Here is a 56468-nt window from a genome sequence, read left to right as displayed (position 1 = left end):
TCACCCCGATCGAGCCCAGAACCGAGCTGTCATCCGCATAAATCTCATCCGCCGCAGCCGCCAGCCAGTACCCGCCCGAGGCGGCAACATCCTCGACAAAGGCATAAACGGGGATGTTCAACTCTTCTGCCAGCCGCCGGATACGCGCCCCGATCAGTGAGCTTTGCACCGGTGAGCCGCCGGGCGAGTTGACCTCAAGCGCGACGGCCACAGGCTTGCCTTTGCGAAAGGCTTTTTCCAGCACCGGCGCCAGCGCAGTGGCATTCATAGACCCACGCCCGGCCATTCCGATGGCACCAGACAGACGGACCACGGCCACAAAGGGCTGCTTTTTCAGGAACGGCAGGCTTAGTTTCATGGAAGCCGATGTAGAGCGCGCCCAAGCCGTTAACAAGGGACCGGCGGGACCATAAACGCGACGTGAACCAATTTCCCACACCTCATGGGCAAAAATGCAACGCCCTAGCTGCGGATGCGCCAGCCGGTTTTGAAGATCCAGCCGATCACCGCAAGGCACAGCCCGGTGAAGGCGAGGATAGCCAGAAGGCTCCAGAAGATCGGCACATCTGCGATGCCGTAGAAGGACCAGCGGAAGCCGGAAATCAAGTATACGACAGGGTTGAACAGGGTGATCGTCTGCCATACGGGCGGCAGCATCGAGATGGAATAAAACGTCCCCCCCAGAAAGATCAGGGGCGTGACGATCAGTTGCGGGATCAGCGACATCTGTTCGAAATTGCTGGCCCAGATGCCGACGATAAAGCCCAGCAGCGAAAAGCTGAGGCAGGTCAGCACCAGGAAGGCCACCATCGCCAACGGGTGCTCGATCCGTATATCCACAAAGAACGTAGCGGTTATCAGAATCACCACCCCCACGAATAGCGCCTTGGTCGCCGCCGCGCCGACATAACCGATCACGATCTCTATGAAATTGACCGGTGCCGAAAGCAGCTCATAGATCGTGCCCAGAAACTTGGGGAAATAAATGCCGAACGACGCGTTCGAGATCGCCAGCATCACCACCGACAACATGATCAGCCCCGGCACGATGAACGCCCCGTATGAGACCCCCTCGACCTCTTGAATCCGGCTGCCAATGGCGGTGCCGAAGACCACGAAATAGAGCGACGTGGACAGGACCGGCGACAGAAAGCTCTGAGCCAGAGTGCGGAAGAACCGGGCCATTTCGAACCGGTAGATGGCGGCAATGGCGGACCAGTTCATGCGGGCTCTCCCGAGACAAGATTGACGAAGATCTCTTCAAGGCTCGACTGCCGTGTCTGCACATCGCGTAGCACCAACCCGGCCTGCGCCACATCGTTCAGCAACGTGGTGATCCCGGTGCGTTCAGCGTTGGTATCATAGGTATAGATCAGCACATCTCCATCGCCATTCAGTGCAAGATGATGTTCCGAGAGGCTGTCGGGAATGGCTGGGATCGGGTCGGTCAGCATCACTTCGATCTGCTTTTTGCCCATCTGCGCCATCAGGGTGTCCTTGTCCTGCACCAGCAGCAGTTCACCCTTGTCGATGACGCCAACGCGGTCGGCAATCGCCTCGGCTTCTTCGATGTAGTGGGTGGTCAGGATGATGGTCACGCCTGCCTGTTTCAGCTCGGCCACGATCTCCCACATATCCTTGCGCAGCTCGACATCGACCCCGGCGGTGGGTTCATCCAGAAACAGCACGCGCGGCTCATGCGCCAGCGCTTTGGCGATCAGCACCCGGCGTTTCATCCCGCCCGACAGCTCCTTGATCGCATTGCGCCGCTTGTCCCACAGCGACAGCTTGCGCAGGATTTCCTCGATCCGGGCATTATCGCGCCCGTGACCAAACAGACCGCGCGAGAAGCGGACGGTGTTCCAGACCTTCTCGAACGGCTCCAGCGCGATTTCCTGCGGCACAAGCCCGATCATCTTGCGGGCGGCGCGGAACTCGGTCTGGATATCATGTCCACCCACAGTGACCGACCCCGAGGTCGGCGTGGTGATCCCGCATACAGTCGAGATCAGCGTCGTCTTGCCCGCGCCATTGGGGCCCAACAGCGCCAGAATCTCACCTTCCTCAATGTCCAGAGTCACGCCTTTGAGCGCCTCAAAGCCATCGGCATAAGATTTGCGCAAATCCCGGATCGATAGAATGGTTGTCATGTGGCCCCTCGTTCTGACCTCGCAACCTATCGCGCCCAAGGGGCCGGGAACAGCCCCTTTACGCACAGCGCCCTGCGCGCCTGCGCACGCGCTAGTCGCGGCCTGTCAAACGCCCCAGCCAGCCCGCTTTGGCGTCACTTTCGGGGGCGTCCTCCTCCAGTTCGGGATCATCGAAATGCGCCTGCAGATTGGCAAAGAACTGATCCGCCATCTTTCTGGCAAACCCGTCGATCAGACGGCTGCCCAGCTGCGCCAGTTTACCGCCGACCTTGGCCTCGACCTCATAGCTCAGAACCGTGCCGCCCGTGTCCGAGGGTTCCAGCGTCACATGCGCGCTGCCCTTGGCAAAACCCGCCGCACCGCCCTTGCCTTCTCCGGCGATGGTCAGGCGCTGGGGTTCAACCATGTCGGACATGACGACCGTGCCCTTGAAGGTGGCCTTCACCGGGCCAACCTTTTGCACCACCTTGGCCTCATAGCCGTCTGCCGGATTGCCCGTGATCTCTTGCGCGCCGCCGATGCAGGCTTTCAGCACCTCGGGGTCCAGCAGGGCGCTGTAGACAGCGGCGGGCGAGGCCTGAATTTCACGCGTATCGTTCAGCTGCATCAAAAGACCTCTTTCACAATTCTGCACCCGACCTAGCCCCGAAACGGCGGCGCAAGCAACCCATTTGCCATCGCGCTTCATTCTCTGCTTGCAATCAATAACCCGGGACGAAACCCTGACCCGCAGGAGGACCCCATGCTGGCAGGTTTGCGCATCATCGAATTCGAAGGCCTCGGCCCGGCCCCATTTGCCGCCATGATGCTTGCGGATATGGGGGCCGACGTTATCACCATCCACCGCAAAGGCGGCGCGATCACCCCCGGCATGCCTGAACGCTCGCTGCTGGATCGCGGCAAACGCTCGATCGCGCTGGACCTGAAAGATCGCGAAGACCTGAGCATCGCCAAACGCCTGATCACCACCGCCGACGCGCTGATCGAAGGCTTTCGCCCCGGCGTGATGGAGAACTTGGGCCTTGGCCCCGAACCCTGCCACCAGATCAACCCCAAAATGGTCTATGGCCGCATGACCGGCTGGGGGCAGCACAGCCCTCTGTCGGAAACCGCTGGCCATGATCTGAACTATATCGCCATGTCGGGCGCCCTATGGTACGCTTCACAACCTGATCAGCCACCCCAGACACCGGCCACGCTGGTCGGCGATATCGGCGGCGGCGCGATGTATCTGGTGGCCGGTCTTCTGGCCGGGCTGCTCAACGCGCAACGCACCGGCAAAGGCACAGTGGTCGACGCCGCCATCTATGACGGCTCGGCCCATATGATGAACCTGCTGATGAGCCTGCGCCAAACCGGCAACCTGTCAGACACCCGTGGCCAAAGCCTGCTGGACGGCCCCCATTGGAGCCGCACCTACACCTGCGCCGATGGCGGCCACATTTCGGTACAATGCCTGGAGCCCAAGTTCTACGCCTGCTTTCTGGATCTGCTGGGCCTCTCAGAAGACCCCGACTTCGCCCAACAATACGACCCCTCTTACTGGCCCCGGCTGACAGACCGGCTCAAGTCCCTGTTCGCCAGCCAACCCCGCGACCACTGGACAGCCCTTTTTCAAGGCACCGACGCCTGCGTCGCCCCGGTCCTGTCCCCGAACGAAGCGCAAGCGCATCCGATGAATACCGCCCGCCAAACATGGATCGACTCCGACGGAACAAAACAAGCCGCCGCCGCCCCACGCTTCTCGACCCACGACTGGCACCCCAAACCCAGCCCCAAACGCGGCGAGCACGCACAGGACATCCTGAACGAACTCCCGCCCGCTTCATCTGGCTAAAAATATCCCGGGGGTGAATTGGCCGCAGGCCAAGAGGGGGCTGGCCCCCTCGCCTGGCTCACCGCCCGCGCACCGTATCGATCATCAACTGAACATTCTCAGGATCCGCATCCGGCGTAATCCCATGCCCCAGATTGAAGATATGCGGCCCCTTCGAGAACGCCTCGACAATCGCGCGCGTCTCATCCACCAGCGCTTGTCCACCGGTCACCATATGGGACGAGGCCAGATTGCCCTGCACGCAGCCATCGACCTGCACATGCTTTGCCGCCCAATCCGGCGACACGGAATTGTCCAGCGCCACGCAATCGACACCCGTGGCCTTGGCAAAGCCGACATATCCCTCACCCGCCTCGCGCGGGAAGCCGATCACCGGAATACCCGGATGCCGGGCCTTGATGGCCTGCGTGATCACCCGGCAGGGCTCAACAGCGTATTTCTGGAACGCCTCGCCCTTCAAAGATCCCGCCCAGCTGTCGAAAATCTTGACCACCTCGGCCCCGGCCTCGATCTGGGCCGACAGATATTCGATTGTTGCCAGAGTAATCCGATCCAGCAGAGCCTCGAACAGAACGGTGTTTTCTTCACGCAACGCGTGCGCAGGCCCCTGATCCGGCGTACCACGCCCGGCGATCATATAGGTGGCCACTGTCCACGGCGCGCCTGCGAAACCGATCAGAGTGGTCTCGGACGGCAATTCCCGCGACAGGATGCGCACGGTCTCATAGATCGGCGAGAGCGTCTCGTGGATATCCTCAACCGGTTTCAGCGCATCGAAATCCGATTGCTGCGTGATCGTCGACAGGCGTGGGCCTTCGCCGGTGACAAACCACAGATCAGCGCCCAGCGCTTGCGGCACCAACAGGATATCGGCAAACAGGATCGCCGCATCAAAGCCATAGCGGCGGATCGGCTGCAAGGTGACCTCGGCTGCAAGCTCGGGGTTGTAACACAGCGACAGGAAATCCCCAGCCTGCGCACGGGTCGCGCGATATTCGGGCAGATAGCGCCCGGCCTGACGCATCATCCAGATCGGTGGAACGTCCTGAACCTCGCCCGCCAGCGCCCGCAGCAATGTCTTTGTCTCGGCCATGTCTGTCCCCAATCTTCTGGTCTGGCGCAACGCGTCGGCCCTCAGTGGCAATTTGTCAAGCTCTGCCCCCATTGTCAGGGCAATGTGACGCGACTAAAGCTGTGCGCATGACTCTTGCATTGCCCACCCCCGCCTCGCCTCTCAAAATCGGTACCCGTGGATCGCCGCTGGCGCTGGCACAAGCGCATGAAACGCGCGCGCGTCTGGGCAAGGCGTTCGACCTGCCCGAAGACGCGTTCGAGATCGTGGTGATCAAGACCACCGGCGACAACCGCGCCATGATCGATGCGGACCGACCGCTGAAAGAGATCGGCAACAAAGGTCTTTTCACCAAGGAAATCGAAGAGGCGATGCTGAAGGGCGAGATCGATATCGCCGTGCATTCGACCAAGGACATGCCGGTGGAACAGCCCCAAGGGCTGGTGCTGGACACGTTCCTGCCGCGCGAAGATGTGCGCGATGCGTTTATCTCTCGCAGCCTGAATTCCATTCACGATCTGCCGCAGGGCGCGGTGGTCGGCACCTCGTCGCTGCGGCGGCGGGCGCAGCTGCTGAACCGCAGGCCCGATCTGAACGTGGTCGAGTTTCGCGGCAACGTGCAAACCCGGTTGAAGAAACTGGCCGATGGCGTGGCCGATTGCACCTTTCTGGCCATGGCCGGGCTGCGCAGGCTGGATATGAAAGACGTCCCCGCCACCGCCATCGCGCCCGAGGATATGCTGCCCGCCATCGCCCAAGGCACCATCGGGATCGAACGGCGCAGCGATGACAGCCGCGCCGCCGAGATGCTTGCGGCCATTCATCATGTGGAAACCAGCCAGCGCCTTGCTGCCGAACGCAGCCTTCTGGCCGGGCTCGACGGGTCCTGCGAAACCCCGATTGCCGGACTGGCCGAGATTCGCGACGGACAGCTGCACCTGCGCGGCGAAGTTCTGCGTCCTGATGGATCCGAGGCGATCAACGAAGAAGCTTCAGGCCCCGCCGAGGACGGGCACGCATTGGGCCGCACCATGGCCGAATCGCTGCTGAAACAGGCCGGTCCCGGTTTCTTCGACTGGCGCTGATTTACTAATTTCGCGTTAATGTGAACTGGATCACTGTCGCCCGAAAGGCGATGGTGCAGTATGAAGTTATTCCGATGAGGGTAGAAGGTCGGTCTCGAATATATCGAAAGTTTTAGCCCGTTTTGTTTTAGATAGTATTCGAGGGGGCGAGATTGTTCCTTTTGTCCGATTGAAGCGGGGCGCGGCTAATTTCAGGCCGTGCCCCGTTTTCCTGTTCGCGAACTGATCCCTGAAACCACGCCACCGCGCTATTCTGCGGCTTTGCGCGCGCCATTGTGGTGGGTGAACATGGCCGACCCGGGCTGCGCCTCGGCCCGAAAATCTGCGATACGGCCCGGCAGCGACCGGTAGAAAGCCTCAAGTCCCGGCTCGACCGCTGCGGATAACGCGCGGCATTCATCGCAGAGCGCAGCAATAGCGGCTTGTGGTTCGCGCCCGCGAATCGCAATCAACAGGCGGGAATGGGCCGCATTGAGGGCCTGAAACTCTGCCCCCTGAGCAAGATCGCGGTTTCCGACCAGAAGGTAGACCGGCTCGGGTTCACTTTTGCCTTTCAGATCGACAAGCCCGGCCTCCAGCAGCGCCAGGTCGGATTTGGCCACCCGCTGGACCGAGCGGGACACGAGAATATCGTAATCCACATGCCGGCAGTTCTGTTCGATGCGGGCCGCAACATTCACCACATCGCCGATCACCGTATAGTTAAAGCGCCGCCGCGATCCGATATTGCCGACACAGGCTGCGCCCGTCGCACAACCAGTTGCCAGGGCGATCGGCGGGCGCCCCCGCATGATGGGCGACGCGTTAAACGTCGTCAGTGCGGCACGCATCTTCAGCGCGGCCCAGGCGGCACGGCACGGGTGATCCTCAACCGGCAGGGGTGCGTTCCAGAATGCCATGACCGCATCGCCGATGAACTTGTCGATGGTGCCCCGTTCGACCAGAATCTGATCGCCGATCTCCGAGAACAGCTCGTTCAGCAGCGTCACAAGATCGGTGGCCGAAACCGATTCCGACAAGGGCGTGAACCCGCGAATATCCGAAAACATCACGGTGATTTCCTGCGTCTCTCCCCCCAGCAGCAGCTGATGGCCGTTGGCCTCCATCTCATCAAGGATTTCGGGGGCGACGTAATGCGAGAATGTCTGGCGGATCACCCGCTTTTCGCGCTCGGTCGAGGCAAACAGGTATCCGGCCAGCAGCCCAAAATTGGCCATTCCACCCGCCAGCGGGAAGGTGGCATCAAACAGCACCGACTGGTTCTGAAACGCCAGCCAGCTGATCGCCATCACCGCCGCCGCCGCCACCCCGCCCGCGACAAAGGACGCCACCGCGCCAAAGCTGGACATGACCACCGTCACCACCACGCCAAGGATCACAAAGGCCAGCAGCTCAAGCGCCGAGGTCACATCGGACCGGTTGAGCATATCTCCCAGCAAGATCTGCTCGATGATCTGAGCGTGGATTGACACTCCGGGCACGGATTCGCCCAATGCCGTTTCGCGCATGTCGAACAGGCCCGCCGCCGAGGTCCCGACCAGAATGATCCGGCCCTCAATCTCGGCCCGCAGCGCGGGGTTGTCCCCCTGTTGCATCACGTCATAGGCCGACAGGTACAGACCCGGGTTGTCGCGCCGATAGCGCACCCAGATCTCACCCTGCTCGGTGGTGGGCAGCAGAAACTCTCCGATCCCCACGCTCAGCATGATGCCGACCTCGTCCTGTGACCCCTCGGCAAAGATGACGGGTTCTCCGATCGCCACCCGCAGCGCCTCGATCCCCAAGGCGGGCAAAACACCATCCGGCCCGGACCACAGCACCGGCACCCGCCGCACGACGCCCAGCCCGCCGATCGGCGACACGTTGACCCCGCCGATCCCGGCTGCGTCCTGCCCCAGCGGCGGGGCCAGCGATGTCCAGTGGTCGACACGCACCAGTCCCGCCGCGGGGTTTTCACCGATTTCAACCAGCCCGGCCTTTGGCACAACCGGGGCACCGCTGTCGGACTGCCGTGCCGCGACACCCAGAACGACCGGCCAGTTGGCCATCTCGGCCCCAAATCTAACATCGTTGTCCAGATCGCGGGCTGCCTGATCCAGCCGGACGAGTCCGGCCAACGCGGGGTCCTGCAGCAACCGCGCGGGGGAATACCTGTCGGGTTCGGCGAACAGCACGTCGAACGCAATCGCAGCAGCGCCGTAGTCACCCAGACGCGCGACCATCTGTGCCAGTTGCGTCCGGGGCCACGGCCATTGACCCCATTCCGCCAGCGATTTTTCATCAATGTCGACGACCCGCACCGGTAGGTCCGGATCGTAGCTGCGTGGCGCCACCCGCTGAAGGACATCGAAGTAAATCAGCCGCGACATCTGCACCGGATAGGGGTCCATGACCCGGACGAAGCAGCCGAGCAGTATCAGCCCCAACCCCACCAGTCGAAATGCCAGACGTCTGCCAAGTTTCTCTTTGATTTTACCCACCACACTCGCCTCCCTGGCGCCGGGGGAAAGGGAAAATACGCTACCAGCCCGCCGTTGCGGTCACGCCGCCCGCCGTCGCGGTGGCCTGAGCACCCGAACCGCCACCAGTTGGACTGGCCGAAACACTCACTCCGCCATCGGAACCAATCTCGGATCTGGTCGAGCCCTGCGCATTTGCCGAAGCGCTTGCCCTTGCCGGTTCCGAACGTTCGGGTGCACGCCGCTCGCGGGCTGGCGGGTCGGAACGCACCTCGGCCCTTTGCGGCGATTCCGGACGTGGTTCGGCCGATCGCCTCGGTGCCACAGCGACGTCACCGGCACAGCCCTCAGCACTCACCTGAAATTGCGGCAGAAGGTCTTTCTGCGACTGGATGAACGGGAACCCGCCCTTCAGAGCCTTGTCATATTGTTGCTGATCCGCAGCGCGCCCCACCTGCCCGCCGGGGGCGGTGGCAAACATGCTGCACTGACGACTGGCCGATCGGCAGGACCCGCGCCGCCCGCACATCTGGACGGTGCCTTCGATCACCAGCATGGCGCTCTGATTCTGTGAGGTGATCCACATATCGAATGTCGTGCCCCGCACCGCCATCGTCGCCGTCGGGGTCTTGATCGAATAAGCGCGTTTTCTGCTTTTGCCCGAGATAAAACGGAAACTGCCCCCCAGCGCCCGAACCGTAAAGTTCTTCGCCTTGCGATTCCCGCGCAGCATGGAAACATCCAGAACCATCCGCGCATTGGGGCCAACCGCGATCTTGGTTTCATCAACAAACACCAGCTGAACCACGCCCGACCCGTTGGTCGCAATGGCGTCACCCGACTCGACCTCCATCCCCTCACGCAGCCGAATGGTCTTACCGGCCCGAGTGACATCAGCGCCTTGCTTGACGCTTAGAACTTTCCCGATTGATGCAGACGTCGACGCCGGAATCGTCGACAGGACGATGAAAACAAAAAACAATCTTAACCAGGCCAAAACCAGTTCCCTTTCCCCCAAAAAGGTTTCTGTTGGGGTCCAAACCGCCCCGAGCCCGATATCTGTCCCTCAGAAAGTTAATTCTGTTTAGTCGTGGAATTTAATAAATCTAAGCAAATATGCGCCATAACGAGTCTGTTTTGCAAGTTTTCGGTTTTGCCCGGCTTGGTTCGAATGTGGTTTCTGAGCGGACACGCCCCATCACGGATGGCCATCAGAGCATCCGAGCGCCGTTTGGCGGCTCAGAAAATTGCGACCAGCCGGGAAAATCGCCTTGTATCCGGACGACATGCAAGGATATACCCGCCAACGGAGACGTGGCCGAGTGGTCGAAGGCGCTCCCCTGCTAAGGGAGTAGGCGGGAAACCGTCTCGAGGGTTCGAATCCCTTCGTCTCCGCCATCAACTTTTCGCAAGGCGAAATGCAAACGGCATCCCGACTATTAAGCGGTAGCCGCTTCAAAGAAACGACGAAAGTCCGCTAAGTTCCGGATATCCCGCCGAATCCGCCATCGCCTTTTGACAATCGCGCCACCCGTGGCGACGCGATCATTCGAGTTTCTTCAGAAATCCAGGTTTTCCACGCTCAGCGCGTTTTGTTGGATGAACTCGCGGCGCGGCTCTACCACGTCGCCCATCAGTTTGGTGAACAGATCGTCGGCCTCAACCATGTCGTCGACGCGGACCTGCAGCAGCGTGCGCGCATCCGGGTCCAGCGTGGTTTCCCACAACTGGTCGGGGTTCATCTCACCCAGACCTTTGTAACGCTGCAGCGAGAGGCCCTTTTCGCCTTCTTCCAGAATCGCGCGCAGCAGGTCCAGTGGGCCGTGGATGGACTGCATTCGATCGCGGCGCACCAGCGTAGCGGGAGTGTTGTAGACCTCTTGCAGGCTTTGCGTGAACGACCCGGTCTTGCGCGCCTCGCCAGAGCGCAGCATGGGGCCGTCGAGCGTGCGGACCTCTTCGACGCCGCGCAGGATGCGGGCTAGACGGATGCCATGATCCTGCGTGATGCGGCCCTGCCAGCCGCGTTCGTATTCCAACGCGATCAGGTCGAGGCGGGCGGCGACCTTGTCGGCGACGCCCTGAAGGTCGGCGTCAACCGCGCCCGGGACGAAAGCTCCGGCGACCGCGGCCTGTTCCAGAATGTGGCGCGGGTAATGCGTCGGGAAGGCGTCCAACACCCGTTTCAACTGCCGCGCTTCGTCGACCACGCGGGTCAGGTCTTGGCCAATGATCTCTTCGCCGGAACCCAGTTTCAGCACCGCGCCCTCGACGCCCTGATGGATCAGGTAGTCATCCAGCGCAGCTTGGTCTTTCAAGTAAACCTCTGATTTACCACGAGAAACCTTATAGAGCGGTGGCTGCGCGATATAGAGATACCCGCCCTCGATCAGCTCGGGCATCTGGCGGTAGAAGAAGGTCAGCAGCAGCGTCCGGATATGCGCGCCGTCCACGTCGGCGTCGGTCATGATGACGATCTTGTGGTAGCGCAGCTTTTCGATGTTGAACTCGTCGCGGCCAATGCCGGTGCCCAGCGCCATCACCAAATTGCCGATTTCCTGCGACGACAGCATCCGGTCAAACCGGGCACGTTCGACGTTCAGGATTTTCCCGCGCAGGGGCAGCACCGCCTGCGTCAGCCGATCCCGACCGGTCTGGGCTGATCCACCCGCGGAATCCCCCTCGACCAGAAAGACTTCAGTCTTCGACGGGTCCTTCTCGGAACAGTCTTTCAGCTTCCCAGCCAGATAGTTCACATCCATCGCCGTCTTGCGGCGGGTCAGTTCGCGGGCCTTGCGCGCAGCCTCACGCGCCAAGGCGGCTTCGATGATCTTGCCGACAATAGTCTTGGCCTCGTTGGGGTTCTCCTCGAACCACTCGGCCAGTTTCTCATTCATCAGACCTTCGACGGCCGGGCGCACCTCGGAGCTGACCAGTTTGTCCTTAGTCTGCGACGAGAACTTGGGATCGGGCACTTTGACCGACAACACACAGGTCAGACCTTCGCGCGCGTCATCGCCGGTAAAGCTGACCTTCTCCTTTTTCGCGATCCCGCTGGACTGCGCGTAGTTGTTGATCGTCCGCGTCAGCGCGCCCCTGAAACCGGCCACATGCGTCCCGCCGTCCCGCTGCGGGATGTTGTTGGTAAAGGGCAGCACCGTCTCGTGATAGCTGTCGTTCCACCACATGGCGATTTCCACGCCGATGTCGTCGCGCTCACCCTTGATATAGATCGGTTCGGGCATCGCAGCGGTCTTGGACCGGTCGAGGTATTTAACGAACTCCTTGACGCCGCCCTCGTAGAACAGTTCGGTCTCAAGCCGTTCGGCGGGCCGTTCATCGATCAGAATGATCCGCACACCCGAGTTCAGAAACGCCAGTTCGCGCAGGCGCTTTTCCAGCGTCTCGAACGAATACTCGAGGTTCGAAAACGTATTGGTCGAGGCCAGAAACCGCACCTCGGTGCCGGTCTGATCGCCGCACTCACCGATCACTTTCAAATGCTCAGCCGTCTCACCGCCCTCAAAACGGGCAATGTGTTCCTTGCCGTTGCGCCAGACGCGCAGTTCCAGCCAATCGGACAGCGCGTTCACCACCGAAACGCCCACGCCGTGCAGGCCGCCCGACACCTTGTACGAGTTGCTATCGAACTTCCCGCCCGCATGAAGCTGGGTCATGATGACCTCGGCGGCCGACACGCCCTCTTCCGGGTGAATATCGACCGGGATTCCGCGCCCGTTGTCGCTGACCGAAACGCTGGAATCAGCATGGATTTTTACGGTCACATGGTCGGCGTGACCGGCCAGCGCCTCGTCAATTCCGTTGTCGACAACCTCATACACCATATGGTGCAGACCCGAGCCGTCATCGGTGTCGCCGATATACATGCCAGGGCGCTTGCGGACGGCCTCCAACCCTTTGAGAACTTTGATGGAATCGGCGCCATATTCCTGGGGTGCCTGTGCGTCTTCGGACATGCCGTGAGTACCTATATTATTTTCGTAACTTATACGTTCTCTGGTGGGGATTGTCACGCGCTCCCCCAAGATTTTGTGTGTCTTGGGGGCAGGCCGGCAGATCAGAGCCGGTCGAGATCGGCAGCGATATCTTCGGCGATAGCCTGCGCATCCACATCGCTGCGCTCGGCCGACAGACGCAGGCCCAGAATGTCGGACTGATAGCGCGCCGCCAGCCGGTCGGGATCGTGATCCGGGCCGATCTGACCCGCCGCCTGCGCGCGCCGGAACAGGGTGGCAAAGCACTCTTTCATAGCCGCCATATGCCCGCGCGCCTGATCGGCCAGATCGTGATCCTTGGCGCGCAATTCGGCAAAGGTCTTAGCCAGCATACAGGCCCGAGCGTCTGCCCCCGCGATCACCAGCAGCGGCTGCGCCTTAAGCGCGGCCAGCGGCCCGAGTTCTTCCGCCAGCGCCATCAGACGCGCCACGCCATCCTGCGCATAGCGGTCCATCGCCAGCGCATAAAGCGCATCCTTGGACCCGAACGCCGCATAAAAGCTGCCGGGCTTCAGTTTCAACTCGCGCTCAAGGTCCTTCAGCGACGTGCCCGCCCAGCCCTGACACCAAAAGATATCGCGCGCCTGTTCGATCAGGGCATCCCGGTCATAGGAAGGTTTGCGGGGCATGGTCATCACCAATTCTTGAACGTCCGCTCAAATATATACTTGAGTGATCGCTCAATAAACCCTATTTCTGTCTCATCGCGCCAAAATCAGGAGTTTTGACATGGCAAACTTCCCGTCCCACGACCTCGAAACCGCCCCAGAAGGGTCCAAACCGCTGCTGGAAAAGTCACAAGCCGCCTTAGGCCGCCTGCCCGGCCTGCACAAGGTCATGGCCGAAAGCCCGCAACATCTTGAGGGCTATCAGGTTCTGCACCACCTCTTCACACAGACCGATTTCGACAATGACGAGAAAACCGTGGTCTGGCAGACCATCAACGTGGAAAACGAGTGCCATTATTGTGTACCCGCCCATACCGGCATCGCCAAGATGATGAAGGTCTCGGACGACATCACCGAAGCGCTGCGTAACGAAACACCGCTGCCCTCGGCCAAGCTTGAGGCGCTGCGCACCTTCACCCTGCAGATGATGCAGACCCGCGGCAACGTGACCGACGAACAGCTGCAGGCCTTCTTCGACGCTGGTTACTCGCACCGCGCGGTTCTGGACGTTGTGCTGGGTCTCGCACAGAAAACCATGTCGAACTACGTCAACCACATGGCACAAACGCCGGTGGACGAGGTGATGCGCGGCTTCCTGTGGGAACGTAAAGTCGGCGAGCCCGCCTAAGCCACGACCGAGCCCTCACCGCTGTCACTAACGATCAACGTCTGGGCCCGGTCTCCCAATTCTGCAAACAACTCAGGCCCGGTGCCCGTCATCCAGGCCTGAGCACCCAGCGCGCAAATCTCGTCATACAGTGCCGCCCGCCGCCCCGCATCCAGATGGGCGGCCACCTCATCCAACAACACAATCGGCGGCGCGCCAACCATCCCCGCCAAAGCTCGTGCGTTAGACAGGATCAGCGACACCAACAACGCCTTTTGCTCTCCAGTTGAACAATCCTTGGCAGGAACCCCCTTGGCAGCAAAAACACCATACAGGTCCGACCGATGCGGCCCCACCAAGGTGCGTCCCGCCGCCAGGTCTCGAAAACGACTTTCATTCAACGCCTCGCGCAGGTCGCCCTCGGTCTTGGGCATCGCACCCTCGGTCTGCACCAACTCCAGATCAGCAGAGGGAAACGCCGTTTCCGCCTGATCCTGCGCCCCGCGCAAATGCTCCAACGCCGCCAGACGGGACGCGTGAATGCGATACCCCATCTCGGCCATTTGCCCCTCTAGCGCTGCATACCAATGCGCGTCCCGCACCTGCTCTTTCAGCAGGCGGTTGCGTTCCCGCATGGCTTTTTCATAGGTCAGAGACGTCTCGGCGTGCGCGGGATCAAAGCTCAGCGCGATGCGGTCCAGAAACCGCCGGCGTCCCTCTGCCCCCTCAATCCAGAGCCGATCCATCGATGGAATCAACCAAACAACCCGCGCCAGCCGCCCCAGATCAACCTGTGTCGCAGACTTCTCATCAATCCGAACCTGCCGCGCCGCGCCGCCTTCGGACCAGGTCTCGATCTCATAGGCCTGCCCTTGCGCCTGCAACAGTCCCGACAGCTTCCATCCCAGCGCCTCGGGCCGTCGAGTCATCTCAGCCGCGCTCGCCCGCCGCATCCCGCGTCCGGGCGAGAACAAAGACACGGCTTCCAGAATATTGGTCTTACCGGCCCCGTTCGGCCCATGGATCGCCACCGGTCGGCCATCCAATGACAACCGCGCCAATTTATGAGACCGAAAGTGCGAGACCGTAAGCTCGGTCAGGGCCAATCCCATGACCCCTCCCTTCATCTTTTCAAAAATACTCCCGCCGGAGGCATCGCGCGTCAGCGCGATCAGACGCGCATCGGCATAACCACATAAACCGCGCTCTGATCATTGCCTTCGCGCATCAGCGTTGGATCACCCGCTGAGTTGAACATGAACACCGCGTTCTCGCGATCCACCTGAGACGCAATCTCCAGCAGATATTTGGCGTTGAACCCAATCTCCAGCCGCTCATCGCCATAGGCCACGGCCAGCTCTTCTTCGGCCGCACCGCTGTCCGGCGCATTGACCGACAGCACCAGCTTGTCGCCATCCAACTGCAGCTTCACCGCGCGCGAGCGTTCGGACGAAACGGTCGCCACCCGGTCCACTGCCTGCGCGAACTCAGCAGCATCCACCTCAAGCTTGCGCGTGTTGCCCTGCGGAATGACACGCGTGTAGTCCGGGAATGTGCCGTCGATGACTTTCGAGGTCAGGGTGATGTCCGGCGTCGCAAACCGCACCTTGGTTTCGCTGACCGAAACGGCGATGTCCATCTCGTCATCTTCCAGTAGTTTGCGCAGCTCACCCACGGTTTTGCGCGGCACGATCACACCGGGCATGTCCGCCGCGCCATCCGGCAGATCCGCATCGATCCGCGCCAGACGGTGGCCATCGGTGGCCACGCAGCGCAACACTTTGCCGCCTTCGGACCCATCCGCCACATGCATGTAGACGCCGTTCAGATAATACCGCGTCTCTTCGGTGGAAATCGCAAATTTCGACTTGTCGAACAACCGCCGCAGCAGCGCCGCCGAGGCGGTAAAGTTCGACGCGTATTCCGAGGACGCCATGACCGGGAAATCCTCTTTCGGCAGCGTCGCCAGCGAGAAATTCGACCGACCCGCCTCGACCGTCAGACGACCCGCAGCACTATCGGCGGTCAGCGTCACCAGCGCGCCATCGGGCAGCTTGCGGACAATCTCGTGCAGGGTTGTTGCAGCAACGGTTGTCGCCCCGGCCTTCTCGACCTGCGCAGGGGCCTTGTCGACCACCTCGATATCCAGATCGGTGGCACGGAACTGCACCTGATCGCCCTCGGCCTCGATCAGCACGTTGGCCAGGATCGGAATGGTGTTCCGGCGCTCAACCACGGATTGGGCCTGCGAAACGGCCTTGAGAAGGGTGCCGCGTTCGATGCTGATCTTCATACCCTCTGTTCCTCTGACTTGCGTGCCGAAAATGGGCGGGACTGGCACGTTAGCGTCTCAGCCCTGAGGCACAAGGATTTTTTATGGATTTCTGGGTCGGAATACCCCTAGCGTCAAGGGGTGCATGCCCGGCAGGGCTCAGTTCCCGTCCGACCGTGGACTAATGCGCACAAGAAAACGCCCTGGCGTGAGGGTCCGGGGCGTTCTTGGGGAAATCAGACAGACCTCAGGCCTCAAGCGACCGGCGCAGCATCTCGACATCTTCGGCGATCTGGCCGTCGGTGGTTTTCAACTCTTCGATCCGCTTGACGCCATGCATCACCGTGGTGTGGTCGCGGCCACCGAAACGGCGACCGATCTCGGGCAGCGACCGGCTGGTCAGTTGCTTGCACAGATACATCGCCACCTGACGCGGACGCGCGTATGAGCGCAGGCGCTTGGGGCCGATGATATCGCTGAGGCGAATGTTGTAGTACTCGGATACCTTGCGCTGGATCTCTTCGACGGTGATCTTGCGCTCGGACATGCGCAGCACATCAGCCAGACAATCCTGCGTCAGGTCCATGTCAATCTCACGACCCACCAGCGAGGCGAAGGCAAAGAGACGGGTCAAAGCCCCCTCCAGCACGCGCACATTGGTCGAAATCCGCTGGGCGAGGAACTCCAGCACTCCATCCGTGATGGTCAGGTCGGGATAGGTGGTGGCGTATTGCTGCACCTTGTTCTGCAGGATGCCCAGACGCAATTCGTAATCGGTGGGGTGCAGATCGACGACCAGACCACATTGCAGGCGCGATTTCACGCGGTCCTCAAGATCCTTGATCTCACCGGGTGCGCGATCGGCCGAGATGATGATCTGCTTGTTCTGATCCACCAGCGCATTGAAGGTGTGAAAGAACTCTTCCTGTGTGGAATCCTTGCCGGCGATGAACTGCACATCATCCACCATCAGCACGTCGACCGAGCGGAACAGATGCTTGAAATCCATCATCCGACGCTCACGCAGGGCTTGCACAAAGCGGTACATGAACTGTTCCGCCGACAGGTACAGCACGTTCAGCTCGGGGTGTTTGGTTTTCAGCTCCCACGCGATGGCGTGCATCAGGTGGGTCTTACCAAGGCCGACACCGCCATACAGAACCAGCGGGTTGAAGGTGACAGGTCCGCCCTCGGACACGCGCCGCGCGGCGGCATGGGCCAACTCGTTGGGCTTGCCGACCACGAAGCTGTCAAAGGTGAACCGCGCATCCAGCGGGGCCGCCTGAAGCGCCTCGAGCGCGTCATTTGCCACATCCACCACAGCAGGCTGCGGTGCGGGCTTCGGGGCTTCGGCCTGTGCCGGACGCGCCGGAGAATTCGCCGCCGTACGGAACGCCAGCCGCTGAACGGATTCGCCGGATGTGTTCAGTTCATAAAGAATGAGGTCTGCAAAATTCTGACTGACATAGTTGCCCATAAAGTTGGTCGGGGCAGAAAACACCGCCACACCATCCTGCAACTCTTCAAATTTCAGAGGTTCGATCCAGGTGGTGAAGTTGTTCTTACCAACAACCTTCATCAACTTGTTCCGCAACTGTCCCCATTTCTCTTGTGTCATTCGGCGCCTCACGCATCCCATCTTTATTGGCCCAGCGGCCTTATTAATGTGTCCCGGTTTTCCGGGTCTTATGACGCGTTCACACACAGGGATACCTGCACCAGACCATGGGGTCTGGCGGGTATGATCGAAGATCAGCGCAGCCCAATAGGGCAGCACCCCGTAACGGGGACGCCCCCGGAGACCGGGATGCGCATGACTTCCAATGTTTCGACAGGGCCAGAGTTATCGGGATACCCGAAACCCAGAGCAGATCGTCCAACCGGCCAAAGCCAGCTTTCGAACATTCGTTCCCGTGATCCTTCCGATGCCCGTCAGTCAGATCGCCGGAACAGCCTGTCCCCCCAAGCGAGTGAATCGCTGATCTAGTGGTAACAACAGGGTGCCGCCGCGGGCAATCAAACTCTGATATTGACTCGGGGTTCGGGGCGAAAGAATCTCTCGGTTTCGTGAAGACGCGGCTTTCGCGCAACAATGAAAAAGGCGCCGCACGTGGCGACGCCTTTTTCGCAGATCAACGCTTGACGCGCTTTCCGGCAGAATCAGCCCAGCGCTTTGACGCGAGCCGACAGGCGGGACATTTTGCGCGATGCGGTGTTCTTGTGGAAGACGCCTTTGGTGACACCGCGCATCAGCTCGGGCTGGGCTGCGCGCAGGGCAGCGGTTGCTGCATCCTTGTCGCCAGATGCGATCGCTTCTTCGACTTTGCGCAGATAGGTGCGGATGCGCGAACGACGTGCTTTGTTGACGGCGAAACGCTTTTCGTTCTGACGGGCGCGTTTCTTTGCCTGGGGCGAATTTGCCATGTGACTTTGACCTTTGTTCGGTACGGTTATCTTGGGTTGCGCGCCACGGGAATTATCCGCACCGGATCAGAAATCACGAGTGTGAGTCGGGCCAGGCGGGCCGCACGCGCATGTATAGCGGCGCTTACTATCCAAGTTGTGCGGGTTTGCCAAGCGGAATCTTGACCCCGCGCTGCGGCCATGAAAAAGGCGGGACCAAGCCCGCCTGTTTACGCGCCCGAAGCCGGGATTACTTGTCGCGGAACTGCGCCGCGCGTTTTTCCAGAAAGGCCGCCATGCCCTCTTTCTGATCCTCGGTGGCAAACATCGAGTGGAAGACCCGGCGTTCGAACAGCATCCCCTCGCTGAGCGGCAACTCATAGCTGCGGTTCACCGCCTCTTTCGCCGCAAGCGTCGAGATCTGGGATTTCTCCGCAATCTTCTGGGCGGCACCCGTCGCCTCTTCGATCAGTTTCTTAGCGGGAACCACACGGCTGACCAGTCCGGCACGTTCGGCTTCTTCAGCATCCATAAAACGCCCGGTCAGGTTCATGTCCATCGATTTGGACTTGCCCACGAAACGGGTCAGGCGCTGGCTGCCACCCAACCCGGCAATGACGCCCAGATTGATCTCGGGCTGACCGAACTTGGCGGTATCGGCGGCGATGATGAAGTCGCACAACATCGCCAACTCGCACCCGCCACCCAGCGCATAGCCCGCCACGGCCGCAATGATCGGCTTGCGAATGGCCGAGATGCGATCATTGGCATCCGCGAACAGGTTGATGTTGAACACGTCAACAAAACTCATCTCGGACATCTCTTTGATATCCGCGCCAGCAGCGAAAGCCTTTTCCGAGCCGGTGATGACGATGCAGCGCACCTTGTCGTTCTTGTCAGCATCCTCCAACGCCTCGCACAGCTCACCCAGCAGCTGGGTGTTCAGCGCGTTCATTGCGTCGGGTCTGTAGAGTTTGATGAGGGCGACGTGGTCTTCAATTTCGACGATGATCGTCTCAAAAGCCATGAGGTGTAAGCTTCCGGTTGTTCCGTTCAGGTACGATTCATTATCACGCGCAAAAGCTGGATCAAGCTATCTTTGGCATTGCGCACAGTAGAAGGATGAGCGACCGGACTGGGTGATTCTCTTGATCGACGCGCCGCATCCTTCGGTCCGGCAGGGCTCGCCTTCGCGCCCGTAGACGTCGAAGCTGTGCTGAAAATATCCAAGTTCTCCATCGGCTTGACGGAAATCCCTCAGCGACGAACCGCCAGCCTCGATGGCATCCTGCAGCACCTGCCGGATGATCGGCACAAGTGCCGCAACGCGCGGCGCAGAAACCTGCCCCGCCTTGCGACGTGGCGACACCTTGCCGCGATAAAGCGCCTCGCAGACGTAGATATTGCCCAGGCCCGCAACGATTCCCTGATCCAGAAGCGCCGATTTGACCGGGGTATTCTTGCCTTTGAACGCATCAATCAGGTGTTGTTCGTGAAAGTCGTTCCCTAAGGGTTCAGGCCCCAGAACCGACAGCAGCTTGTGCTGATCCGCCGTGGCCGTCGGCAATAGATCCATCGCTCCAAACCGGCGCGGGTCGTTGAAGGTAATGCGCGCGCCATTGGCCATGTGAAACACCACATGATCGTGCTTTTGCGCCGCCGGATGGTCATGCACGAACTGCCCCAAGGGATCGCCCGACACCGTCATCCGCCCGGACATCCCCAGATGGATCAACAGGGTCTCGCCGCTGCTGAGATCGGCCAGAATATACTTCGACCGCCGCCGCAACCGCTGGACCGTCTGCCCGCTCAGCCGCTCGGCCATCCGGTCGGGAAACGGCCAGCGCAGATCGGGGCGGTTCACGTCTGCCCGTTCGATTACCACCCCCTCCATCGCAGGAGACAGGCCGCGTCTTACTGTCTCGACCTCGGGCAATTCGGGCATTACATGGCTCCTATTCCAAAGGGCCGCATTGTGCCCGCCTCTTATGGCCCTATAACAGAGGCGAAATTCGACGAACGGCAAGGCAAATGTCCGACAACAGCGACAAGACAACTCATTTTGGGTTCGAAACCGTGCGCGAGGCTGAAAAGGCCGGGCGCGTCCAAGGCGTGTTTAACTCGGTCGCCTCGAAATATGACGTGATGAACGATGTCATGTCGATGGGCATCCACCGGGTCTGGAAAGACGCGATGATGGACTGGCTCGCCCCGCGCCCTGGGCAGCGCCTACTGGACGTGGCGGGCGGGACCGGAGATATCTCGTTCCGCTTCCTGAAACGCGCAGGCCATGGCCATGCCACCGTTCTGGACCTGACCGAGCCGATGCTGGTCGAAGGCCGCCAACGGGCCGAAGCCGACCAAATGGCCGACAGCCTCAATTGGGTCGTGGGCGACGCCATGGCGCTGCCCTTCGAGGACAACACATTCGACGTCTACACCATCTCATTCGGCATCCGGAACGTGACGCGCCCACAAGAGGCGCTGAACGAGGCCTACCGCGTGCTGAAACCCGGCGGCCGCCTGATGGTGCTGGAATTCAGCCAATTGCCAAATGACGGGCTGCAAAAGCTCTATGACCTCTACAGCTTCAACGTCATCCCGCGCATGGGCAAACTGATCGCCAATGATTACGACAGCTACCAGTATCTGGTGGAATCGATCCGCAATTTTCCCGATCAAGAAACGTTTCTGGGCATGGTCCGCACTGCCGGGTTCGAAAACGCCAAATACCGCAACCTGAGCATGGGCATCGCCGCGCTGCATTCCGGCTGGAAAATCTAGATGCGTGGCCCTCACAACATCATCCGCCTGATCCGCACGGGCGCCACTTTGGAGCGCACAGGTGCCATGAACGTGGTGCTGGACGCGTTCGAGGCCCCGCGCGCCCTGCGCATCGTGGCCCACGCTTTGGGCAAACCTTTCCAATGGCTGGGCTACAAGGGCGACCCCGAAATGCCGCCCGCCACCCGCGCACTGACGGCTTTGGGGCCGGCCTATATCAAGTTCGGGCAGGTACTCTCGACCCGCCCCGACGTTGTCGGCGACGAACTGGCGGCACAACTGCGCGTCCTGCAGGACAAACTGCCCCCCTTCTCCAAAGCCGAGGCCATGGCCGAGGTTGAACGGGAACTGGGCCAGCCCGTCTCGGAAATCTTCAGCGATTTCAGCGAACCCATCGCCGCCGCCTCAATCGCACAGGTCCACAAGGCCAAGCTGACCAGCACAGGCGAGGATGTCGCCGTCAAAGTCCTGCGCCCCGGCATCGAGCGTGCCTTCCGCAAGGACGTCGACGCCTTCTATTTCGCCGCCCGCATCGTTTCCCTCTGCGCCCCCGGCGCACGCCGCCTGCGCCCGATGGAGGTGATCGAACATTTCGACGGCGTGGTCCGCGGAGAACTCGACCTGCGCCTCGAAAGCGCCGCCGCCTCGGAATACGCCGCCAACACCAAGGATGACGCAGGTTTCTGGCTACCCCCTGTGGTCTGGTCCCTGTCCGCGCGCCGCGTGATGACGCTCAGCTGGGCCGATGGCATCCCACTGGGGGACAATGACGCACTGGACGCCGCAGGCCACAACCGCCGCGATCTGGCTGAACGGGTCCTGCGCCTGTTCCTGCTGCACGCCTTGCGTGACGGCTATTTCCACGCCGACATGCATCAGGGCAACCTCAAGGTCGCCGCTAACGGAGACATCATCGCCTATGACTACGGCATCATGGGCCATATCGACGAATACACCCGTCGGGTCTATGCCGAGATTCTCTTCGGCTTCATCCGCCGCGACTACAAACGCGTGGCCGAGGTCCATTTCGAGGCCGGATATGTCCCCGCCAATCAAGACGTCGACGAGTTCGCCCGCGCCCTGCGCGCAGTCGGAGAGCCGATCTTCGGCATGGACGCCACCCATATCTCGATGGGTCGTCTGCTGAACTACCTGTTCGAAGTCACCGAGCGTTTCGGCATGGAAACCCGCACCGAACTGATCCTGTTGCAACGCACGATGGTGGTGGTCGAAGGCGTCGCGCGCTCACTCGACCCGCACATGAACATCTGGGAGGTCGCGCGCCCCGTGGTCGAGGATTACATAAAGAAATCGATCGGCCCCCGCGCCGTCCTGCGGGATTTCGGCAAAACCGCGTTGGTGCTGGCCCGCTTTGGGCCTCGCCTGCCCGCTTTGGTGGAAAACGCCCTGATCGCGCAGACCCAAAAGGACGACTCACAAAGCCCCGGCCTGCCAAAAATGATCTGGCCCGCAGCCATTGGCGCTGCGGTGGGCGCGGCCGTTGCGGTGGTAATCACTGCGCTGGGCTAAACCCGATCCCACAGCTTCATCTGGCCCAAAATATCCTCGGGGGGAATCGCGCCGGCGGCGCGATGGGGGGCAGACAGCCCCCCAGCAAGGCCCGGGATCAGAGCCGCTCGATAGCGATGGCAATGCCCTGACCGCCACCAATACACATGGTGATCAGAGCCTTCGAACCACCAACCCGCTCCAGCTCATACAAAGCCTTCAGCGTAATGATCGCGCCCGTGGCCCCAACCGGATGACCCAGCGCAATCGCACCCCCGTTCGGGTTCACCTTCGCCGCATCCAGCCCAAGCTCTTTGTTGACCGCCAGCGCCTGCGCTGCAAAGGCCTCGTTGCTTTCGATCACATCGAAATCATCCGCCGACAACCCGGTCTTGGCCAGCAGGTTCTGCACCGCCGGAACCGGGCCAATGCCCATGACCTCGGGGCGCACACCGGCATGTGCATAACCCAGAATGCGCGCCTTTGGCTTCAGTCCCGCCTTTTCCGCCGCGTCTGCGGTGGCCAGAACGATTGCCGCAGCGCCGTCATTGATGCCCGAGGCGTTGCCCGCCGTCACGCGGCCCTCTTTCTTGAACACTGGACGCAGACCGGCCAGAACCTCGGCGGTGGTGGCTTTGGGATGCTCGTCGACCTTAAAATCGACCATGTCGCGCCGCACCTTCACCTGCACCGGAGCGATCTGGCTGTCGAAATAACCCGCTTCGATGGCAGCTGCGGCGCGGCTCTGGCTGGTGACCGCAAAGGCATCCATCTGCTCGCGGGTGATCTGATGCTCATCGGCGACGTTTTCAGCGGTGACACCCATATGCCCGGTGCCGAACGGGCAGTTGAGCGCCCCCACCATCATGTCCAACGAGGTGACATCCCCCATCTTCGCGCCCCAACGCGCCTGCGGTACGATATAGGGTCCGCGCGACATGCTTTCGGCACCCCCGGCCAAGGCAAAATCAGCATCCCCCAGCATCAAGGATTGCGTTGCCGACACGATGGCCTGCGCGCCTGACCCACACAGGCGGTTGACGTTCATCGCCGGGGTCTCATCGGGGATGCCTGCCTGCCTCGCCGCAGCGCGCGACAGGTACATATCGCGCGGCTCGGTGTTAATCACGTGACCAAAGACAACGTGACCGATCTGCGCGCCGTCGACACCCGAACGTTCCAGCGCCGCCTCGGTGGCAACTGTCGCCAGATCAATCGGCGCGGTCGAGGCCAGCGCCCCGCCAAACGTGCCGATCGCGGTGCGGGCACCGTCCAGAATCACGATATCTTTCATGTCTATCTCCTCCTGCAATCACGCGCATTATGCAGGCGCAGCATGGCTTGCAAACCGGACTCACTGTCACGCCCGGAATTGACATTGCGCCGCACAAGGCGCATTGGATTCCGTCATGACGGAAAACACAGACGATATCCTGACCCGCCTGCCCGCCCGCCTGAAAGAAGCGCGCCGCGCCAAGGGGCTGTCACTTGAGGCCGTGGCCAACCTCAGCGGCGTGTCCCGGTCAATGGTCAGTCAGATCGAGCGGGGCGAAAGCAGCCCGACGATCTCGACCTTGTGGAATCTGACCCGTGCGCTTCAGGTCGACTTTGCCGGTTTGTTGGAAGATGGCGAAAACGCCGACCGGATCGAAGTACTGCGCAGCGCCGAGGTGCCCAGCATCGACAATATGGGCGAGAAATGCCGGATTCGCATCCTCTCCCCCCCGGAAGAGGCCGGCGGGCACGAGGTCTATGACATTCAGTTCGACGCGGGCGGGGCCCTGAACAGCCAGCCCCATGCACGCGGCGCGCGCGAGCAACTGACGGTACTTGAGGGCGCGGTCCGTGTCACCTCGGGGACGGCAATCTCAGACCTTGGGCAGGGCGATACCGCGCGCTATGCCGCTGACATAGCGCATTCCATATCAGCCGCAGAACCGGCGCGGGTATTCCTGATCGTCAAGAACGCCTGATATCAGCAATATTCCGCCTTCACGGATATTTTTCCTTCATACTGTAATTCTCCTATTTGGGAATTACATCCGCTATGTTAGACACGCGACTCAGACAACCCGGAGGCCGCCATGGCAGATGCATTCCTGTCCCACATCACGGACACACTCGCCCAGATCGAAGCTGAAGGTCTGTATAAACGCGAGCGAATGATTACCTCGCCTCAGGGCGGAGAGATTACGGTGGGCGACCGGCAGGTCATCAACCTGTGTGCCAACAACTATCTGGGGCTGGCCGACCATCCGGCGCTGATCGAAGCCGCCAAGGGCGCGATGGAACCCAAGGGGTTCGGTATGGCCTCGGTCCGCTTCATCTGCGGCACGCAGGACATCCACCGAGAGTTGGAACAGCGCCTGGCAAAGTTTCTGAACAAGGACGACGCGATCCTGTTTGCCGCCTGTTTCGACGCCAATGGCGGGTTGTTCGAACCCCTTCTGGGGCCCGAAGACGCTATTATCTCGGACAGCCTGAACCATGCCTCGATCATCGACGGGGTTCGGCTTTGCAAGGCCAAGCGCTATCGTTACATGAACAACGACATGAACGACCTCGAAGCCTGGCTGAAACAGGCGCGCGAAGACGGGGCGCGGCACATCATGATCGCCACCGACGGCGTGTTCTCGATGGATGGCTATCTGGCCAACCTGCCGAAAATCCGTGAGTTGGCCGACAAATACGATGCCATCGTCATGGTCGATGACTGCCACGCCACCGGCTTCATGGGGCCGAATGGGGCCGGAACGCCGGATCATTTCGGCGTCGACGTGGACATTCTTACAGGAACCTTGGGCAAGGCACTTGGGGGGGCAATCGGCGGCTATATCGCCGGGCCGCAGCCAGTGATCGACCTGCTGCGGCAGCGGGCGCGGCCCTATTTGTTCTCTAACTCGCTGCCGCCATCCATCGTCGCAGCCGGATTGGAAGCGATCCGACTGGTGGAAGAGGGCGACATGCTGCGCGCGCAACTGTTCGGCAACGCCAAATACTGGCGCGCGGGGCTGGAGAAGTTGGGCTTTGACCTGCTGCCCGGCGAACACCCGATCATCCCGGTGATGCTGGGCGAGGCACAACTGGCGCAGGACATGGCCGCCAGACTGTTTGACGAGGGCGTCTATGTCTCGGGCTTTTTCTTCCCCGTCGTCCCCCGCGGCAAGGCCCGAATCCGCACGCAGATGAACGCGGCCCTGACCCGCGACGAACTAGACCGCGCGCTGGCGGCCTTTGGCAAGGTCGGCAAAGACCTCGGGATCATCTCATGATACTGCCCTCGGTTATCGAGGTCATCGGGAACACACCTCTGGTCGAGCTAAGCCGCATCTGCCGAGCGCTTGATCTGGACGGTCGTATTCTGGCCAAGCTGGACTATCTGCTGCCCGGGTTCTCGAAAAAGGACCGCGCCGCACGATCCATCATCGAGCTCGCCCGCGCTGACGGAACCCTGTTGCCGGGGCAGACGGTTGTTGAACTGACCTCGGGCAATATGGGCACCGGGCTGGCGATTGTCTGCGGCATTCTGGGGCATCCCTTTGTCGCAGTCATGAGCGCGGGCAACTCGGTCGAACGCGCCCGGATGATGCGCGCCCTAGGTGCCGAAGTTATCATCGTTCCGCAAGCCGAAGGCAGCAAGCCCGGCGAGGTATCGGGCACGGATCTGGCCTTGGTTGACGAGGCCGCGCAACACATCACCGCCGAGCGCAATGCATTTCGGGCCGATCAGTTTGGCCATTCCGGCAATCCCAAATCCCATGCCACCGGCACCGGGCCAGAAATCTGGGACCAATCCGGCGGCACCGTAACTGCATTCTGTGATTTTGCCGGATCCGGTGGCACTCTGGCCGGGGTTACCGCTTATCTGGCACCGCACGGGGTGCGCTGCTATGCATTGGAACCCGAAGGGGCGCGCGCCATCGCCGGAGAAGCCATCAGCAACCCCAATCATCCGATTCAGGGCGGGGGCTACGCGATGGGCGATCTGGTTCACCTGGCTGACGCCTCGCTGGCCGGGCATCTGTCCGTGTCGGGCAACGCGGCCCGGGATGGGGCGCGGCTGCTGGCCCAGACCGAAGGCATTTTCGCCGGCTACTCGGCGGGGGCAAACCTTGCCGGAGCGATTGATCTGTTGCGCGGCCCCGAAAAAGGCGGCTGCGTGGCGATTGTGATGTGTGACAGTGGTCTGAAATACCTGTCCACCGATTTGTGGGAGTAATACAGATGCGACCCAACACCATGAAAGCACTGGAAAAATCAAAACCCGAGGAAGGCCTGTGGATGATACAGGCCCCGGTGCCCGAGATCGGGCCAGACGAGGTTCTGATCCGCGTCAACAAGACCGGCATTTGCGGCACGGATATCCATATATGGAACTGGGACGACTGGGCCTCGGCCACGGTGCCGGTACCAATGATTACGGGCCACGAATTCGCCGGGGAAATCGTCGAGATCGGGCGCAATGTAACCGGATTTCAGATCGGTCAGCGCTGCTCGGGCGAAGGGCATCTGATCGGAAATGATAGCCGCCAGAGCCGCGCCGGCAAGTTCCATCTGGACCCGGGCACGCGCGGGATCGGGGTGAACGAACAGGGCGCGTTTGCGCAATATCTGCGCCTGCCTGCCTTCAACGTGGTGCCCCTGCCCGACGATATCCCAGACGAGATCGGCGCCATCCTCGACCCGCTGGGCAATGCCGTACATACCGCGCTCAGCTTCGATCTGCTGGGCGAGGACGTGCTGATCACCGGTGCAGGCCCCATCGGCATCATGGCCGCCGCCGTCGCACGCCACGCAGGCGCCCGGCACGTGGTCATCACCGACATCAACACCGACCGCCTGAAACTGGCCACGCATGTGGTGCCCACGGTACGCACCGTCGACGTCACCACCGAGGATCTGCAGGATGTCATATCCGAGCTTGGCATGTCGCAGGGCTTTGACGTGGGGCTCGAGATGTCGGGCTCGCAGGCCGCGCTGGACCAGATGGTCGAGGCGCTGGTGATGGGCGGCAAGATCGCGCTGCTTGGCATTCCGCCCGGCAAATCCCCCGTCGACTGGTCACGTATCGTGTTCAAGGCCATCACCATCAAAGGCGTCTACGGGCGCGAGATGTTCGAGACCTGGTACAAGATGATCGCCATGCTGCAGAATGGCCTGGATGTCAGCCGCGTCATCACGCACCGGTTCGGGGTCGATGACTTTGCCGAAGGCTTCGCCGCGATGAAATCGGGCCTCTCGGGCAAAGTCGTTCTGGATTGGACCTGACGCTCTGGAAAGTTGCAAAATGAGGTCCTAAACAGGGGCAAGACACCACCTGAGAGGGAGCTCATGAGCGACAAGGACGACCGCTTTCTTAAACGCGGGATCGAAGACACGCTGGTCACGGATTTTGCAGAAACCCACCGCAAAAGCTATGGCGATTTCCTGCAGCTCAAGACGCTGCTGAACCTGCAAAAGACCTTTCAGGACCCCGCCCAACCCGATGAGATGCTGTTCATCATCATCCATCAGGTCAGCGAGTTGTGGCTGAAGCTGATGCACCACCAACTGGTCGAGGTGCGCCGCTTTCTGCAGCAGGACGATTTTGGCCCGGCGATGAAGAACCTCGACCGGATCAAGGCGATCCAGCGGCAGCTGATCGCGGCGTGGGAGACGCTGCTGACCATGACCCCTGCCGATTACATGACCTTTCGGCAGGCACTGGGCAATTCTTCGGGCTTTCAAAGCTATGGCTACCGTCAGATCGAGTTCATTCTGGGCAACAAGGATGTCTCGACCCTGAAGGTTCACGAACACGACCCCGAGGTGATGGAGATGCTGAACGCCGCGCTCACCAAACCCTCGCTGTATGACGAGGTGCTGCACATGCTGGCCCGTCAGGGGTTCGACGTGCCGCAGGACCTGATCGAGCGGGACTATGCCCAGCCCTATTCCGGCGACCCGCGCATCGTGAAAATATGGGTCCAGGTGTTCCGTAACACTGACAAATACTGGGACCTTTACGCGCTGGCCGAAAAGCTGATGGATGTGGAATCACTGTTCCAGCGCTGGCGGTTTGACCATGCCACCGCCGTGGAACGGGTGATCGGGATGCAGCCCGGCACCGGCGGCTCCAGCGGTGTGGCCTTTCTGCGCAAGGCGTTGGAGTTGCGGTTCTTCCACGACCTCTACGACATGCGCTCCGAACTGATGTATGCGGGGGACTGATGCTGTATCGCGGGTTTTCACAGGATGAGCTGGAGCAGGAATATGCACCCAGTTCGATGGTCGGCGGCGATCTGACGCCCTATCTGGCCAGCTATGCGGCCCTCAGCGCGCAGGCGCGGGCCGATCTGGAGGTGCAGGAAAACCTCGCCTATGGCGACAGCCCGACGCAGGTGCTGGACTATTTCCCTGCCGCAGGGGCAAAGGCCCCGCTGCATGTGTTCATCCATGGCGGTTATTGGCAGGCGCTCAGCCAGCGAGACTCGGCGCTGATGGCCCCGGTGCTGCACGAGAACGGGCAGGCCTTTGCCACGCTGAACTATACGCTGGCCCCCGATGCCCGTCTGGGGCAGATGGTCGAGGAATGCCGCAACGCCTTACTTTGGCTGGCGACGCAGGCCGAAACGCTGGGATTTGACCCGTCGCATGTCACGCTTTCGGGCCACAGCGCCGGGGCGCATCTGGCAGCGATGGTGATGGCAACCTCATCCAACGCGCTGGCGCAGGCGGGGCTGAGGGTACGCAATGTGATCCTCATCAGCGGCGTGTTCGACCTTGAGCCGATCAGCCTGACCCCGGTGAACGACCCGCTGCAACTCAGCAAGGTCGAGATCAACGATCTGTCGCCCTGCCTGCACCTGCCAACACCCGGGCCACGATACCGGGTGACGGTCGCCGAACGCGACACGCCCGAGTTCATTCGGCAAAGCCGCGACTATGCCGAATTGCTGCGCAAAGCGGGGCATTCGGTCAGCTTTGACTTGCAGCGGGGCAAGCATCACTTCGACATCATCATGCCCTCGTGCACGTTTCTGGCGGGATCGCGGTAGTCGGGGGTTTGACCTCAGACAAATCTGGCCTTGGTTTCACAAACCGACTCAAGCCCTACGAACGTACAGCCGTAGCAGCCCCGGAAAATAGCTGCTTCAGCTCAACCTCCGGGGGCGGCTTGTGATGCACCTGACTGCAACTGTTATTTGCTTGCGTCAGAGGCAGTCTCGGAACTTGCACCTCTTCAAAGCCAGAAAAGTTAGTGGACACGATTCCGAGCATCGAACTGACGCAGCGCTTTCCTTACCTCGCGATTGCTCAAGACAGCTATGGCCGCCTTGTCAGCCAAGCTGATGATCATCGTTTTGGAATCATCGATACGAAGGACGAAAGGCCTGTTGTGACTTGCGCAATGGATCGCCACATAGCGCCCTTTTCTTTCAGGGTCATTGTCGATCATCAGGTGCAAAGCGACAACATCCTGCGATGACAGATCAGGCGCCATGTCAAGCAAGAGCGCAGCGATCAGGCCCAGACGCTCTTTTCGTGCCAGTTCGCAATATTGGACTACGACTTCCTTCTTCAGATTGCGACCAGAGTTGAACAGGGCAAGAAGCTGCTCTTCTGTTTCCACGGTCTCTTTCGGCATTTTCGGGACAAGCAGAAACCTCTCGGCCACATCCATCCCGTTGAAGACAGTCTCTTCTCCCTGCTCGGTACGCACAGGGATACCCCAGATCACTGTTTGCTGGCCAAAAACGCTTGCAAAACTACCAGGGCGCACACCAAGGAATAGGCCACCCGTAACCTCATATGCTACCTGTGCGTAGCCCGCGAGTTGAGCATTCTCAATCTTGGCCTGAAGGCCCACAGCTTCGCGGTCCCGAAAACGTTGACCTCGGGCTCCGTCCAGTTTCAGGAATTGTTCCAATTTCGCAGGGTAATCCCCATCCGGCACCACACGTACGCACGGCTGAAGCCAAGCGTTTATCCGTTTGTGATAGTCTGAATAAGCCGCAAAAAACCGGGAATCCAGCGCTTCCAAAGCGGCGCTTTCCATCTCTGGGGCTTCGATAAGCGCACCCAAACATGCCGCCAGCTCCGTCAGTCCTGCATTTTTCAGACCACTCTGCGCAAAAGCCAGCGTCATAGGGTCCATCTGTGAATTGTGCCGGAATTGGGAATGACCCCCATTGCATACCTGTGCATAGTAATAGTCGGCATTGTATGCCTCTTGTGCTTCCTCCACGATCTCATCGGCGGAGTAGGCACCCCGATCACGCACAGCGTTCACCCAACTGACAACTGAGCCAACAAGAGCGTATTCTTTCGCGTCCTGTGCGAGCACAGATGCAGGAACAAATATCTCATGCCGGTGCTGGCGGGATTTGAAAAGATTGCGAAGCATCTCTTACTCTTCCTAAACGAAACATTGAATCAAGTGACGGCACATCACCTATAGGGCGAATGAATTGTGGAGCGAATATGGCGGTACCGCAAAAAAGTGCATCCATTGGGCTCCAAGGCAACGGATGGAACACCAAAGACCGTCAAACCTATAAGATATTGACTTTCAAACTAAATCTCGAAAATCAAAGGCCGCAAGGCTTCACAACAAAAACAGCGGCCCAATTGAGCCGCTGCTTCCTGTTTTAATTTGAACCGGTATCAGTCCAGCGTGCGGGTGACTTCTTCGCGCTCGAAAATCTCGATCACGTCGCCTGCGCGGATATCGTCGTAGTTCTCGAACGCCATACCGCATTCCTGACCCGACTGAACCTCGTTCACTTCGTCCTTGAAGCGTTTGAGCGTTTTCAGCGTGCCTTCGTGGATCACCACGTTGTCGCGCAGCAGACGTACGCCAGCCGAGCGGCGGGCAACACCTTCTGTGACCAGACAGCCAGCAACCTTGCCGACGCCAGTGACCTTGAAGACTTCGCGGATCTCTGCGTAGCCGATGAATTTCTCGCGGATTTCGGCGCTCAGCAAGCCCGATGCGGCCGCTTTCACGTCGTCGACGAGGTCATAGATCACCGAGTAATAGCGGATCTCAACGCCCTTCTGGTTCGCCGTGTTCCGCGCCGAGGCATTGGCACGCACGTTGAAACCAAAGATCGGTGCGCCCGAGGCTTCGGCCAGACCGACATCCGTTTCAGTGATCGCACCAACGCCAGAGTGAAGAACGCGCACACGCACTTCGTCGTTGCCGATCTTCTCCATCGCCTGAACGATAGCTTCGGCCGAGCCTTGTACGTCCGCTTTCATCAGAATCGGCAGCTCGGTGACGTTTTCGTCTTCCTTGGCCTTCTGCATCAGCTGCTCAAGGGTGGTCGCGGCACCGGCGGCGGCGCGTTTGTCCTTGGCGGCCTGCTCACGATAGGCGGCAATCTCACGGGCTTGCGCTTCGGTCTCGGTCACGTTCAGAACGTCGCCTGCTTCGGGCGTGCCGTTGAGACCCAGAACCTCGACCGGAACTGAGGGACCAGCTTCTTTGACGCGGTCGCCTTTGTCGTTGATCAGCGCACGGACCTTACCGTACTGCTCACCCACAACAAAGATATCGCCCTGGCGCAGCGTGCCGTTCTGAACCAGAACGGTGGCAACGGGACCCCGGCCCACATCCAGCTGCGCCTCGATCACGGCACCTTGGGCGGCGCGGTCGGGGTTTGCTTTCAGTTCCAGAATCTCGGCCTGTAGCGCAATGGCTTCCAGCAGCTCGTCCAGACCCTGACCGGTGATGGCAGAGACTTCGACGTCCTGAACCTCACCCGACATCTTCTCGACGATGACTTCGTGCTGCAACAGATCGGTGCGGACCTTGTCCGGGTTCGCGTCCGGCTTGTCGACCTTGTTGATCGCCACGATCATCGGCACTTCGGCCGCTTTGGCGTGGTTGATCGCCTCGATCGTCTGCGGCATCACTGCGTCATCAGCCGCAACAACCAGAACCACGATATCCGTGACCTGGGCACCGCGCGAGCGCATCGACGTAAACGCCGCGTGGCCCGGGGTATCCAGGAAAGTCAGCGTGGTGCCGCCATCGGTTTTTACCTGATAGGCACCGATATGCTGGGTGATACCCCCGGCCTCACCAGCAACAACGCGCGCGTCACGGATCGCATCCAGCAGCGAGGTCTTACCGTGGTCAACGTGACCCATGATCGTGATGACCGGCGGGCGGGGCTGCAGATCATCATCGGTATCTTCAACCTCTTTGATGACGTCCTCGACATCAGAATCAGAGACACGAGTGACCTTGTGGCCAAATTCTTCGATGATCAGTTCCGCAGTGTCGGCGTCGATGGTCTGGTTCTGCGTGACCATCATGCCCATGTTCATAAGCGATTTCACTACGTCAGCCACACGCTCGGCCATACGGTTCGCCAGTTCCGAAACCACAATAGCCTCGGGCAACTGCACGTCGCGGATCACCTTTTCCCGCTCGACCGTACCACCCATGGCTTTCTGGCGCGCCCGCTCTTGCTTGCGCTTCATCGCGGCCATTGACCGCTGGCGGTTGCCTTCGCCACCCGTGGCCTGACCCAGTGTCAGCTTGCCCGAGCGACGGTTGTCGTCGCGACCCTTGCCACGGTTGCCACGCTGATCGCGTTCACGGTCCTGCTTGCGCGGTGTCGCAGCAGGCGCCGGCTTGCTGGCCGGGCTACGGGCCGCTTTGGGCTGCTCTGCCGGTGCGGGTGCGGCAGCAGCGCGATGGGCGGCTTCTTCCGCCTCTTTGCGCTTGCGTTCTTCCTCTTCGGCCTTGGCACGCGCCTTTTCTTCAGCCTCGCGCTGTTCGCGTTCCTTGGCTTCTTGTTCGGCCCGGCGGCGTGCGCGTTCTTCCTCGCGCGCCTTCTCTTCGGCTTCACGCTGCGCGGCCTCTTCGACCTCGCGCGCCTTGGCGGCCTGCAACGCCTTCATACGGCGCGCCATTTCTGCATCGGAAATGCCTGCCGGACGACGCGAAGGATCACCCGCCGGAGCGGCCCCGCCACTTGGTTTGGTCGCGCCCGGCTTGGGTACGACCACGCGTTTGCGTTTGGTCTCCACCACGACATTCTTGGTGCGTCCGTGGCTGAAACTCTGTTTCACATTCCCGGGGCGCGCCCCACCACGAAGACCCAATGTCTTTTTGCCGTCACTATCGCTCATAAAGCTTCTTACCCTTCCGCGCGGCCCTTGCCGCCGTCATCCGTTTCGCGCAAGCCACGCAGGCGCTGCGCTTCCTCTACAACACGTTTGGCGAGTCCGCCAGAGGCCAACGCCGCATGAATCACGGTTTGGCGCCCAAATGCCGCCCCCAGCTCATCCGCCGTCAGCCAGCCGATGTATTTGCCGAAGTGCGGCGTGCTGAGTTTCGACTTGCCGCGCCCCGACCCATCGCTGGCCTGCAACAGGACCTGAGCCTCTTCCCGGTCCAGCCACGTCTTGACCTTTTCATACCCGGCAACCGCGTCACCGGACTTGCGCGCCAGGCTGAGCATTTCAACCACACGGCGCGCGATCTGTTTTTCGACCTCATCCGTCAGGTCCTTCGACGCGCTCACCTGCGCCTTGAACCCGCGCGAGAACAGTTTCTTGCCAACGGCCTTGTCCAGCGCGGCACGATCCGCCGCCACATAAACCCCGCGCCCCGGCAGTTTCGCCGCGACATCCGGATAGACCTGACCATCCGGCCCCGTCACGAAGCGGATCAGCCCGTATTTGGGCTGAACCTCGCCCGTGGCGATGCACTTGCGCTCAGGGCCTTCCGACCGATCCTTATGGACGCCACCGCGACCCATGTGCGCCACCCGAGGCCTGAGATCAGGCCTCGGCCTCCTCAGCGATTTCGCCGTCTTCTTCGGCCTGCTCCAGTTCAGCCGGATCAACCCAGCCCAACATGATGCGCGCGGTCATGACCAGATCCTGAGCCTCTTCCAGCGTGACGCCGAAAGGTTCCAGAACACCGTCATCCTTGATGCGTTCGCCATCGACCGTGGTCCAGCCACCGGCCAGTTCCCAGTCGGCACAGGTTGCGAAGTCTTCCAACGTCTTCACATCGTCCTTGGCCAGCGCCTCTACCATCTGGGGTGTCAGGCCTTCGAATTCAATAAGGCTGTCCTCGGCCCCCAGCGCACGCGCCGCATCCAGAGCTGCCTTGGCCTGTGCCTCAAGGAACTCACGCGCGCGGGTCTGCAATTCCTGCGCGGTGCCTTCGTCCACACCGTCGATGACCAGCAGTTCCTCGATCTCGACATAGGCAACTTCTTCCAGGTTGGTGAAGCCTTCGGACACCAGCAGCTGGGCAAAGAATTCATCCAGATCCAGTGTTTCCATGAACAGCTGGGTGCGGGCTTCGAATTCTTTCTGGCGACGCGCCGATTCTTCGGCTTCGGTCATGATGTCGATGTCCAGATTGGTCAGCTGGCTGGCCAGACGCACGTTCTGACCACGACGACCGATGGCGAGGGACAGTTGTTCCTCGGGCACCACAACTTCGATCTTGCCCGCTTCTTCGTCCAGAACCACCTTGGAAACCTCGGCGGGCTGCAGCGCGTTCACCAGGAAAGTCGGCTGATCTTCGTTCCACGGGATGATGTCGATCTTTTCACCCTGCAGTTCGTTCACGACGGCCTGCACGCGGCTGCCGCGCATACCAACGCAGGCACCGACGGGATCAATCGAACCATCATACGAGATCACGGCAATCTTGGCGCGCGAACCGGGGTCACGGGCCACGGCCTTGACCTCGATGATGCCGTCATAGATTTCCGGCACTTCCATCTTGAACAGCTCGGCCATGAATTCCGGCGCTGTGCGCGACAGGAAGATCTGGTGACCACGCACCTCGCGGCGAACCTCTTTGATGTACGCACGCACGCGGTCATTCGGGCGATAGCTTTCGCGACCGATCTTGTCATTGCGGCGCAGGACGGCCTCGGCACCACCCAGATCGACGATGACATTGCCGAATTCCTCGCGCTTGACTGCACCGTTGATAATGGTGCCTGCGCGATCTTTGAACTCTTCGTACTGACGGTCACGTTCCGCTTCGCGCACCTTTTGCAGGATCACCTGCTTGGCGGATTGTGCCGCGATGCGTCCCATTTCAACCGGCGGGACCTCTTCGACAAAGACGTCACCAACCTCGGGCGATTCCATGTACTGTTTCGCCTGATCGACGGTCATCTCAGCCTGATAGTTCTCAAGCTCCTCATCCTCGACCACGGTGCGGACGCGGGTAAAGGTCGCTTTGCCGGTCTTGCGGTCGATGGACACGCGGATGTCCATCTCGGCGCCGTAGCGGCTCTTGGCGGCGCGGGCGAGCGATTCCTCCATCGCTTCGACAACCAGACCGGGGTCGATCATCTTTTCGCGGGCCACGGCCTCGGCGGTCTGCAGCAGCTCCAGCTGGTTGGCTGAGGTGATTGCCATCAGTTCGTCTCCTCTTCGGACCCTTCGGTCTCAATCTCGTCGAAAGCGTTTTCGTTCAGGGCGCCGGCATCTTTGCGCTGGCGCAGCATTTCCTTGATCAGGTCATCGGTCAGGACCAGCTTGGCATCACTCAGCCAGTCGAATTGCAGACCGATTGTGATGGTCTCATCCCCCTCGGGGATGTTGATCAGAACCTCATCCCCCTCGATCCCGGCCAGCTCACCCTTGAACCGGCGGCGGCCGTCGATCAGTTCGGCGGTTTCGATCTTGGCCTCATACCCCTCAAACGTCTCAAAGTCTTTGAGACGGGTCAAAGGCCGGTCGATACCGGGGCTGGATACTTCCAGCGTATAGGCGTCCAAAATCGGGTCCTCGACGTCCAGCGTGGCGCTGACGGCATTGGAAATCTCGGCACAATCATCCACTTCGATACCGCCATCGGGCTTGTCCGCCATGATCTGCATCGTAGTGGTCTTGCCGCTCATCAGGCGGATGCGCACAAGCTCATACCCCAGATCTTCGATCACGGGGGTGATGATCTCGGCCAGTCGCCGGTCGATGGCAGCTTTGGCTATCAGGTCGTTTGTCATTCGGGTCTCTACCCTTCAATCGGGCACAAAAAAACGGGCGCGCGGCCCGTCGTACTTTCCGGTGGAGCCTTGGACCAGAAGTCCAACGCGCCGCTGTTGCAAATGCATATACGCAGGAGTTTCCGAGTCTGCAACCCCCGGTGAAAATCGTGATGCGTTTTAGGCCAACCACCACCGTTCAGCGATGCGACCATCGTCCAGCGCAGCCTTGCCAATCTGGCGCGGCATCCCGACATGCGCGGCCACGGCCAGCGCCATCTCGGCCTGCGACGGATGATACCGCAGGCCCCGCTGCGCAATCAGATCCGCGCCAGCAGGCAATGCGGCGATATCCACATAGCCATCGCGCAACGCCTCGGCCCGCACCTTGGCGTCGGGGATCACGATGATCTCGATGGTATCGGCCCAACCCGCCGATCCGGCCTTATAATGATCAGCAACCCTGCGCGCGCGGAAATGACGTTCATCCTCAGCCCGCTCAACCCTGTAGCAGCCGGTGCCGTTGGCACTGGCCAAAGGTGTCACGCCCTCACCCGAGCGCGTGATGACAAAGCGAGGGCCAGCCAGTAGGAATGGCAGCCCCGGGTTGCCCTCTGACAGACGCAGTTGCACGCGATAGGGCGAAACGGCTTCGGCCAGCCCGACCTTATCCAAGACGGCGAGAACATCGTTGATGTCGAGCTTTGCGCCATCGTGGAATAACGCATCCTTGCGCAGATCAAAGCTCCAGGTCCGGGCTTCAGCATCGGTCTGCCAACTGGTCGCCAGCTCTCCGCGCAATGTGCCGTCGGGGGCGATCTCGGTCAGCGTGTCAAAAACCGCGCCCCGCGCCACCTGCTCCAGACTGTTGTCACGCGGCACCGCCAGTCGCAGCGTACCGCCCTGTTTCGGCGTATCGGCCAGCGACGCCCCTGTGGCCGCCAGCAACGCAGCAGCAGCACCCGAGGCAAACAACGCACGACGGTCGATCCGGGTCATGCCACCCCCTCGGCCACGCGATCCATGATCCGGACCAGTTCAGCGCTGATCCCCGGTTCCGACAAAGCGTGCCCGGCCTGCCGCACCATCTTAAGTTCGACATTGGGCCAGCGCTGCGACAGATTCCACGCGGCCTGCGGTGGACAGATCATGTCATAGCGCCCCTGCACGATATGGCCGGGGATATCGGCGATACGGTCCATCTGATCCAGAATCTGGCCATCATATTCAAGGAAGGCCTTGTTAGTGAAATAGTGATTCTCAAGCCGGGCGAAGGTGCGCGCATATTCACCGGGGCTTTCGCCCACCGACCCGTTGGTGTGGATCGAGGCCAGCGCGTTTTCCCAATGCGACCACGCGCGGGCGTAAAGTATCTCGGTCGCGCGATCCCCAGAGAACAGGCGTTTGTTATAGGCGGCGATCGCATCGCTCACCTCGTGTTCGGGCAGCAGCGAGGTGAATTTGGCCCATTGCTCGGGCCAGAACTTGCCCGCGCCGCCGCCATAGAACCAGTCCAGCTCGGCCTGCGTGGCCAGAAACACGCCGCGCAGCACCAGACGGTTGACCCGGTCAGGATGGGTCTGCGCATAGATCAGCGCCAGAGTCGCCCCCCAACTGCCGCCGAAGACGATCCAGTCCTCGATGTCGAACAATTTGCGCAGACGCTCGATATCCGCCACCAGATGCCAGGTCGTGTTGTTTTCGACCGAAGCCGTGGGCCGCGACCGGCCACAGCCGCGCTGATCAAACAGAATCACCCGATAGGCTTTGGGATCGAAATACCGCCGCATGGCCGGGCTGCAGCCGCCGCCGGGGCCGCCATGCAGAATCACCACCGGAATCCCGTCGGGATTGCCGCATTGCTCCACATAAATACGGTGCCCATCGCCCATATCGACCATCCGCTGATCAAAAGGATCGATCGGCGGGTACAGATATTGAACTGCGCGCTTTTGGTCCGGGTACTTGTCCATTATGGCCCTATATAGTCCTTAAGCGTAAAAGAGCACACGGAGACAGGAATGCAAGCGCATCCGAACACGGTTGACCCGTCCGAGATCGCAAAATTTGAGGCGATGGCCGCAGAATGGTGGGACCCGCATGGGAAATTCAAGCCGCTGCACATGCTGAACCCCTGTCGTCTGGACTATATCACCCAGCAAATCGCGGGGGAGTTTGACCGCGATCTGAAGGATTCGCGCCCGTTTGAGGGCCTGCGCCTGCTGGATATCGGCTGCGGTGGCGGGCTGCTGAGCGAACCGATGGCGCGTCTGGGTGCCACCGTCGTAGGCGCCGATGCCGCCGAGGGCAACCTGCCCGTCGCGCGCATCCATGCGGAACAATCGGGGCTGGAAATCGACTATCGCCACACCACCGCTGAGGACATGGCCGCCGCAGGCGAACAATTCGACGTGGTGCTGAACATGGAGGTGGTCGAGCATGTGGCCGACCCTTTGGGCTTCCTGACAGCCTCGCAACAGTTGCTGAAACCGGGCGGGTTGCTGATCTGCTCAACCATCAACCGCAACCCGAAGTCCTATGCCATGGCCATCTTTGGGGCCGAGGTCGTCATGCGCTGGCTGCCACGCGGCACGCATGAATGGAACAAGTTCATAACTCCCGATGAGCTGTTCGACCTGCTGCGCCAAGCCGGGCTGGAGCCAGTGGACCGCAAGGGCTTCGTGTTCAACCCGATCCTGTGGAGCTGGTCGATCTCGGACCGGGATTTGAGCGTGAATTATGTGACGGCGAGTGTGAAGCATTCTTGATATGAAGTGCTTCTTTGACGTGCCCGTCTACCGGCTTCCAAAGGCAGAATATCAATCTACACTAGATGCAGAAAGAGACCGCGCGTTTGGTGACCCAATCTGGAACGAAGTGAGCTCAGAGATCATTGAGCGGTCGCGAAAGCAACGTGGTCAGCACTTGCACGACACATACGGGCCTTGGGTCTTTAATGAGATCGTCGGCTACATTCGGTTGTACTTTTTGGGCACTCAAGTTCGCGGAGAGTATTTCACTTCGGAGAAACGACGAACGCGAAGAACCAGAAAGAAGGTGTTCGCTTTTCGAGACTACAAACTTGCCGCCGAAATTAATTTTCGGCACGACGCCGATAGCGCCGAGATTTACGAGAGCATTCTAAAATATGTCGATCGATGCAGACGTGAAATTCCATCTTCACGTTTCATTGACACCAGCCATTTAACTACAATTGGCCCTCATACCGATTGGCGGGCGATCTGGGAAAAGTAGAGTTGTCTTCTACTCCCCCTCCAACTGCAACCGCAAATCCCGCAGCACCGGCAAGGTACTCCGCACCCGCTCCAGCCCCAACTCCCCGACCACGCGGTTTATCAGTGGGGCAATCGAGGAAATCGCCTGATCACGCGCGCGGCGACCTGCGGGGCTGATGGCGACCATCTTGCGGCGGGCGTCGTCCCAGTCGGGGCGGATGTGGATGTACCCGGCCCATTCCAGCTTGGCCAAGGTGTTGGTCATCGCCCCGCGCGTGACGTGGAAGGTGCTGGCCAGTTGTGCAGGCGTCCGCTCGTCGCCCACATAGACAAGGTGGTTCAACACCGAGAAATGCGAGATTTCCATGCCCTTGGGCAGCACCCGGCTCAGCCGGTTGCGCAACAATTGGTCTGCAGTCAGAATCTCGCTGAACAGCGTGACCGCAAGGGCGTTTTTCTCGTCCGTCATTAGTCCGGTTCTGGATCAGGGCCCGTCAAAAGGCCGCAGGTGAGTCAGTGAGGGCACGCGGCGGCGCGCCTCTGTCACAGAACTATCATCCAAATCGAAAATGTGAATGCCCGGATCGGTGCCTGCGTCGATCAGCACCTCTCCCCACGGGGCGACAACCATGCTGTGGCCGTGGGTGTAGCGGGTCTTGCCGCGCGTTTTCGGGTGCTCTCCGGTCTGGGCGGGCGCCAGCACCCAACAGCCGGTCTCAATCGCCCGCGCGCGCAGCAGAGATTGCCAATGCGCCGCGCCAGTCACGGGCGAGAACGCCGCCGGGACGGTCAAAATACGTGCCCCTGCCTGCGCCAAAGCGGCATAGAGATGTGGAAAGCGGATGTCGTAGCAGATGGTCAGACCGACCTTACCGAAATCGGTCTGCGCAATCACAGCCCGGTCGCCGGGGCGGTAGTTCTTCGATTCGCGGAAGGTCTCGGATTCTGTGACCTGCACGTCGAACATATGGATCTTGTCATATCGCGCCACGATCTGCCCCTGCGGGTCGATCATGAAAGAGCGGTTGGCAAAGCGCCCATCGGCGTCGTGGGTCTTGATCGCCAGCGAGCCGATCAGCAGCCACACGCCCAGCGCAGCGGCCTGATAACGCAGACCCGCCAGCGTGATGTCATCTTCTTCGTGCTGCAGAACCTCGCGCTGTCGCGTGGTGCTGGTCGAGACGCAGTTCGTTACTTCGGGCGTCAGGATAAAGCGCGCGCCCTGATCTGCCGCCTCGGCCATCAGGGCGCGCACCATGTCCAGATTCTCGGTCGGATCGTCCGACGATGTGATCTGCAGCAGCGCTGTCTTCATGCCGCCAGCAGACGGTCCAGCTTGCCCTGACGCTCAAGTTCGTAAAGGTCGTCGCAGCCGCCCACATGCTGCGCGCCGATGAAGATTTGTGGCACGGTGCGTTTGCCACCGGCGCGCTTGATCATCTCGGGCTTGCGTTTGGGGTGGATCAGCACGTCGACTTCCTTGAACTCGACGCCTTTCTGTTTCAGCAGGCGTTTGGCCGCGTGGCAAAAGCCGCATAGCGGCGAGGTATAGATTTCGACCGGTTTCATATTCCGTCCCTTCGGGTTTCGCACAATCTTGAGCGAATTAGGCATCCTTGGCAACGCGCGCCAGAGCCAACACGAAAATATGATTTGCCCCTGCAGCCTGACACACACGCGTACACGCGGCCAAGGTCGCCCCAGAGGTCATGACGTCATCGACCAGCAGGATATCCCGCCCGTTGATGTGATGCCCACGCCGGGCATGGGGCACGATAGCAGGCTGCAGAACCTCCGCCCGTTCCTGCGCGGTTTTGCTATCCAGCACCGGGGTCCGTTTGATGCGCTGCAGCAGGTCAGGCACGCACTGCAAGCCAAGCTCACGCCCCAGATGCTGGGCCAGCAGCGCCGATTGGTTATACCGCCGCTTCAGCAGGCGTGACCAATGCAGCGGCACCGGCGCGATCAGCATGTTGGGCCTCAGCAACTCACGCCCCGCCCGCGCCATCCACCGTGCTGCAGGTCGCGCCAGCTCGGGCCGGTCGCCGTGTTTGAGCGCAAGGATCAAAGATCGCGCTTTGCCCTGATAGAGCAGCGCCGCGCGCCCGTCTTGCCAGGGAGGCGGCGCTTTCAGGCAGTCGTCGCAGTCGATCCGAAACCCGTCCCGCGCGCCCGGCAAAGGCACACCGCAGCTTTCGCAGACCGTGCCGCCGATGAAAGGCGTCTCGCGCCAGCATTGCCCGCAGAGGCCGAAATCGGACTCCGTCAGGTCTCCGCACCCCATGCAGCGGGGCGGGTAGATCAACTCGATAGCGGTTTGAATCCGCTGCGCCATGCGATAGTTGCGAGCTATGAAACTGCCCGAGTCCACTGCACCCTCTCTGTTTGACCGCACCGCCATCCGGCAGCACCGCGCCCGCGCGCGCGACGAGGCGCTGTTTCTGCACCGCGCGGCGGTGGATGAGGTGCAGGATCGCCTCTCCATGGTTAACAAAGCCTTTACGGCCGCGGCGATCATCAGCCCGTTTCCCGGGCTCTGGGGCGATGTTCTGCCCGATGCGGTAATCATCGAGGATGCCGATACCCTGCCCCTGCAGCCCGGCGCGCATGATCTGGTGATCCACGCCATGGCGCTGCATTGTGCCAATGATCCGGTGGGGCAGTTGATCCAATGCCACCGCGCGCTGAAACCCGACGGGCTCCTGCTGGTGGTCTGCCTTGGCGGCGAAACCCTGCACGAGCTGCGCGCCGCCTTGGGTCAGGCCGAGATCGAAGTGACCGGCGGCCTCAGCCCGCGCATTGCCCCCATGGGAGAGCTGCGCGATCTGGGCGGGTTGTTGCAGCGGGCCGGGCTGGCTCTGCCTGTGGCGGACTCCGTGCCGCTGAGGGCAGAATACCGGGATATCTGGCACCTGATGCGCGATCTGCGGGATATGGGAGAGACCAATGCTCTGTCAGACCGGCTGAAACACCCGACGCGGCGCGCGGTGTTCGAGATCGCTCAGCGCATCTATGCCGATCATTTCACCACCACCTCGGGACGGCTGGCTGCCACGTTCGAGATCATCTGCCTGACCGGTTGGTCCCCGGATGCCAGCCAACCCAAACCCCTGCGCCCCGGATCAGCCCAGATGCGTCTGGCCGAGGCATTGAAAACGGAAGAGGGCAAACTGCCCGATTGACGGCCCGGCATTTCCCTTTATCTCAGGCCGGAACAAGAGAATTCAGGAAGCTTCATATGTTTGACGCCACTCGCCCCACCCATGCTCCAACCGACCACCCCAAGGTCAAGATGGGCCGCGTCGGCGTTCTGCTGGCCAATCTGGGCACGCCGGACGATTACAGCTATTGGCCCATGCGGCGCTATCTGAACGAGTTTCTGTCGGACAAACGCGTCATCGACTATCCCGCGTGGAAATGGCAGCCGATCCTGCAGGCGATCATCCTGACCAAGCGACCCTTCAGTTCGGGTGAGGCATACAAGTCAATCTGGAACCACGACAAGGGCGAAAGCCCGCTGATGACGATCACCAAGGATCAGACCGCCAAACTGCGCAGCGCGCTGCAAGAAAGATACGGCGATCAGGTTATGGTCGATTTCTGCATGCGTTATGGTAACCCCTCGACCCCGTCAAAGGTGCGCGAGATGGTGGCAGAGGGCTGCGACCGCATCCTGTTCTTCCCGCTCTACCCGCAATATGCCGGTGCCACGACGGCGACCGCAAATGACCAGTTCTTCCGCGCCCTGATGGCCGAGCCGTGGCAACCGGCCAGCCGCACGGTGCCCGCCTATTTCGACGAACCCGCCTATATCGACGCGCTGGCAGGCTCGGTCGAGCGCGCCTATGCCGCCATGGAGGCCAAGCCGGATATTCTGGTCTGTTCCTACCACGGGATGCCGGAACGCTATCTGCAGCAGGGCGATCCCTATCACTGCCAATGCGTCAAAACCTCAAGGCTGCTGCGAGAGCGGCTGGGCTGGTCGGATGATAAACTGGTCTCGACCTTCCAGTCGCGGTTTGGTCCCGAGGAGTGGCTGAAACCCTATACCGTCGATCACGTGGCCGATCTGGCGCGTCAGGGAAAGAAGAACATCGCCGTCATCGCACCGGCGTTTTCCGCCGATTGCATCGAAACGCTGGAAGAGATCAACGAAGAGATCAAGGAAAGCTTTGAAGAAGCGGGCGGCGAATCGTTCACCTATATCCCCTGCCTCAATGATGAGGACGCGCATATTGCGGCATTGGGCAAGGTGGTCGAGGACAATCTGCGCGGCTGGCTGGACTAAAACGCCTTTGGCTGCGTCACCTGGACATGAAAAAAGGCGGTGGAATGCTCCACCGCCTTCTCTCTAAGACAATGCTCGTCGATTAGCCTGCGGCAACAGCAGCAGCAACAACAACCAGCAGGATCAGCGGCAGGATGATGCCCTGCGACGAACCTTGGGTTTCTTCGACAACAACCGGTGCTTCAACAACCGGCTCTTCCAGGTTGCCAGCATATGCGGTCGAAGCAGCAGCCGTCAGAGCAGCGGCGAGAACGAGTTTCTTCATATTAACCTCCAGAATTTGCGCGATTCCCAATAACGAAACCGCACATCTAAGACTTACCTCGTGAGTTTTTCTAATCAGCTATCCCCATGGATTGCAATTGTAACTTACGCGACAAGCGGGTTCGTGCGCGAAAATGTCGTCAAATTAGCAACACTTGCGTGCCAACATTGGCCATTCCGAAAAGCTCGGCAATATCTTCGTTGAACAGGCCGATGCAGCCATTCGACGACCGACGCCCGATTTTGCGCGTATCGTGGGTGCCGTGGATGCGATAATACTTCCAGCTTAGGTACAAAGCGTGTGTTCCCAATGGGTTATCGGGACCCGGCGGAATATAGTCCGGCCATTCCGGGTTGCGCTTCTTCATCGACGGGGTCGGCGACCAGCTTGGACCTTCGACCTTGCGAATGACGCTGGTGCGGCCGCGGCGCGTCAATTCCTCGGTCAGCGGGACCGAAGATGGGTAAAGTTTGTACACGGTTTGATCTTCTGACCAATAATGCAGCGCCCGTGAGACGGTATCGACCAGAATGGCCCCATTATTGGTGTTCGAGAAATAGGGCTGCCAGTCCAGCGCCCGGAATCCCGACATATTCCGGCGCACCGGCGCCTCGGGCTCGGGGGCGGGGCGCAGAGGATCGCCGGGGATATACTGCGCCAGCGCGGGCGAGGCGAGGCTGGCCGCTGCGCCTGCCAAAAATCCGCGGCGCGTCGAGGGCAGAATGACTTTCTTGACCATGTCGAGCGGTCCTTTGTTAAGGAAGAATGCAAATTCCAGCACATTTTATGGCCAGAATGCTTCAGTCGCAAATCAAACCGGCAGATTCACGCACGCTTGGCCCATTGTGCATTTACCCGGGGCCGTCAGGCGGGTTATTTCCCTTGCGACACAAAATTCAGGCCGGTCATGATACGTATTCTTTCCCTTCTAACGATTTGTTTCGTCGCGCTGGCGGCATGTACCGATTCGGGCACAACTGCCTTCGGGGCCGATGGCAGGCCGTTGCCGTCGGTCTACAAGATTCGCGGCAACCCCGAAAAGCTGCAGTTCCGCATGTTGGATTCGGTCAACGCGCTGCGGCAGGCCTCAGGTTTGCAATCGGTGCAACTGAATTCACAGCTAAACGCGGCGGCGGCCACCCATTCCAAGGATATGGCCCGCCAGAACCGCCCCTGGCACTTTGGATCGGACGGGTCCTCTCCCATCGATCGCGCCGCGCGGGTCGGGTATTTCGGGACATTCCTGGGTGAGGCGATCTCAGAAACCTATGAAACCGAGACCGAAACGCTGGCGGCCTGGATGCAAGAGCCCGGACCGCGCTCGGTCATCATGGACCCCAAGGCGACTCAGATGGGCTTTGCCTGGCATCAGGAAGGCGGCGGCAAGATCTGGTGGACACTTGAAATGGGAACGGGCGGCTGATCGCGACCCGCAAGATATGACAAAGCCCCCGAAATTCGGGGGCTTTTTTGTTTCTGGTCAGCGTCTTAAGCGGCCTGCATCGACTGAGCTTCGGTCAGAATCGCATACAGCTTGACCGGGTCGGGATTGGCCCGCAGCTTGGCGCAGACGGATTGCTCGCGCAGCGTGCGCGACACCAGCGCCAGCGCCTTCAGGTGATCAACACCGGCCTCTTCTGGGGCAAACAGCGAAAACGCCAGATCAACGGGCTGACGGTCGACCGAGCCGAAATCGATGGGTTTTTCCAGCATCACGAATACGCCTGAAACCGCATCCAACTCAGGCAGGCGCGCATGCGGCAGCGCCACACCATGGCCGACGCCGGTGGGACCCAGGCTTTCACGTTCGAGCAAGCCGTCAACGACCGCCTGCGCATCAAGCCCAAGTGTCGCCGCAGCAACGTCACCGATTTCCTGAAACAAACGTTTCTTGCTGGACGCGGACGACAACACGCGCACCGCTTCGGGCTTCAGAATGCTCGAAAGCTCCATCATTTTGCTCCTGGGCCATGCCCCCGCAGCCGGGGACAGGCCAATAATTCTTGCCTGTTACGGATCGATCCACCCGATATTGCCGTCCTCACGGCGATATACGACATTCAATCCGTCCTTGTTCTCGTTCCGGAACACCAGGACCGGCGCACCGGCCAGTTCCATCTGCATAACCGCTTCACCAACACTCAGCGATGGGATCTTGGTTTCCATCTCAGCCACGATCATAGGCTGCAGCGACTCGGGTTCGGCAGCCGAATCCGATTCGTCAGATGCGAGGATATATGAGGACGCGCCGAAGAGTTCAACCGGCTCGGACCGATCCTTGTGGTGGTCTTTCAATCTGCGCTTATAACGGCGCAGTTGTTTCTCCATCTTGTCGCAGCACCCCTCGAACGCCGCATAGATCTCGGTCGCGTGCGCCTTGGCCTGGGCGGTCAGGCCCGTGGACATATGCACGGTGGTTTCGCATACATATTCATGCGCCGAACGGGAAAAGACGACGCTGGCGTCTGTCGGCCGCTGGGCGTACTTGCCCACAACCTCGCCCAGTTCGGTCTGCACATGAGTTTGCAGGGCCGCACCGATGTCGATCTGTTTTCCGCTGATTTGGTAACGCATGTGATCTCCTTCACAATTCACACCCATATTGATGTCGCTATCCGCGACGGCTTTATTCTTATCGGGTGGGGGGTCGCAGCAGAGCCTGCGGTTGCCGCTGATCCACCCCTTCGATGAAGGGGCATAGCGATTCAGTCTGGAACCGAAGACTTGCCATACCCCAATTGAGACAAGAGCCGAGGGAAGAGTCAATCAAAACAGGTGCGTATCCATCAGATTTCCGACATGCACCGGGCACAAATCTCCGTAAGCTCATGAAATGCGGAAGTTTTCGCCCAAATAGACGCGGCGCACATTTTCGTTTTCGACCACTTCGTCGGGCGTGCCGGACATCAGAACCTGACCGTCGTGCAGGATATAGGCCCGATCCACAATCTCGAGCGTTTCCCGCACGTTATGATCGGTGATCAGAACGCCGATGCCGCGCTTTTTCAGATCGGCCACCAGATGGCGGATGTCGCCGACGCTGATTGGATCGACCCCGGCAAAAGGTTCGTCCAGCAGCAGATATTTCGGGTCCGCCGCCAGACAACGCGCGATCTCGACCCGGCGGCGTTCCCCGCCCGACAAGGCCAGCGCAGGCGCGCGGCGCAGGTGTTCGATCGAGAAATCCGACAGCAGCTCCTCCAACCGTTCCTTACGGCGGTGGGCGTGTTTGACGGTGATGTCCAGCACCGAGGCGATGTTGTCCTCGACGCTCATGCCGCGGAAGATCGACATTTCCTGCGGCAGATAGCCAATGCCCAGACGAGCGCGGCGATACATCGGCAGGGTGGTCACGTTCTGCCCGTCGATGGTCACCGTCCCCGCCTCGGGGAACACCAGCCCGGCGACGGAGTAGAACGTCGTGGTCTTGCCCGAGCCGTTCGGTCCCAGCAGCGCCACAACCTCGGACCGGCCCAGCGTCATCGAAACGTCGCGGATCACGGTTTTCTTGCGGTAGGATTTCCGCAGCTTTTCGATCTTCAGACCAGAGGTGCCCTCGGCGACTGACAGGTTCGGACGGTTCATCAGTTCTGACCCTGTTGCAGGATGGTCTTGACGCCCCCCGACATCGTTGCGGTTCCACTGGTCAGGTTCGCGACCATCTGGTCTCCGCTGATGATGCTGGGGCCTTGGGTCAGCAACACATTGCCTCGCATCTCAATCACGCCGGACTCGATGGTGTATTCGGCCCAGTCACCCTCGGCCGCATCGGGAGGGCTGACCAGAACCACGTTCTCGGTCGCCTCCATCCGCTCGATGGCCGAGCGGTCCTGATTGTAGATCACCAGAACCCGTTCCGCGGTTAGGCGCATCTCGCCCTGAATGACGATGACATTGCCGACAAACTCGGCCGAGCCGTCTTCCTGATTGACGTTCAACGTTTCTGACGTCACCTCGACCGGCAGGCTCGGGTCGGCCTTGACGGCCCCAAATGCCACCTGAGCCTCTTGCGCGGACAGGGGCGCAGCTGCGGCGATCAGAGCAATACAAACAGAGGCGACACGAAAATCAAACACGGGTTATCTTTCAGCTTTTTGCGGCTCGTATATCAGCTTCACGCCATCTGTAAAAAGAATATGGACCGGGCCATCCTTTTTTTCGGTTCCGAACGTCATCCGCCCGGCGGTGAAGTCCCCAATCGGGCCGGTGCCGTCAATCTGGCCCGGCGTATCCCCGCGAATTTCATCCAGCGATGTGTTCAACAGATCAGTGGTGACCTGAATGCCGTCGGCGGTGGTGATGACCACGTTACCGGCGAAGGTGGCGGTACCCTTGTCGGGCCGTATCATGCCGGTGTTCGATTCCAGCGTGATCTCACCCCCGTTGCTCAGGCCGAACCGGCCCTGAACCTCAGCCGCCGTGGGGCTATCACCGGCGCTGCCCTGACTGGCGCGACGGGCTTCGACGCGGATCTCTTCGCCCTTGCGGGTCACCCCTTTGTAGTCGGGACGCGTGATGACCTGTTCCGTCAGCCGCTCGTCGATCTCCTGCCCGCTGAAGGGCACCGAGACATCGGTGTCGATGCTGCGTGACAGAAGGAACACGGTGGACAGCAGCAGGATGGCGGCCAGGGGCAACACCACCTTCAGAAACTGCACCCATCGGGAATGGCGGTCCACTGGCGCGCCTCCTCAGCCCAGACCGACGCGCAGACAGTCGTGAATGTGCAGAATGCCCTCGGCTCGGCCATCCGAGGCCGGGTCCACCACAAACAGACAGGTGATCTTGGGTTTTTGCATGGTCATCAACGCAACCGCACCCTCGGCCAGGTCATCCGGGCCAATTGTGCGTGGGTCGGCTGTCATGACCTGATCAACGGTCAGATCCAGCAGCCCATCCATATTTCGGCGCAAGTCACCATCCGTCACGATGCCAAGTAGCTGGTGGTCAGCATTAGCCACACCAACGACGCCGAACCCCTTCTGGCTCATGACCAGAAGAGCTTCACCCATCGGAGTGCCAGATTGCACGATGGGTGTATCGGTGTGCATCAGGTCGCGCACGGTGGACAACTGCGCCCCAAGCTTGCCGCCGGGGTGATAAGCACGGAAGTCCTCGGGCTTGAAGTCCCGGTACTTCATCAGCGCAATCGCCAGCGCATCACCCATCGCCAGCGTCAGCGTGGTCGAGATCGAGGGCACCATGCCAAACCCGCAGGCCTCACCCAAAGACGGGATCAGCAGATGCACATCGGCCTGTTTCATCAACGTACTTTCGGGTTTGCTGGACAGGCCAATCAGCGGGATGCCAAAGCGGCGGGTAAAGGCCAGCAGATTGGCCAGTTCCGGCGCCTCGCCCGAGTTCGAGATTGCAAGAACCACGTCCCCCTTGGACACCATGCCAAGATCGCCATGGCTCGCCTCGGCGGGATGCACGAAATAGGCAGGTGTTCCGGTGCTGGCCAACGTTGCCGCGATCTTGTGGCCGATATGGCCCGACTTGCCGATGCCGCTGATGATAATGCGGCCCGTGGCCTTCAGGATCATTTGCACGGCTTCGGCAAAATGCTCGTCCAGCCCCTCTGCCAGCACGTCCAGCGCGCGGGCTTCATCGGTGACGACTTGTCGGGCGGTTCTCAGAAATGCTTCGGTGTCGGTCATGAGTGCGCAAAGATATCCGTTTCAGGCCAACCGGCGAGGTCCAGCTTCGCACGCATCGGCAGGAAGTCAAAACAGGCCTGCGCCATCTCGGTGCGGCCTTCGCGGGCCAGACGCCCGTCCAGAGCGTCACGCAGGCGGTGCAGGTACAAAACGTCCGACGCGGCGTATTCAAGCTGCGCATCGGTCAGCGTTTCCGCGCCCCAGTCGCTCATCTGCTGTTGCTTCGAGATATCGACGCCGATCAGTTCCTGACACAGGTTCTTCAGCCCGTGCCGGTCGGTATAGGTGCGCACCAGACGGCTGGCGATCTTGGTGCAATAGACCGGCGCAGCCAGCGCGCCAAACGTGTGGTACATCGCGGCAATGTCAAAGCGGCCAAAGTGGAACAGCTTCAGCACATTCGGGTTTTCCAGCATCGCACACAGGTTCGGAGCCTGAGTCTGCCCGTTCTCGACCTGCACGATATGGCTGTTGCCATCACCGCCGGACATCTGGATCACGCACAGGCGGTCCCGATGGGGGTTCAGCCCCATGGTTTCACAATCAATGGCCACGACGGGGCCCAAATCCAGCCCGTCCGGCAGGTCATTCTTATAAAGGTGGTTCGCCACGGAGTTATCCTTTGTGCGCTTTCGGCCCCGAGATAGGCGGTTTGGCTTCCGAACTCAACGCCATCATTGGAAAAGCGGAAACCGGCAAAGGTGGCTTGACCTTGTGCACCACACTGGAACTATGGAACGGCAACAACCGCACTCAAGAAAGCCCGTAATGCTCAGTGTCCTGAAAAACCGCACCTATCGGCACCTGCTGGCCGCGCAAATCGTGGCGTTGTCCGGCACCGGGCTGGCCACCGTAGCGCTGGGACTGCTGGCCTTTGATCTGGCGGGCGAGGCGGCCGGTCTGGTGCTAGGCACCGCGCTGACCATCAAGATGGTGGCCTATGTCACCGTCGCGCCTCTGGCCGCTGCCTTTGCCGAGCGGCTCGATCGGAGAAAGATGCTGGTGGCGTTGGATCTGGTGCGCGCGGCGGTGGCGCTCTGCCTGCCATTCGTGAGCGAAATCTGGCAGGTCTATGTGCTGATCTTTGTGCTGCAGTCGGCCTCGGCCGGGTTTACGCCTACCTTTCAGGCCACCATTCCCGACGTGTTGACGGATGAGCAGGACTATACCAAGGCCCTGTCCCTGTCGCGGCTGGCCTATGATCTGGAAAGCCTGCTGAGCCCGATGCTGGCAGCTGTCCTCTTGCTGCTGGTCAGTTTCGACAGCCTGTTTCTGGGCACCAGCCTTGGGTTTGTGGCCTCGGCGCTGCTGGTGGTGTCCGTCGCTCTGCCCTCGCCCAAACCCACCGCCCGGCGCGGCATCTATGACCGGACCACGCGCGGCATCCGCATCTATCTCAAGACCCCCCGCCTGCATGGGCTGCTGGCGTTGAGTTGGAGCGCGGCTGCGCTCAGCGCGATGGTGATCGTCAACACGGTTGTGATCGTGCGCGCCGATCTGGGCCTGTCCGAAAGCGCTGTTGCCGTCGCGCTGGCCGGGTTCGGCGGCGGGTCGATGCTGGCCGCATTCACCCTGCCCCGTTTGTTGGAACACATCCCCGACCGAAAGGTGATGCTAAGCGGCGCAGCGCTGGCGACCGGAGCCATGGCCGGTGCAGCCCTGCTGTCCGCCAGCTTGCCGATGACGCTCATGCAGCTAACGCTGATCTGGGCCGCCGTAGGTTTTGGCTATTCCGCCACGCTGACGCCCTCGGGTCGTCTGCTGACCCGCTCGGCCCACCCCGAGGATCGCCCCGCCCTCTTTGCTGCGCAATTCACGCTGTCCCATGCCTGCTGGTTGGTGCTGTACCCCTTGGCCGGGTGGCTGATGACTCGTTTCGGCGCCACCGTTGTGATGGCGACCATGGCCATCGCCGCGCTTCTGGGTGTGATGCTTGCACTGCACATATGGCCGCGCAACAGCCGCGCGGCAATCGCGCACAGCCACCCCGACCTGCCCGCAAATCACCCACATCTGGCGGGACCAGCGCCCCATGCCCATCCCATCATCATTGACGAGTTACACCCCCATTTCCCCCGCCAGTCTTGAGCCTGCCCGGCAAACTGCCGTAAACCGGGACACGCCCCTTCTGACGCCCGGAGCCCGCATGGACCAGCTTGACCGCCGCATCATCGCCGCCCTGCAGCACAACGCACGCGATTCCACCACTCGGATCGCAGCGACACTGGGCGTCGCCCGGACTACGGTACATGAACGCATCAACCGCATGGAAGAACGCGGCATCATCGCTGGTTATTCGGTGGTTCTGCGCGAAACCGAGGATACCCCTCGCGTTCAGGTCATTGTCCTGTTGGAGGTGCAGCAAAAGGAAACCACGCGGATCATCAAACGGCTTGAGGCTTACCCTGAGGTCAAGCTGTGCCTGTCGATAAATGGCGAGTTCGACCTGCTTCTGTCCGCCGAGGCCCCCCGGATAGAGGACCTCGATATCCTTGTGGACGAGTTGGCCCGCATACCCGGCGTCCTGCGCACCAACACCAGCGTTGTTTTTGGCCGCAGAATTGACCGAAGCTGAGGCGCGCTAACTCTCTGTAAACCGATAGCGGACTAGCTTGGCCGGGATTGATCAGAATCCCGGACCGGCAGAATGCCTTATCGTGAAATCCTGTTTGCGCTGTTGCTGCATATCGCGCTGGTGAAACCCGGCCACGCCGTGGCGGGTATTGAAACGGCGGCTTTATGCGATCAGGCCGCGCAACAGGCCGCGCGGGCAGAAGGCGTGCCTTTGGACGTGCTTCGCGCCATCGCGCGGGTTGAATCGGGCCGCGCGGTGGATGGTGCGCTGCACCCCTGGCCCTGGGCCGTGAACCGCGAGGGACAGGGATATTGGTTCGCCTCGGCGACCGAGGCCAAAGCCTATGTCTTCAACATCTTCAAATCGGGTGTCCGCAGCTTTGATGTGGGTTGTTTCCAGATCAACTACCGCTGGCACGGCAAGGCCTTCCGCTCGATCGACGCCATGTTCGACCCGAAAGAAAACGCCACCTACGCCGCCCGGTTCCTGAACGAACTCCACGCCGAGCTCGGCTCATGGCCCGCCGCCGCCGGGGCCTATCATTCCCGGACCGAGCATCTTGCGGCCTCTTACTCCAACCGCTTTCAGGCGGTGCTGGCGCAACTGGAAGGTCCGCGCGTGACCAGCGACCCGTTCACCATGTCCGCCGCCCCGCTAATCCCTCGGGCGTCCGAGCCCGCCAGCCGCACCGCTCTGGGCTCACTGGTGCCTCAAAGCGCCGCCGCTACCGCGTTCATCCCCTTCAACTGAGAGGTCCCTGTGCCCCGGATCGACATCCGCACCCTGTTTTCCCCGACCGTCCTGCTGGCGCTGGCGCTGATGACGGTGATCGTGATGATGATCCTGCCGATGCCTGCATGGGTGCTGGACGTGGGACTTGCGGCGTCGTTCGCGCTGGCGATCCTGATCTTCACCCTGACACTGTTTATCGAACGGCCGCTGGATTTCTCATCCTTCCCGACGATCTTGCTGGCGTCGCTAATGCTGCGGCTGTCGCTGAACGTATCCTCGACCAAGCTGATTATCGGGCAGGGGCACACTGGCACCAACGCGGCAGGGGATGTGATCGAAGGGTTCGCGCAATTCGTCATGGGTGGCAGCATCTTTTTGGGTCTCGTGGTGTTCGGCGTGCTGCTGATCGTGAACTTCATGGTCATCACCAAAGGTGCCGCCCGCATGGCTGAGGTCGGCGCGCGCTTTGCGCTGGACGGGATGCCCGGCAAACAGCTGGCCATCGACAGCGATATGTCCGCCGGTGCCATCGACCACCAACAGGCCAAGGAACGGCGCGAACGCGAACAGCAGGAGACCACGTTCTTTGGCTCGCTCGATGGGGCGTCGAAATTCGTCAAGGGCGATGCGGTCGCTGGCCTGCTGATCACCTTACTGAATCTGGTGATGGGTCTGGTAATGGGCGTGATCGTGCATGGTATGCCGGTCTCATCCGCGTTTGAGACCTACGCGATCCTGACCGTCGGCGACGGGCTGGTGTCACAAATCCCTGCGGTGATCATCTCAATCGCTTCCGCCCTGTTGCTGGCCCGGGGCGGCACCCAAGGGGCGACCGACAGTGCGATTTTTTCGCAGCTTGGGCGGCATCCGGCGGCGCTGGCCACGGTCGCGGTCCTGATGGCGCTGTTCGCACTGGTGCCCGGATTACCGTTTCTGCCCTTCATGCTCGGCGCGGCGGCGCTGGGATACGCCGCCTATTCTGGCCTGAAAAAACGAGGTGCCGAAGACATCCCCGAGGATACCGCGCCCGAGGCTGACACACCGGTCTCTCAAGCCATCGGCGACGTTCTGGATCTGGACGATGTGCATCTGGAGTTCGCACCCGATCTGGTCAGCATGGTGCTGAACCCCGGCACCGGGCTGGATGCACGGATTGCAAATATGCGGACCTATGTCGCGTCAAGCTTTGGCCTGATCCTGCCCGAGATCCGCCTGACCGACCGCGCCGATCTTCCCACTGGTACGTATGTGATCAAGGTGCAAGGCGTGGAACAGGCGCGCGGCGTGTTGAATTCAGAACTGGTGCTGGCGCTGGTGCAGGACGGGCAGGACCTGCTGCCTGATGGCACCGACGTGACCGAGCCGGTCTACGGTGCCCCCGCCCGCTGGATTCTGCCCAAGGATCAGGAAGCTGCCGCCATGAACGGGGCCACCATCGTAACCCCGCCCGAGATTCTGGCGACCCACCTGCTTGAGATCATCAAACAGAACTTCTCGCGCCTGCTGACGCTGAAATCCCTGCGCCGTTTGCTGTCCGAGATGACCCGCCTCAGTGATCCAGTCCGGGCCGAGGCCAATCGCAAGCTTCTGGACGAGTTGATCCCCGACAAGGTGCCGATCGACACTCTGCATGCGGTATTGCGCCTGCTGCTCGACGAACGTGTCTCGATCCGCAACATGGCGCTGATACTGGAAAGCGTAGCCGAGGCGCGGTTGACCACAACCCAGCCCGAAGGCATCTGCGAACTGGTCCGCCAACGGCTGGGTTTTCAACTGGTGGCCGATATGAAGCGCGAGGACGGATCGATCCCCTTGATCCAGCTGGCCCCGGAATGGGAAGACACCTTTGCCAGCTATCAGATCGACGCCCCCAATGCCGGTCTGGACGTGGCGCTGCCGCCGAACCTGTTCAACAAGCTTGCCGACGGGGTGAATGAAAGCGTCGCCAAATCCGCCGACCACGGGTTGTTCCCCGCGGTTGTGACCTCGACTCGGCGACGGCGGTTGCTGCGCACCATCATGCATGCCCGCGGCATCGCCAACCCGGTTCTATCCTTCGAGGAAATCGGGCTTGAGGCGCGCCCGGCGCTGGTCGGAACGGTGCCCGCGTGATCGCCTTGTCGCCCGAGCTGTTGCCCCATCTGGGGCAAACCCTGTGGCATCTCTTCGCCATTTTCCTGCGCGTGTCGACCATGGTGTCGCTGCTGCCCGCCTTTGGTGAACGCAGCATCCCGGTGCGCGTCAAGCTGGGTTTGGCTGTGGCGTCTACGCTGATCGTGGCCCCTGCGGTACCCGAGGCAGAAACGGCGCCAGCGTTCGGGCGGATGGTGGCACTGACCGGCACCGAAATCGCGACCGGGTTGGCGTTGGGCGTAGGCCTGCGCCTGTTTGTGCTGGCGCTGCAAACCGCCGGTTCGATAGCGGCGCAGGCGACATCACTGTCGCAAATCCTTGGTGGCGCGGCGGCCGAGCCTGTGCCTGCGATGGGCTACATGCTGACGCTGGCCGGTCTGGCGCTGGCCGCCTTGCTGGGCCTGCATATCCGCGCCGCGCAATTCATGATTCACAGCTATATACTGTTCCCGATCGGCACCCTGCCGCTGGCGCCGGACCTGACGCAATGGGGCATTACCCAGATTTCACGCAGCTTCGGGCTGGCCTTTGCGCTGGCAATGCCCTTCGTCATCGCCTCGCTGATCTACAACCTGGCGCTGGGCGTCATCAACCGCGCCATGCCGCAGCTGATGGTCGCGTTCGTGGGCGCCCCCGCGATCACCTTCGCGGGCCTGTTTCTGCTGTTCGCAGGCACGCCGCTGATCCTGTCCGTCTGGTCCGACGCGCTGTTTGCGTTCCTGCAGAACCCGCTTGAGGGCACGAGATGAGCGGGCA

General features: G+C 60.8%; 57 protein-coding genes and 1 tRNA gene (2 of these 58 only partly in view). 22 read left to right on the top strand and 36 right to left on the bottom strand.

All coding sequences use genetic code 11. The features are described 5' to 3' along the window. The 4 genes from ACR0J1_RS10835 to ACR0J1_RS10820 form a co-directional block, all read right to left on the bottom strand. On the bottom strand, positions 1–358 hold the 5' end (the start) of the coding sequence (locus ACR0J1_RS10835) for a S49 family peptidase (RefSeq protein ID WP_480732844.1). Its footprint begins 440 nt before the window's first position; the window shows 358 of its 798 coding nt (coding positions 1–358); it begins with the start codon at positions 356–358; the stop codon falls past the left edge of the window. Positions 359–462: 104 nt separating this feature from the next. After that, positions 463–1224, bottom strand: a complete 762-nt coding sequence (locus ACR0J1_RS10830; protein ID WP_480732843.1) for an ABC transporter permease — start codon at positions 1222–1224, stop codon at positions 463–465. After that, positions 1221–2150 (bottom strand): ABC transporter ATP-binding protein, encoded by a 930-nt coding sequence (locus ACR0J1_RS10825; protein WP_480732842.1) that lies wholly within the window; start codon positions 2148–2150, stop codon positions 1221–1223. Before ACR0J1_RS10825 ends, ACR0J1_RS10830 begins: the two co-directional genes overlap by 4 nt. A 91-nt stretch (positions 2151–2241) precedes the next feature. Further along, positions 2242–2757: an SRPBCC family protein gene (locus ACR0J1_RS10820; protein ID WP_480732841.1), complete on the bottom strand. Its 516-nt coding sequence runs from the start codon at positions 2755–2757 to the stop codon at positions 2242–2244. Between the two features lie 135 nt (positions 2758–2892). Here ACR0J1_RS10820 and ACR0J1_RS10815 point away from each other — a divergent pair, with 135 nt between their 5' ends. Next, positions 2893–3987: a CaiB/BaiF CoA transferase family protein gene (locus ACR0J1_RS10815; protein WP_480732840.1), complete on the top strand. Its 1095-nt coding sequence runs from the start codon at positions 2893–2895 to the stop codon at positions 3985–3987. 58 nt (positions 3988–4045) lie between these two features. On the opposite strand, the gene hemE is transcribed toward ACR0J1_RS10815, so the two are convergent. Further along, positions 4046–5080 carry a uroporphyrinogen decarboxylase gene (gene hemE / locus ACR0J1_RS10810; protein ID WP_480732839.1) on the bottom strand — a complete coding sequence of 345 codons (1035 nt, stop codon included), beginning with the start codon at positions 5078–5080 and terminating at the stop codon, positions 4046–4048. 107 nt (positions 5081–5187) lie between these two features. On the opposite strand from hemE, the gene hemC reads away from it, so the two are divergent. Continuing rightward, the gene (gene hemC, locus ACR0J1_RS10805; protein WP_480732838.1) at positions 5188–6144 is read left to right on the top strand and encodes a hydroxymethylbilane synthase; all 957 of its coding nucleotides are present in this window, start codon (positions 5188–5190) and stop codon (positions 6142–6144) included. Positions 6145–6392: 248 nt separating this feature from the next. Here hemC and ACR0J1_RS10800 read toward each other — a convergent pair whose 3' ends face one another. Further along, positions 6393–8624: a CHASE2 domain-containing protein gene (locus tag ACR0J1_RS10800; protein ID WP_480732837.1), complete on the bottom strand. Its 2232-nt coding sequence runs from the start codon at positions 8622–8624 to the stop codon at positions 6393–6395. Positions 8625–8664: 40 nt separating this feature from the next. Next, a complete protein-coding gene (locus tag ACR0J1_RS10795; RefSeq protein ID WP_480732836.1) occupies positions 8665–9600 on the bottom strand; it encodes a FecR family protein in 936 nt (311 codons plus the stop codon). Positions 9601–9911: 311 nt separating this feature from the next. Here ACR0J1_RS10795 and ACR0J1_RS10790 point away from each other — a divergent pair. Next, a tRNA-Ser gene (locus tag ACR0J1_RS10790) sits at positions 9912–10001 on the top strand. Between the two features lie 161 nt (positions 10002–10162). On the opposite strand, the gene gyrB is transcribed toward ACR0J1_RS10790, so the two are convergent. Continuing rightward, entirely contained in the window at positions 10163–12580 is a 2418-nt protein-coding gene (gyrB, locus tag ACR0J1_RS10785; RefSeq protein ID WP_480732835.1) for a DNA topoisomerase (ATP-hydrolyzing) subunit B, read from the bottom strand. Between the two features lie 101 nt (positions 12581–12681). After that, a complete protein-coding gene (locus ACR0J1_RS10780) occupies positions 12682–13248 on the bottom strand; it encodes a TetR/AcrR family transcriptional regulator (RefSeq protein ID WP_480732834.1) in 567 nt (188 codons plus the stop codon). Between the two features lie 100 nt (positions 13249–13348). Between ACR0J1_RS10780 and ACR0J1_RS10775 the strand changes: the two genes are divergently transcribed. Further along, complete coding sequence (locus ACR0J1_RS10775) at positions 13349–13915, top strand: carboxymuconolactone decarboxylase family protein (protein WP_480732833.1); 567 nt, start codon at positions 13349–13351, stop codon at positions 13913–13915. Here the strand turns inward: ACR0J1_RS10775 and recF are convergent. The 6 genes from recF to mutM all read right to left on the bottom strand — a co-directional run bounded on the left by recF (position 13912) and on the right by mutM (position 20514). Then, complete coding sequence (gene recF / locus ACR0J1_RS10770; RefSeq protein ID WP_480732832.1) at positions 13912–15006, bottom strand: DNA replication/repair protein RecF; 1095 nt, start codon at positions 15004–15006, stop codon at positions 13912–13914. The two genes, ACR0J1_RS10775 and recF, sit on opposite strands and share 4 nt — an antisense overlap. Before the next feature lie 59 nt (positions 15007–15065). Beyond that, entirely contained in the window at positions 15066–16187 is a 1122-nt protein-coding gene (dnaN, locus tag ACR0J1_RS10765) for a DNA polymerase III subunit beta (RefSeq protein ID WP_480531676.1), read from the bottom strand. A gap of 226 nt (positions 16188–16413) precedes the next feature. After that, positions 16414–17784: a chromosomal replication initiator protein DnaA gene (dnaA, locus tag ACR0J1_RS10760; RefSeq protein ID WP_480732831.1), complete on the bottom strand. Its 1371-nt coding sequence runs from the start codon at positions 17782–17784 to the stop codon at positions 16414–16416. Positions 17785–18326: 542 nt separating this feature from the next. After that, positions 18327–18590, bottom strand: a complete 264-nt coding sequence (gene rpsT / locus ACR0J1_RS10755) for a 30S ribosomal protein S20 (RefSeq protein WP_142638226.1) — start codon at positions 18588–18590, stop codon at positions 18327–18329. Between the two features lie 229 nt (positions 18591–18819). Beyond that, positions 18820–19596, bottom strand: coding sequence for an enoyl-CoA hydratase (locus tag ACR0J1_RS10750; RefSeq protein WP_480732830.1), 777 nt, complete (start codon positions 19594–19596; stop codon positions 18820–18822). 66 nt (positions 19597–19662) lie between these two features. Continuing rightward, positions 19663–20514 carry a bifunctional DNA-formamidopyrimidine glycosylase/DNA-(apurinic or apyrimidinic site) lyase gene (gene mutM, locus ACR0J1_RS10745; RefSeq protein WP_480732829.1) on the bottom strand — a complete coding sequence of 284 codons (852 nt, stop codon included), beginning with the start codon at positions 20512–20514 and terminating at the stop codon, positions 19663–19665. Between the two features lie 86 nt (positions 20515–20600). On the opposite strand from mutM, the gene ubiE reads away from it, so the two are divergent. Both ubiE and ubiB read left to right on the top strand, forming a co-directional pair. Then, positions 20601–21353: a bifunctional demethylmenaquinone methyltransferase/2-methoxy-6-polyprenyl-1,4-benzoquinol methylase UbiE gene (gene ubiE / locus ACR0J1_RS10740; protein WP_480732828.1), complete on the top strand. Its 753-nt coding sequence runs from the start codon at positions 20601–20603 to the stop codon at positions 21351–21353. Next, a complete protein-coding gene (ubiB, locus tag ACR0J1_RS10735) occupies positions 21354–22883 on the top strand; it encodes a 2-polyprenylphenol 6-hydroxylase (protein ID WP_480732827.1) in 1530 nt (509 codons plus the stop codon). Between the two features lie 97 nt (positions 22884–22980). Here the strand turns inward: ubiB and ACR0J1_RS10730 are convergent, their stop codons facing one another. Next, a complete protein-coding gene (locus ACR0J1_RS10730; protein ID WP_480732826.1) occupies positions 22981–24156 on the bottom strand; it encodes an acetyl-CoA C-acyltransferase family protein in 1176 nt (391 codons plus the stop codon). A 115-nt stretch (positions 24157–24271) separates the two neighbouring features. On the opposite strand from ACR0J1_RS10730, the gene ACR0J1_RS10725 reads away from it, so the two are divergent. The 6 genes from ACR0J1_RS10725 (at position 24272) to ACR0J1_RS10700 (ending at position 29899) form a co-directional block, all read left to right on the top strand. Next, positions 24272–24835 carry a helix-turn-helix domain-containing protein gene (locus ACR0J1_RS10725; protein ID WP_480732825.1) on the top strand — a complete coding sequence of 188 codons (564 nt, stop codon included), beginning with the start codon at positions 24272–24274 and terminating at the stop codon, positions 24833–24835. Between the two features lie 111 nt (positions 24836–24946). Continuing rightward, positions 24947–26134, top strand: coding sequence for a glycine C-acetyltransferase (locus tag ACR0J1_RS10720; RefSeq protein ID WP_480732824.1), 1188 nt, complete (start codon positions 24947–24949; stop codon positions 26132–26134). Next, complete coding sequence (locus ACR0J1_RS10715) at positions 26131–27081, top strand: PLP-dependent cysteine synthase family protein (protein WP_480732823.1); 951 nt, start codon at positions 26131–26133, stop codon at positions 27079–27081. The genes ACR0J1_RS10720 and ACR0J1_RS10715 overlap by 4 nt, the downstream gene beginning before the upstream one ends. Before the next feature lie 20 nt (positions 27082–27101). Beyond that, positions 27102–28130, top strand: a complete 1029-nt coding sequence (tdh, locus tag ACR0J1_RS10710) for an L-threonine 3-dehydrogenase (protein WP_480733043.1) — start codon at positions 27102–27104, stop codon at positions 28128–28130. 63 nt (positions 28131–28193) lie between these two features. After that, positions 28194–29072, top strand: coding sequence for a tryptophan 2,3-dioxygenase (locus tag ACR0J1_RS10705; protein WP_480732822.1), 879 nt, complete (start codon positions 28194–28196; stop codon positions 29070–29072). Next, positions 29072–29899, top strand: a complete 828-nt coding sequence (locus ACR0J1_RS10700) for an alpha/beta hydrolase (protein WP_480732821.1) — start codon at positions 29072–29074, stop codon at positions 29897–29899. Before ACR0J1_RS10705 ends, ACR0J1_RS10700 begins: the two co-directional genes overlap by 1 nt. 200 nt (positions 29900–30099) lie before the next feature. On the opposite strand, the gene ACR0J1_RS10695 is transcribed toward ACR0J1_RS10700, so the two are convergent. The 7 genes from ACR0J1_RS10695 to pip form a co-directional block, all read right to left on the bottom strand. Next, entirely contained in the window at positions 30100–31248 is a 1149-nt protein-coding gene (locus tag ACR0J1_RS10695; protein WP_480732820.1) for a DMP19 family protein, read from the bottom strand. Between the two features lie 260 nt (positions 31249–31508). After that, the gene (gene infB, locus ACR0J1_RS10690; RefSeq protein ID WP_480732819.1) at positions 31509–33989 is read right to left on the bottom strand and encodes a translation initiation factor IF-2; all 2481 of its coding nucleotides are present in this window, start codon (positions 33987–33989) and stop codon (positions 31509–31511) included. 8 nt (positions 33990–33997) lie between these two features. Continuing rightward, positions 33998–34621, bottom strand: coding sequence for an RNA-binding protein (locus ACR0J1_RS10685; protein ID WP_480732818.1), 624 nt, complete (start codon positions 34619–34621; stop codon positions 33998–34000). Between the two features lie 22 nt (positions 34622–34643). Next, the gene (gene nusA / locus ACR0J1_RS10680) at positions 34644–36254 is read right to left on the bottom strand and encodes a transcription termination factor NusA (protein WP_480732817.1); all 1611 of its coding nucleotides are present in this window, start codon (positions 36252–36254) and stop codon (positions 34644–34646) included. Continuing rightward, entirely contained in the window at positions 36254–36844 is a 591-nt protein-coding gene (rimP, locus tag ACR0J1_RS10675; protein ID WP_010442531.1) for a ribosome maturation factor RimP, read from the bottom strand. The genes nusA and rimP overlap by 1 nt, the downstream gene beginning before the upstream one ends. 159 nt (positions 36845–37003) lie before the next feature. After that, entirely contained in the window at positions 37004–37822 is an 819-nt protein-coding gene (locus ACR0J1_RS10670; RefSeq protein WP_480732816.1) for an ABC transporter substrate-binding protein, read from the bottom strand. Beyond that, the gene (gene pip, locus ACR0J1_RS10665) at positions 37819–38796 is read right to left on the bottom strand and encodes a prolyl aminopeptidase (RefSeq protein ID WP_480732815.1); all 978 of its coding nucleotides are present in this window, start codon (positions 38794–38796) and stop codon (positions 37819–37821) included. The genes ACR0J1_RS10670 and pip overlap by 4 nt, the downstream gene beginning before the upstream one ends. A gap of 48 nt (positions 38797–38844) precedes the next feature. Here pip and ubiG point away from each other — a divergent pair, with 48 nt between their 5' ends. Next, complete coding sequence (ubiG, locus tag ACR0J1_RS10660) at positions 38845–39591, top strand: bifunctional 2-polyprenyl-6-hydroxyphenol methylase/3-demethylubiquinol 3-O-methyltransferase UbiG (protein WP_480732814.1); 747 nt, start codon at positions 38845–38847, stop codon at positions 39589–39591. Positions 39592–40087: 496 nt separating this feature from the next. Here the strand turns inward: ubiG and ACR0J1_RS10655 are convergent, their stop codons facing one another. The 4 genes from ACR0J1_RS10655 to ACR0J1_RS10640 are packed head-to-tail and all read right to left on the bottom strand — an operon-like array spanning position 40088 to position 42394. Next, complete coding sequence (locus ACR0J1_RS10655; protein WP_480732813.1) at positions 40088–40528, bottom strand: MarR family winged helix-turn-helix transcriptional regulator; 441 nt, start codon at positions 40526–40528, stop codon at positions 40088–40090. Positions 40529–40543: 15 nt separating this feature from the next. Then, the gene (locus ACR0J1_RS10650; RefSeq protein ID WP_480732812.1) at positions 40544–41374 is read right to left on the bottom strand and encodes a carbon-nitrogen hydrolase family protein; all 831 of its coding nucleotides are present in this window, start codon (positions 41372–41374) and stop codon (positions 40544–40546) included. After that, complete coding sequence (gene grxC, locus ACR0J1_RS10645; protein WP_480732811.1) at positions 41371–41628, bottom strand: glutaredoxin 3; 258 nt, start codon at positions 41626–41628, stop codon at positions 41371–41373. Before grxC ends, ACR0J1_RS10650 begins: the two co-directional genes overlap by 4 nt. 37 nt (positions 41629–41665) lie before the next feature. Next, positions 41666–42394, bottom strand: coding sequence for a double zinc ribbon domain-containing protein (locus ACR0J1_RS10640; protein ID WP_480732810.1), 729 nt, complete (start codon positions 42392–42394; stop codon positions 41666–41668). Positions 42395–42410: 16 nt separating this feature from the next. Here ACR0J1_RS10640 and ACR0J1_RS10635 point away from each other — a divergent pair, with 16 nt between their 5' ends. Next, positions 42411–43241: a methyltransferase domain-containing protein gene (locus tag ACR0J1_RS10635; RefSeq protein ID WP_480732809.1), complete on the top strand. Its 831-nt coding sequence runs from the start codon at positions 42411–42413 to the stop codon at positions 43239–43241. Between the two features lie 56 nt (positions 43242–43297). Beyond that, positions 43298–44347, top strand: a complete 1050-nt coding sequence (hemH, locus tag ACR0J1_RS10630; protein ID WP_480732808.1) for a ferrochelatase — start codon at positions 43298–43300, stop codon at positions 44345–44347. Positions 44348–44429: 82 nt separating this feature from the next. Here hemH and ACR0J1_RS10625 read toward each other — a convergent pair whose 3' ends face one another. Together ACR0J1_RS10625 and ACR0J1_RS10620 are read right to left on the bottom strand one after the other, a co-directional pair. Continuing rightward, entirely contained in the window at positions 44430–44612 is a 183-nt protein-coding gene (locus ACR0J1_RS10625) for a hypothetical protein (protein ID WP_005979327.1), read from the bottom strand. Positions 44613–44751: 139 nt separating this feature from the next. Then, entirely contained in the window at positions 44752–45351 is a 600-nt protein-coding gene (locus tag ACR0J1_RS10620; protein ID WP_480531626.1) for a L,D-transpeptidase, read from the bottom strand. 168 nt (positions 45352–45519) lie between these two features. Here ACR0J1_RS10620 and dalA point away from each other — a divergent pair, with 168 nt between their 5' ends. Then, positions 45520–46035: a divisome-associated lipoprotein DalA gene (gene dalA / locus ACR0J1_RS10615; RefSeq protein WP_480732807.1), complete on the top strand. Its 516-nt coding sequence runs from the start codon at positions 45520–45522 to the stop codon at positions 46033–46035. Positions 46036–46100: 65 nt separating this feature from the next. Here dalA and ACR0J1_RS10610 read toward each other — a convergent pair whose 3' ends face one another. From ACR0J1_RS10610 to ACR0J1_RS10580, 7 genes are all read right to left on the bottom strand, one after another. Continuing rightward, the gene (locus ACR0J1_RS10610) at positions 46101–46565 is read right to left on the bottom strand and encodes a PTS sugar transporter subunit IIA (RefSeq protein WP_480732806.1); all 465 of its coding nucleotides are present in this window, start codon (positions 46563–46565) and stop codon (positions 46101–46103) included. Positions 46566–46622: 57 nt separating this feature from the next. Beyond that, positions 46623–47186 carry a ribosome hibernation-promoting factor, HPF/YfiA family gene (gene hpf / locus ACR0J1_RS10605; RefSeq protein WP_480732805.1) on the bottom strand — a complete coding sequence of 188 codons (564 nt, stop codon included), beginning with the start codon at positions 47184–47186 and terminating at the stop codon, positions 46623–46625. A 252-nt stretch (positions 47187–47438) separates the two neighbouring features. Then, positions 47439–48197 carry an LPS export ABC transporter ATP-binding protein gene (gene lptB / locus ACR0J1_RS10600; RefSeq protein WP_480732804.1) on the bottom strand — a complete coding sequence of 253 codons (759 nt, stop codon included), beginning with the start codon at positions 48195–48197 and terminating at the stop codon, positions 47439–47441. After that, positions 48197–48688 (bottom strand): LptA/OstA family protein, encoded by a 492-nt coding sequence (locus ACR0J1_RS10595; RefSeq protein ID WP_480732803.1) that lies wholly within the window; start codon positions 48686–48688, stop codon positions 48197–48199. Before ACR0J1_RS10595 ends, lptB begins: the two co-directional genes overlap by 1 nt. Before the next feature lie 3 nt (positions 48689–48691). Then, the gene (locus ACR0J1_RS10590) at positions 48692–49291 is read right to left on the bottom strand and encodes an LPS export ABC transporter periplasmic protein LptC (protein WP_480732802.1); all 600 of its coding nucleotides are present in this window, start codon (positions 49289–49291) and stop codon (positions 48692–48694) included. Positions 49292–49303: 12 nt separating this feature from the next. Then, a complete protein-coding gene (locus tag ACR0J1_RS10585; RefSeq protein ID WP_480732801.1) occupies positions 49304–50272 on the bottom strand; it encodes a KpsF/GutQ family sugar-phosphate isomerase in 969 nt (322 codons plus the stop codon). Next, a complete protein-coding gene (locus ACR0J1_RS10580) occupies positions 50269–50883 on the bottom strand; it encodes a ribonuclease D (protein ID WP_480732800.1) in 615 nt (204 codons plus the stop codon). Before ACR0J1_RS10580 ends, ACR0J1_RS10585 begins: the two co-directional genes overlap by 4 nt. Before the next feature lie 157 nt (positions 50884–51040). On the opposite strand from ACR0J1_RS10580, the gene ACR0J1_RS10575 reads away from it, so the two are divergent. The 6 genes from ACR0J1_RS10575 to flhB all read left to right on the top strand — a co-directional run. Then, positions 51041–52360 (top strand): MFS transporter, encoded by a 1320-nt coding sequence (locus ACR0J1_RS10575; protein WP_480732799.1) that lies wholly within the window; start codon positions 51041–51043, stop codon positions 52358–52360. Positions 52361–52418: 58 nt separating this feature from the next. Further along, positions 52419–52847 (top strand): Lrp/AsnC family transcriptional regulator, encoded by a 429-nt coding sequence (locus ACR0J1_RS10570; RefSeq protein ID WP_480732798.1) that lies wholly within the window; start codon positions 52419–52421, stop codon positions 52845–52847. A gap of 72 nt (positions 52848–52919) precedes the next feature. Then, positions 52920–53597: a lytic transglycosylase domain-containing protein gene (locus ACR0J1_RS10565; RefSeq protein WP_480732797.1), complete on the top strand. Its 678-nt coding sequence runs from the start codon at positions 52920–52922 to the stop codon at positions 53595–53597. Between the two features lie 9 nt (positions 53598–53606). Continuing rightward, positions 53607–55691 (top strand): flagellar biosynthesis protein FlhA, encoded by a 2085-nt coding sequence (gene flhA / locus ACR0J1_RS10560; protein WP_480732796.1) that lies wholly within the window; start codon positions 53607–53609, stop codon positions 55689–55691. Then, positions 55688–56461: a flagellar biosynthetic protein FliR gene (locus tag ACR0J1_RS10555; protein WP_480732795.1), complete on the top strand. Its 774-nt coding sequence runs from the start codon at positions 55688–55690 to the stop codon at positions 56459–56461. The genes flhA and ACR0J1_RS10555 overlap by 4 nt, the downstream gene beginning before the upstream one ends. After that, positions 56458–56468 carry the 5' portion of a flagellar type III secretion system protein FlhB gene (gene flhB / locus ACR0J1_RS10550; RefSeq protein WP_480732794.1) on the top strand. 1078 nt of this gene lie beyond the right edge of the window, so only the first 11 of its 1089 coding nucleotides appear in the window; the start codon lies at positions 56458–56460; the stop codon falls past the right edge of the window. Before ACR0J1_RS10555 ends, flhB begins: the two co-directional genes overlap by 4 nt.

It is taken from the genome of Ruegeria sp. CJ3 (genome assembly GCF_056536725.1).
This window is presented reverse-complemented; position numbering and strand designations above follow the sequence as displayed.

Bases quoted from the DNA above. Each gene is read 5' to 3' on its own strand.
- ACR0J1_RS10830 (WP_480732843.1), bottom strand. From the start codon at position 1,224: ATGAACTGGTCCGCCATTGCCGCCATCTACCGGTTCGAAATGGCCCGG.
- ACR0J1_RS10825 (WP_480732842.1), bottom strand. From the start codon at position 2,150: ATGACAACCATTCTATCGATCCGGGATTTGCGCAAATCTTATGCCGAT.
- ACR0J1_RS10820 (WP_480732841.1), bottom strand. From the start codon at position 2,757: ATGCAGCTGAACGATACGCGTGAAATTCAGGCCTCGCCCGCCGCTGTC.
- ACR0J1_RS10815 (WP_480732840.1), top strand. From the start codon at position 2,893: ATGCTGGCAGGTTTGCGCATCATCGAATTCGAAGGCCTCGGCCCGGCC.
- hemE (WP_480732839.1), bottom strand. From the start codon at position 5,080: ATGGCCGAGACAAAGACATTGCTGCGGGCGCTGGCGGGCGAGGTTCAG.
- hemC (WP_480732838.1), top strand. From the start codon at position 5,188: ATGACTCTTGCATTGCCCACCCCCGCCTCGCCTCTCAAAATCGGTACC.
- gyrB (WP_480732835.1), bottom strand. From the start codon at position 12,580: ATGTCCGAAGACGCACAGGCACCCCAGGAATATGGCGCCGATTCCATC.
- ACR0J1_RS10780 (WP_480732834.1), bottom strand. From the start codon at position 13,248: ATGCCCCGCAAACCTTCCTATGACCGGGATGCCCTGATCGAACAGGCG.
- ACR0J1_RS10775 (WP_480732833.1), top strand. From the start codon at position 13,349: ATGGCAAACTTCCCGTCCCACGACCTCGAAACCGCCCCAGAAGGGTCC.
- recF (WP_480732832.1), bottom strand. From the start codon at position 15,006: ATGGGATTGGCCCTGACCGAGCTTACGGTCTCGCACTTTCGGTCTCAT.
- dnaN (WP_480531676.1), bottom strand. From the start codon at position 16,187: ATGAAGATCAGCATCGAACGCGGCACCCTTCTCAAGGCCGTTTCGCAG.
- dnaA (WP_480732831.1), bottom strand. From the start codon at position 17,784: ATGACACAAGAGAAATGGGGACAGTTGCGGAACAAGTTGATGAAGGTT.
- rpsT (WP_142638226.1), bottom strand. From the start codon at position 18,590: ATGGCAAATTCGCCCCAGGCAAAGAAACGCGCCCGTCAGAACGAAAAG.
- ACR0J1_RS10750 (WP_480732830.1), bottom strand. From the start codon at position 19,596: ATGGCTTTTGAGACGATCATCGTCGAAATTGAAGACCACGTCGCCCTC.
- mutM (WP_480732829.1), bottom strand. From the start codon at position 20,514: ATGCCCGAATTGCCCGAGGTCGAGACAGTAAGACGCGGCCTGTCTCCT.
- ubiE (WP_480732828.1), top strand. From the start codon at position 20,601: ATGTCCGACAACAGCGACAAGACAACTCATTTTGGGTTCGAAACCGTG.
- ubiB (WP_480732827.1), top strand. From the start codon at position 21,354: ATGCGTGGCCCTCACAACATCATCCGCCTGATCCGCACGGGCGCCACT.
- ACR0J1_RS10730 (WP_480732826.1), bottom strand. From the start codon at position 24,156: ATGAAAGATATCGTGATTCTGGACGGTGCCCGCACCGCGATCGGCACG.
- ACR0J1_RS10725 (WP_480732825.1), top strand. From the start codon at position 24,272: ATGACGGAAAACACAGACGATATCCTGACCCGCCTGCCCGCCCGCCTG.
- ACR0J1_RS10720 (WP_480732824.1), top strand. From the start codon at position 24,947: ATGGCAGATGCATTCCTGTCCCACATCACGGACACACTCGCCCAGATC.
- ACR0J1_RS10715 (WP_480732823.1), top strand. From the start codon at position 26,131: ATGATACTGCCCTCGGTTATCGAGGTCATCGGGAACACACCTCTGGTC.
- tdh (WP_480733043.1), top strand. From the start codon at position 27,102: ATGAAAGCACTGGAAAAATCAAAACCCGAGGAAGGCCTGTGGATGATA.
- ACR0J1_RS10705 (WP_480732822.1), top strand. From the start codon at position 28,194: ATGAGCGACAAGGACGACCGCTTTCTTAAACGCGGGATCGAAGACACG.
- ACR0J1_RS10700 (WP_480732821.1), top strand. From the start codon at position 29,072: ATGCTGTATCGCGGGTTTTCACAGGATGAGCTGGAGCAGGAATATGCA.
- ACR0J1_RS10695 (WP_480732820.1), bottom strand. From the start codon at position 31,248: ATGCTTCGCAATCTTTTCAAATCCCGCCAGCACCGGCATGAGATATTT.
- infB (WP_480732819.1), bottom strand. From the start codon at position 33,989: ATGAGCGATAGTGACGGCAAAAAGACATTGGGTCTTCGTGGTGGGGCG.
- ACR0J1_RS10685 (WP_480732818.1), bottom strand. From the start codon at position 34,621: ATGGGTCGCGGTGGCGTCCATAAGGATCGGTCGGAAGGCCCTGAGCGC.
- nusA (WP_480732817.1), bottom strand. From the start codon at position 36,254: ATGGCAATCACCTCAGCCAACCAGCTGGAGCTGCTGCAGACCGCCGAG.
- rimP (WP_010442531.1), bottom strand. From the start codon at position 36,844: ATGACAAACGACCTGATAGCCAAAGCTGCCATCGACCGGCGACTGGCC.
- ACR0J1_RS10670 (WP_480732816.1), bottom strand. From the start codon at position 37,822: ATGACCCGGATCGACCGTCGTGCGTTGTTTGCCTCGGGTGCTGCTGCT.
- pip (WP_480732815.1), bottom strand. From the start codon at position 38,796: ATGGACAAGTACCCGGACCAAAAGCGCGCAGTTCAATATCTGTACCCG.
- ubiG (WP_480732814.1), top strand. From the start codon at position 38,845: ATGCAAGCGCATCCGAACACGGTTGACCCGTCCGAGATCGCAAAATTT.
- ACR0J1_RS10655 (WP_480732813.1), bottom strand. From the start codon at position 40,528: ATGACGGACGAGAAAAACGCCCTTGCGGTCACGCTGTTCAGCGAGATT.
- ACR0J1_RS10650 (WP_480732812.1), bottom strand. From the start codon at position 41,374: ATGAAGACAGCGCTGCTGCAGATCACATCGTCGGACGATCCGACCGAG.
- grxC (WP_480732811.1), bottom strand. From the start codon at position 41,628: ATGAAACCGGTCGAAATCTATACCTCGCCGCTATGCGGCTTTTGCCAC.
- ACR0J1_RS10640 (WP_480732810.1), bottom strand. From the start codon at position 42,394: ATGGCGCAGCGGATTCAAACCGCTATCGAGTTGATCTACCCGCCCCGC.
- ACR0J1_RS10635 (WP_480732809.1), top strand. From the start codon at position 42,411: ATGAAACTGCCCGAGTCCACTGCACCCTCTCTGTTTGACCGCACCGCC.
- hemH (WP_480732808.1), top strand. From the start codon at position 43,298: ATGTTTGACGCCACTCGCCCCACCCATGCTCCAACCGACCACCCCAAG.
- ACR0J1_RS10625 (WP_005979327.1), bottom strand. From the start codon at position 44,612: ATGAAGAAACTCGTTCTCGCCGCTGCTCTGACGGCTGCTGCTTCGACC.
- ACR0J1_RS10620 (WP_480531626.1), bottom strand. From the start codon at position 45,351: ATGGTCAAGAAAGTCATTCTGCCCTCGACGCGCCGCGGATTTTTGGCA.
- dalA (WP_480732807.1), top strand. From the start codon at position 45,520: ATGATACGTATTCTTTCCCTTCTAACGATTTGTTTCGTCGCGCTGGCG.
- ACR0J1_RS10610 (WP_480732806.1), bottom strand. From the start codon at position 46,565: ATGGAGCTTTCGAGCATTCTGAAGCCCGAAGCGGTGCGCGTGTTGTCG.
- hpf (WP_480732805.1), bottom strand. From the start codon at position 47,186: ATGCGTTACCAAATCAGCGGAAAACAGATCGACATCGGTGCGGCCCTG.
- lptB (WP_480732804.1), bottom strand. From the start codon at position 48,197: ATGAACCGTCCGAACCTGTCAGTCGCCGAGGGCACCTCTGGTCTGAAG.
- ACR0J1_RS10585 (WP_480732801.1), bottom strand. From the start codon at position 50,272: ATGACCGACACCGAAGCATTTCTGAGAACCGCCCGACAAGTCGTCACC.
- ACR0J1_RS10575 (WP_480732799.1), top strand. From the start codon at position 51,041: ATGCTCAGTGTCCTGAAAAACCGCACCTATCGGCACCTGCTGGCCGCG.
- ACR0J1_RS10570 (WP_480732798.1), top strand. From the start codon at position 52,419: ATGGACCAGCTTGACCGCCGCATCATCGCCGCCCTGCAGCACAACGCA.
- ACR0J1_RS10565 (WP_480732797.1), top strand. From the start codon at position 52,920: ATGCCTTATCGTGAAATCCTGTTTGCGCTGTTGCTGCATATCGCGCTG.